At 72.0% G+C, this 49,287-nt stretch carries 39 protein-coding genes, 1 tRNA gene and 1 rRNA gene; 15 read left to right on the forward strand and 26 right to left on the reverse strand.

The features are described 5' to 3' along the window. Nucleotides 1–88 precede the first annotated feature (88 nt). From ACH4N1_RS33270 to ACH4N1_RS33285, 4 genes are all read right to left on the reverse strand, one after another. Nucleotides 89–805 (reverse strand): class III extradiol dioxygenase subunit B-like domain-containing protein, encoded by a 717-nt coding sequence (locus ACH4N1_RS33270; protein WP_398103908.1) that lies wholly within the window; start codon nucleotides 803–805, stop codon nucleotides 89–91. 85 nt (nucleotides 806–890) lie between these two features. Next, nucleotides 891–2,420, reverse strand: a complete 1,530-nt coding sequence (gene miaB, locus ACH4N1_RS33275; RefSeq protein WP_398103911.1) for a tRNA (N6-isopentenyl adenosine(37)-C2)-methylthiotransferase MiaB — start codon at nucleotides 2,418–2,420, stop codon at nucleotides 891–893. Nucleotides 2,421–2,517: 97 nt separating this feature from the next. Then, a complete protein-coding gene (locus ACH4N1_RS33280) occupies nucleotides 2,518–3,189 on the reverse strand; it encodes a response regulator (protein ID WP_398103914.1) in 672 nt (223 codons plus the stop codon). A gap of 76 nt (nucleotides 3,190–3,265) precedes the next feature. Further along, nucleotides 3,266–4,297, reverse strand: coding sequence for a sensor histidine kinase (locus ACH4N1_RS33285; protein ID WP_398103917.1), 1,032 nt, complete (start codon nucleotides 4,295–4,297; stop codon nucleotides 3,266–3,268). A gap of 346 nt (nucleotides 4,298–4,643) precedes the next feature. Between ACH4N1_RS33285 and ACH4N1_RS33290 the strand changes: the two genes are divergently transcribed. Further along, nucleotides 4,644–5,129 (forward strand): cation:proton antiporter regulatory subunit, encoded by a 486-nt coding sequence (locus tag ACH4N1_RS33290; RefSeq protein WP_398103920.1) that lies wholly within the window; start codon nucleotides 4,644–4,646, stop codon nucleotides 5,127–5,129. A gap of 4 nt (nucleotides 5,130–5,133) precedes the next feature. After that, complete coding sequence (locus ACH4N1_RS33295; protein ID WP_398103923.1) at nucleotides 5,134–6,360, forward strand: cation:proton antiporter; 1,227 nt, start codon at nucleotides 5,134–5,136, stop codon at nucleotides 6,358–6,360. A gap of 213 nt (nucleotides 6,361–6,573) precedes the next feature. Here the strand turns inward: ACH4N1_RS33295 and ACH4N1_RS33300 are convergent, their stop codons facing one another. Next, complete coding sequence (locus tag ACH4N1_RS33300; RefSeq protein WP_398103926.1) at nucleotides 6,574–6,981, reverse strand: MazG nucleotide pyrophosphohydrolase domain-containing protein; 408 nt, start codon at nucleotides 6,979–6,981, stop codon at nucleotides 6,574–6,576. Nucleotides 6,982–7,080: 99 nt separating this feature from the next. Here ACH4N1_RS33300 and ACH4N1_RS33305 point away from each other — a divergent pair, with 99 nt between their 5' ends. Continuing rightward, the gene (locus ACH4N1_RS33305) at nucleotides 7,081–8,079 is read left to right on the forward strand and encodes a TAXI family TRAP transporter solute-binding subunit (RefSeq protein ID WP_398103929.1); all 999 of its coding nucleotides are present in this window, start codon (nucleotides 7,081–7,083) and stop codon (nucleotides 8,077–8,079) included. Nucleotides 8,080–8,090: 11 nt separating this feature from the next. On the opposite strand, the gene ACH4N1_RS33310 is transcribed toward ACH4N1_RS33305, so the two are convergent. Together ACH4N1_RS33310 and ACH4N1_RS33315 are read right to left on the reverse strand one after the other, a co-directional pair. Beyond that, nucleotides 8,091–9,503 carry an ATP-binding protein gene (locus tag ACH4N1_RS33310; RefSeq protein ID WP_398103932.1) on the reverse strand — a complete coding sequence of 471 codons (1,413 nt, stop codon included), beginning with the start codon at nucleotides 9,501–9,503 and terminating at the stop codon, nucleotides 8,091–8,093. 9 nt (nucleotides 9,504–9,512) lie between these two features. Continuing rightward, nucleotides 9,513–10,196 (reverse strand): response regulator transcription factor, encoded by a 684-nt coding sequence (locus ACH4N1_RS33315; RefSeq protein ID WP_363091952.1) that lies wholly within the window; start codon nucleotides 10,194–10,196, stop codon nucleotides 9,513–9,515. 325 nt (nucleotides 10,197–10,521) lie between these two features. Here ACH4N1_RS33315 and ACH4N1_RS33320 point away from each other — a divergent pair, with 325 nt between their 5' ends. The 8 genes from ACH4N1_RS33320 to ACH4N1_RS33355 all read left to right on the forward strand — a co-directional run bounded on the left by ACH4N1_RS33320 (nucleotide 10,522) and on the right by ACH4N1_RS33355 (nucleotide 17,092). Beyond that, the gene (locus tag ACH4N1_RS33320; RefSeq protein WP_398103935.1) at nucleotides 10,522–11,298 is read left to right on the forward strand and encodes an amino acid ABC transporter ATP-binding protein; all 777 of its coding nucleotides are present in this window, start codon (nucleotides 10,522–10,524) and stop codon (nucleotides 11,296–11,298) included. Between the two features lie 91 nt (nucleotides 11,299–11,389). Next, complete coding sequence (locus ACH4N1_RS33325) at nucleotides 11,390–12,235, forward strand: glutamate ABC transporter substrate-binding protein (RefSeq protein ID WP_398103938.1); 846 nt, start codon at nucleotides 11,390–11,392, stop codon at nucleotides 12,233–12,235. Between the two features lie 132 nt (nucleotides 12,236–12,367). After that, a complete protein-coding gene (locus tag ACH4N1_RS33330) occupies nucleotides 12,368–13,036 on the forward strand; it encodes an amino acid ABC transporter permease (RefSeq protein WP_392246484.1) in 669 nt (222 codons plus the stop codon). Beyond that, the gene (locus ACH4N1_RS33335) at nucleotides 13,033–13,932 is read left to right on the forward strand and encodes an amino acid ABC transporter permease (protein WP_398103941.1); all 900 of its coding nucleotides are present in this window, start codon (nucleotides 13,033–13,035) and stop codon (nucleotides 13,930–13,932) included. The genes ACH4N1_RS33330 and ACH4N1_RS33335 overlap by 4 nt, the downstream gene beginning before the upstream one ends. Before the next feature lie 175 nt (nucleotides 13,933–14,107). After that, complete coding sequence (locus ACH4N1_RS33340) at nucleotides 14,108–15,709, forward strand: FAD-dependent monooxygenase (RefSeq protein WP_398103944.1); 1,602 nt, start codon at nucleotides 14,108–14,110, stop codon at nucleotides 15,707–15,709. Nucleotides 15,710–15,946: 237 nt separating this feature from the next. After that, nucleotides 15,947–16,018 carry a putative leader peptide gene (locus tag ACH4N1_RS33345; protein WP_309544753.1) on the forward strand — a complete coding sequence of 24 codons (72 nt, stop codon included), beginning with the start codon at nucleotides 15,947–15,949 and terminating at the stop codon, nucleotides 16,016–16,018. 82 nt (nucleotides 16,019–16,100) lie between these two features. Then, nucleotides 16,101–16,640, forward strand: a complete 540-nt coding sequence (locus ACH4N1_RS33350) for a cysteine dioxygenase (RefSeq protein WP_398103947.1) — start codon at nucleotides 16,101–16,103, stop codon at nucleotides 16,638–16,640. Nucleotides 16,641–16,669: 29 nt separating this feature from the next. Beyond that, nucleotides 16,670–17,092, forward strand: coding sequence for a rhodanese-like domain-containing protein (locus tag ACH4N1_RS33355; protein ID WP_398104002.1), 423 nt, complete (start codon nucleotides 16,670–16,672; stop codon nucleotides 17,090–17,092). 624 nt (nucleotides 17,093–17,716) lie between these two features. On the opposite strand, the gene recX is transcribed toward ACH4N1_RS33355, so the two are convergent. The 4 genes from recX to ACH4N1_RS33375 all read right to left on the reverse strand — a co-directional run bounded on the left by recX (nucleotide 17,717) and on the right by ACH4N1_RS33375 (nucleotide 21,477). Continuing rightward, complete coding sequence (gene recX, locus ACH4N1_RS33360) at nucleotides 17,717–18,505, reverse strand: recombination regulator RecX (RefSeq protein WP_398103950.1); 789 nt, start codon at nucleotides 18,503–18,505, stop codon at nucleotides 17,717–17,719. Nucleotides 18,506–18,513: 8 nt separating this feature from the next. After that, nucleotides 18,514–19,644 (reverse strand): recombinase RecA, encoded by a 1,131-nt coding sequence (gene recA / locus ACH4N1_RS33365; protein WP_398103953.1) that lies wholly within the window; start codon nucleotides 19,642–19,644, stop codon nucleotides 18,514–18,516. Nucleotides 19,645–19,971: 327 nt separating this feature from the next. Next, nucleotides 19,972–21,222 carry an AI-2E family transporter gene (locus ACH4N1_RS33370; protein ID WP_398103956.1) on the reverse strand — a complete coding sequence of 417 codons (1,251 nt, stop codon included), beginning with the start codon at nucleotides 21,220–21,222 and terminating at the stop codon, nucleotides 19,972–19,974. A gap of 60 nt (nucleotides 21,223–21,282) precedes the next feature. Continuing rightward, nucleotides 21,283–21,477, reverse strand: coding sequence for a DUF3046 domain-containing protein (locus tag ACH4N1_RS33375; RefSeq protein ID WP_398103959.1), 195 nt, complete (start codon nucleotides 21,475–21,477; stop codon nucleotides 21,283–21,285). 79 nt (nucleotides 21,478–21,556) lie between these two features. Between ACH4N1_RS33375 and ACH4N1_RS33380 the strand changes: the two genes are divergently transcribed. Continuing rightward, nucleotides 21,557–22,501, forward strand: a complete 945-nt coding sequence (locus tag ACH4N1_RS33380) for a hypothetical protein (protein WP_398103962.1) — start codon at nucleotides 21,557–21,559, stop codon at nucleotides 22,499–22,501. Nucleotides 22,502–22,560: 59 nt separating this feature from the next. Here the strand turns inward: ACH4N1_RS33380 and ACH4N1_RS33385 are convergent, their stop codons facing one another. Genes ACH4N1_RS33385 through ACH4N1_RS33395 form a run of 3 tightly spaced genes read right to left on the reverse strand, consistent with a single transcriptional unit; the run spans nucleotide 22,561 to nucleotide 24,475 of the window. Next, nucleotides 22,561–22,869: an AzlD domain-containing protein gene (locus tag ACH4N1_RS33385; protein WP_398103965.1), complete on the reverse strand. Its 309-nt coding sequence runs from the start codon at nucleotides 22,867–22,869 to the stop codon at nucleotides 22,561–22,563. Then, on the reverse strand, nucleotides 22,866–23,585 hold the full coding sequence (locus ACH4N1_RS33390) for an AzlC family ABC transporter permease (protein ID WP_398104005.1): 720 nt from the start codon (nucleotides 23,583–23,585) through the stop codon (nucleotides 22,866–22,868). The genes ACH4N1_RS33385 and ACH4N1_RS33390 overlap by 4 nt, the downstream gene beginning before the upstream one ends. After that, nucleotides 23,486–24,475, reverse strand: a complete 990-nt coding sequence (locus ACH4N1_RS33395) for an AraC family transcriptional regulator (protein WP_398103968.1) — start codon at nucleotides 24,473–24,475, stop codon at nucleotides 23,486–23,488. Before ACH4N1_RS33395 ends, ACH4N1_RS33390 begins: the two co-directional genes overlap by 100 nt. Before the next feature lie 275 nt (nucleotides 24,476–24,750). Here ACH4N1_RS33395 and ACH4N1_RS33400 point away from each other — a divergent pair, with 275 nt between their 5' ends. Together ACH4N1_RS33400 and ACH4N1_RS33405 are read left to right on the forward strand one after the other, a co-directional pair. Beyond that, nucleotides 24,751–29,733: an ATP-dependent helicase gene (locus ACH4N1_RS33400; protein ID WP_398103971.1), complete on the forward strand. Its 4,983-nt coding sequence runs from the start codon at nucleotides 24,751–24,753 to the stop codon at nucleotides 29,731–29,733. Between the two features lie 51 nt (nucleotides 29,734–29,784). After that, nucleotides 29,785–30,627: an Fpg/Nei family DNA glycosylase gene (locus ACH4N1_RS33405; protein WP_398103974.1), complete on the forward strand. Its 843-nt coding sequence runs from the start codon at nucleotides 29,785–29,787 to the stop codon at nucleotides 30,625–30,627. Nucleotides 30,628–30,681: 54 nt separating this feature from the next. Here ACH4N1_RS33405 and ACH4N1_RS33410 read toward each other — a convergent pair whose 3' ends face one another. The 9 genes from ACH4N1_RS33410 to ACH4N1_RS33450 form a co-directional block, all read right to left on the reverse strand. Further along, nucleotides 30,682–30,930, reverse strand: a complete 249-nt coding sequence (locus ACH4N1_RS33410) for a hypothetical protein (RefSeq protein WP_398103977.1) — start codon at nucleotides 30,928–30,930, stop codon at nucleotides 30,682–30,684. Between the two features lie 453 nt (nucleotides 30,931–31,383). After that, nucleotides 31,384–31,764 (reverse strand): helix-turn-helix transcriptional regulator, encoded by a 381-nt coding sequence (locus tag ACH4N1_RS33415; RefSeq protein WP_366061117.1) that lies wholly within the window; start codon nucleotides 31,762–31,764, stop codon nucleotides 31,384–31,386. Nucleotides 31,765–31,873: 109 nt separating this feature from the next. Further along, nucleotides 31,874–32,419: a CinA family protein gene (locus ACH4N1_RS33420; RefSeq protein WP_398103980.1), complete on the reverse strand. Its 546-nt coding sequence runs from the start codon at nucleotides 32,417–32,419 to the stop codon at nucleotides 31,874–31,876. After that, the gene (gene pgsA, locus ACH4N1_RS33425) at nucleotides 32,416–33,198 is read right to left on the reverse strand and encodes a CDP-diacylglycerol--glycerol-3-phosphate 3-phosphatidyltransferase (protein WP_398103984.1); all 783 of its coding nucleotides are present in this window, start codon (nucleotides 33,196–33,198) and stop codon (nucleotides 32,416–32,418) included. Before pgsA ends, ACH4N1_RS33420 begins: the two co-directional genes overlap by 4 nt. Further along, nucleotides 33,195–34,667, reverse strand: coding sequence for a 30S ribosomal protein S12 methylthiotransferase RimO (rimO, locus tag ACH4N1_RS33430; protein ID WP_366061120.1), 1,473 nt, complete (start codon nucleotides 34,665–34,667; stop codon nucleotides 33,195–33,197). The genes pgsA and rimO overlap by 4 nt, the downstream gene beginning before the upstream one ends. Nucleotides 34,668–34,788: 121 nt before the next feature. Next, entirely contained in the window at nucleotides 34,789–35,619 is an 831-nt protein-coding gene (locus ACH4N1_RS33435) for a helix-turn-helix domain-containing protein (protein ID WP_398103987.1), read from the reverse strand. A gap of 257 nt (nucleotides 35,620–35,876) precedes the next feature. Further along, nucleotides 35,877–38,594, reverse strand: a complete 2,718-nt coding sequence (locus ACH4N1_RS33440) for a DNA translocase FtsK (RefSeq protein WP_398103990.1) — start codon at nucleotides 38,592–38,594, stop codon at nucleotides 35,877–35,879. 154 nt (nucleotides 38,595–38,748) lie between these two features. Next, entirely contained in the window at nucleotides 38,749–39,435 is a 687-nt protein-coding gene (locus ACH4N1_RS33445) for a two-component system response regulator (RefSeq protein WP_398103993.1), read from the reverse strand. Nucleotides 39,436–39,679: 244 nt separating this feature from the next. Continuing rightward, nucleotides 39,680–45,145, reverse strand: a complete 5,466-nt coding sequence (locus tag ACH4N1_RS33450) for a HAMP domain-containing protein (RefSeq protein WP_398103996.1) — start codon at nucleotides 45,143–45,145, stop codon at nucleotides 39,680–39,682. A 327-nt stretch (nucleotides 45,146–45,472) separates the two neighbouring features. Between ACH4N1_RS33450 and ACH4N1_RS33455 the strand changes: the two genes are divergently transcribed. After that, on the forward strand, nucleotides 45,473–48,214 hold the full coding sequence (locus ACH4N1_RS33455) for a SpoIIE family protein phosphatase (protein ID WP_398103999.1): 2,742 nt from the start codon (nucleotides 45,473–45,475) through the stop codon (nucleotides 48,212–48,214). A 61-nt stretch (nucleotides 48,215–48,275) separates the two neighbouring features. On the opposite strand, the gene ACH4N1_RS33460 is transcribed toward ACH4N1_RS33455, so the two are convergent. From ACH4N1_RS33460 to rrf, 3 genes are all read right to left on the reverse strand, one after another. Continuing rightward, nucleotides 48,276–48,348, reverse strand: a tRNA-Thr gene (locus ACH4N1_RS33460). Nucleotides 48,349–48,423: 75 nt separating this feature from the next. Continuing rightward, a complete protein-coding gene (locus tag ACH4N1_RS33465; protein ID WP_398104009.1) occupies nucleotides 48,424–49,086 on the reverse strand; it encodes a DegT/DnrJ/EryC1/StrS family aminotransferase in 663 nt (220 codons plus the stop codon). 114 nt (nucleotides 49,087–49,200) lie between these two features. Next, nucleotides 49,201–49,287, reverse strand: a 5S ribosomal RNA gene (gene rrf / locus ACH4N1_RS33470); the annotation flags it as partial.

Below are 49,287 nucleotides of genomic sequence, written 5' to 3' on the forward strand. Positions count from 1 at the left end.
GTACATCCAGTACACGGGCGATCCTCCGCCTTGCGATGCACCGCACCAGACGCCGCGCACTGATCCGACGCGAATTGTCAGACACGCCCTAGGACCAGGCCGCGACCACGTACCCGACCCCGTACGGCGCGTCCTCGTACAGCAGGGTGCCGGACAGGCCGGCGTCCTGCGCCGCGCCCGCGAGCACCTGCCAGGGGGCCCGCCCGGCCGCCTTCAGCTCACCGGCCAGTCCGGCGTCGAGGGCCGTCAGGGCCGCGATGTCGGCGGCGCCGAGCGCCCGCCCGGCCTCGGCGTCGAAAGGGGCCGCGCGCTCGTCCAGATAGCCCGGCGCCTTCAGCGTGCGGCAGGCGCTCGCGTCGCCCATCACCAGGAGCGCGGTCCGACCGGGCCGGGCGGCGATCTCCCGGCCGGCCTCGGCACATCGTCCGGGCGCGAGGGACTCCTCCACGCCGAGTCCCTCGACCGGGCCGTCCGACCAGCCGGCCCGCTCCAGCAGCCAGGCGCCCACGGCCAGGGAGGGCGGCAGGCCGGGCCCGGACGCGTCCTCCGCGCCCGCCCCGCCGAGCCGTACGGCGAGATCCACGCCGAAGCCGCGGAAGGACCCCGGCGTGCCCGCGGGATACGCGCCTCGCCCGGCCTCCTCCACGGGGCCGATCACCACGAGCCGGTCCGGCCGGGCGGCGGCGAGCACCGACAACGCGTCCGAACAGGCGGTACGCGCGGCGTCCAGCTCGGGTGCGGCGCCCGCGGCGACCTCGGGCACGAGCAGGGGCGGACAGGGGCAGACTGCGGCGGCGACAAGCATGATCGGCAGGGTAACCCCGAGCCGTGGGCCCCGCGTGCGCCGGCACCGGCGTGCGCCTGCGGGACGCGGGCGGGCGGAGCGCCGGTCAGTCGCGGCCGCAGCCGCTGCCGTCGGCCACCGGGAGCGGCGCGGGGGCGCCGATGCCGGGCAGGCCCAGCATGACACCGGCCGACTTGGCCGCCTTCTCCGCGGTGCGCTTCTCCCAGGCGTCACCCGCGCGCGTGCGGCGCACGTCGAGGACGGCGCCCTCGGCGAGGAGGTGGTGCGGGGCGGCGTAGGTGATCTCGACCGTGACGACGTCGCCGGGGCGGACCTCCTGGTCGGGCTTGGTGAAGTGGACGAGGCGGTTGTCGGGGGCGCGGCCGGAGAGGCGGTGGGTGGCGCCGTCCTTGCGGCCCTCGCCCTCGGCGACCATCAGCTCCAGGGTGCGGCCGACCTGCTTCTTGTTCTCCTCCCAGGAGATCTCCTCCTGGAGGGCGACGAGACGCTCGTAGCGCGCCTGGACGACCTCCTTGGGGATCTGGTCCTCCATGGTGGCGGCCGGGGTGCCGGGCCGCTTGGAGTACTGGAAGGTGAAGGCCTGGGCGAACCGGGCCTCGCGCACCACGTGCAGGGTCTCCTCGAAGTCCTCCTCGGTCTCGCCGGGGAAGCCCACGATGATGTCGGTGGTGATCGCGGCGTGCGGGATGGCCGCGCGGACCTTCTCGATGATCCCGAGGTAGCGCTCCTGGCGGTAGGAGCGGCGCATCGCCTTCAGGACGGTGTCCGAGCCGGACTGGAGCGGCATGTGCAGCTGCGGCATCACGTTCGGCGTCTCGGCCATGGCTGCGATGACGTCGTCGGTGAAGTCGCGCGGGTGCGGCGAGGTGAACCGCACGCGCTCGAGGCCCTCGATCGACCCGCACGCGCGCAGCAGCTTGCTGAAGGCCTCCCGGTCGCCGATGTCGGAGCCGTAGGCGTTGACGTTCTGGCCGAGCAGCGTGATCTCGCTGACGCCCTCGCCGACCAGGGCGTCGATCTCGGCGAGGATGTCGCCGGTGCGGCGGTCCTTCTCCTTGCCGCGCAGGGCCGGGACGATGCAGAACGTGCAGGTGTTGTTGCAGCCGACGGAGATCGACACCCAGGCCGCGTACGCGCTCTCGCGGCGCGTGGGCAGCGTCGAGGGGAACGCCTCCAGGGACTCGGCGATCTCGACCTGCGCCTCCTCCTGCACGCGCGCGCGTTCCAGCAGGACCGGGAGCTTGCCGATGTTGTGGGTGCCGAAGACGACGTCGACCCAGGGGGCCTTCTTCACGATGGTGTCGCGGTCCTTCTGCGCCAGGCAGCCGCCGACCGCGATCTGCATGCCGGGCCGCGAGGCCTTCCGCGGCGCGAGGCGGCCGAGGTTGCCGTACAGCCGGTTGTCGGCGTTCTCCCGTACGGCGCACGTGTTGAAGACGACGACGTCGGCGTCGCCGTCCGACCCCTCGGGGGCGCGCACGTAGCCGGCGTCTTCGAGCAGCCCGGACAATCGCTCGGAGTCGTGGACGTTCATCTGGCACCCGTAGGTGCGGATCTCGTAGCTCTTGGGTGCGGGAACGTCCACTGCGAGGCTCCGGTCGCTGCTGCTGGTCATGCCTCAAGGGTAGGCGGTCCCGGGGAGGCCCCTGCCGCCCGGTGCTCCGGGGCCCACGGGGGCGACGGCCGCGCTCGGGCGGGTGGCGGGGGCCGGGTCAGGGGTCGATCAGGCCCGCCCGGATGGCGTAGCGCGTGAGTTCGAGGCGGTCGCGCATGCCGAGCTTCTGGAGAAGGTTGGCACGGTGCCGTTCGACGGTCTTGGCGCTGATGAAGAGGAGCGCGCCGATCTCCTTGGAGGTGTGTCCCTCGGCGACGAGCTTGAGGATCTCCTCCTCGCGCTCGGTGATGGGCCGGTCGGGCAGACCGTCCACGCCGGCGCCGCGGTGCAGCCGTTCGAGGTACGACCGCACGAGCGCGCGCTCCGCGCCCGGGTAGATGAACGGCTCGTCGCGCACGGCCGCCCGGCACGCCTCGACGAGGTCCCGGTCGGCGACGGACTTCAGCACGTACCCGCCCGCGCCGGCCTTGAGGGCCTCGAAGAAGTACTGCTCGTTGTCGTACATGGTGAGGATCAGGATCCGCAGGCCGGGCAGCCGCCGGGAGAGTTCGCGGGCCGCCTGGAGACCGGTCATCCTCGGCATGGCCACGTCCAGGACGGCCAGGTCGATGTCTCCCGCGCGGGCCCGCTCGACCGCCTCGGCCCCGTCTCCCGCCTCCGCCACGACCGTCAGATCGGGTTCACCGTCCAGGATGAGCCGCACTCCGCGGCGCACGAGGGTGTGGTCGTCGGCGAGGAGCACGCGGGTCGGTGCGGACGCGTCGGTCATCGGCGGCCTCCGGGGACGGTGGGGCGGGCGTGGTGGCTGAGCGGCGAGGACCCGCGCCGGGGCGGACGGCCCCCGGTCACCGGAAGCCGCCTCCCGCGGGCGGCGCGGTGGTGGGCGGGGCAGCGGCGGACGGCGTGGTGGTGGACGGGGCGGTGGTGGACGGGACGGCCGCGGCGGGCGCGGTCCGCAGGCGTACGGCGGTCCCGCCGCCGAGGCCGGGCCCGAAGGTGAACGTCGCTCCGATCAGCAGTGCCCGTTCCCGCATCCCCAGGACCCCGGCCCCCTCCCCCGCGGTCGCCCCGGGACCCCGGCCGTTGTCCCGCACGAGGAGTTCGACGCCGTCGGCGACGGGACGGAGACGGAGTTCGGCGCGGTCGGCGCCCGCGTGCCGGGCGGTGTTGGTCAGGGCTTCCTGGGCGACCCGGTAAAGCACCAGTTCGGTCTCCTCGGTCAGCGGGGGCAGGCCGGGCCGCAGGTCGGGGCGGACCGTCAGCCCGTGGGTGGTGAACTCGGCGGCGAGCGAGCGCAGGGCGCTGACCAGGCCGAGTTCGTCCAGGACACCGGGGCGCAGACGGCGGGCGATCCGGCGGATCTCGTCCAGTCCCGCGCGCGTGGCCTCCTGCGCCTGCCCCACCTCGTCGCGCAGGTCGTCGGGGGCCCGGTCGGCGACGCGCTTGAGCTGGAGGAGTACGGCGGTGAGGGTCTGGCCGACCTCGTCGTGCAGTTCGCGGGCGATGCGGTGGCGTTCGCCCTCCTGGGCGGACAGGGCGCGGGCGGCGCTGTTCGCCCGCTCCGATTCCAGCCGGTCGAGCATGGCGTTGTACGTCGTGATCAGCTCGGCCGTCTCGACCGGGCCGGAGACGACGGCACGGGCGCCGGGGTGCAGCAGGTCGGCGTCGCTCATGGCCCGGCCCAGCCGCCCGAGCGGGGCGAGTCCGACGCGCAGCACGACCGCGTTGACGGCCAGCAGCGAGGCCAGGCCCGCCACGACGACGAACGCCTCGGCCGGCAGGACGGGCGTGGAGACGGTGACCGGCCCCAGGAGCAGCGCGGCGGCCGCCACCAGGCCGACGGCGTTGAGGGCGAAGATCCGCCAGAACAACGACACGTGTGCGACTCCTCCTCTCCCGGCTCCCCCGGCTCCCCCGGTCCTCGTCGTCGGCCGGTCGCCCCGCGACGACCGGGCCGTGCCCGGTCGGCCCGGCCGGGACCATGGCACCGCCCTGACCAGCATCTCCGTCCTGCGCCGGCCTTGTCCATCCGTGACGACACCCATGTCGTCACCGTACGGCGGGATGGCAGCATGGCGCGTCGGCGCACTGACGACCGACGGTCCCGAGGACCGCTCCGGCACCGGCCACCAGCGCCCTCGCGGGCCGGTACCGGTACCGCGAGGGCTCCGCGCCGTCATCAGCGCCGGCATCGACCGTCCACGACCTCAAGGGGAAGAAACCGTGTCCGCTCCACGCCTCCGGACGACGCCGCTGCCAGGCATCGGCGTCCAGTACGACCTCGTGACGCGGGAGCAGCGCCACCTGTCCGTGGTGGCCCACCGTGACGGAACCCGGACGGTGAGCGTGTACCGGGCCGACGACCCGGATTCCTGCGCCCAGTCGCTGCGCCTGTCCGGCGCCGAGGCGGGCTCGCTGATCGACGCGCTGAAGCCGTCCCACCACAGCGCGAGCCTGCTCTACACGACCGGCCTCGGGCTGGTCGCCGAGCGCGTCGAGGTGGCCGCGACGTCCCGCTGGAACGGGCGGCTGCTGGGCGACACCCGGATGCGCACGGAGACCGGCGCGTCGATCGTGGCGGTGCTGCGGCGGGCCGAGGCGATTCCCTCGCCGACGCCGGACTTCCGGCTGGCGGGCGGCGACACCCTGATCGTGATCGGCACCCGCGAGGGCGTGGACGCGGCCGCGGCGATCCTCGGTCGGGAGTGAACCGGTGCACTCCTCCGCGGTCCTGCTGATCGAGTTCGGTTCCATCATTCTGGCCCTCGGACTGCTCGGCCGGTTCGCCGCCCGCTTCCGGTTCTCGCCGATCCCCCTCTACCTGCTCGCCGGTCTGGCCTTCGGCAAGGGCGGGCTGCTCCCGCTGGGCGCGAGCGAGGAGTTCGTGGCCACCGGCGCCGAGATCGGCGTCATCCTGCTGCTGCTCATGCTCGGCCTGGAGTACACGGCCAGCGATCTGGTCTCCAACCTCAAGGCCCACTACCCCTCCGGCCTAGTGGACTTCACCCTCAACGCGCTGCCGGGCGCCGCCGCCGCGCTGCTGCTGGGCTGGGGCCCGGTGGCGGCCGTGGTGCTGGCGGGCGTCACCTGGATCTCCTCGTCCGGGGTGATCGCCAAGGTGCTGGGCGATCTGGGCCGGGTCGGCAACCGGGAGACGCCGGTGATCCTGAGCGTCCTGGTGCTGGAGGACCTGGCCATGGCGGTCTACCTGCCGATCGTCACCGCACTGGTGGCCGGCGTGGGGCTGGCGGCCGGCAGCGTGACCCTGGCGATCGCGCTGGGCGCGGCGGGCCTCGTCCTGTTCGCGGCGGTGCGCTACGGCCGGGTCGTCTCCCGTTTCGTCTCGAGCGACGACCCGGAGAAACTGCTGCTCGTGGTCCTGGGGCTGACGATCCTGGTCGCCGGGGTGGCGCAGCAGCTCCAGGTGTCGGCGGCGGTCGGCGCGTTCCTGGTCGGCATCGCGCTGTCCGGTGAGGTGGCGGAGGGCGCGCACACCCTGCTGAGTCCTCTGCGGGACCTGTTCGCGGCCGTCTTCTTCGTGTTCTTCGGGCTGCACACCGATCCCGCCAGCATTCCTCCGGTCCTGCTGCCCGCCCTGCTGCTGGCGGTCGTGACGGCCGCGACGAAGATCGCGACCGGGCACTGGGCGGCGCGGCGCGCCGGCATCTCGGTCAAGGGCCGCTGGCGCGCGGGCGGCGCCCTGGTGGCGCGCGGGGAGTTCTCCATCGTCATCGCGGGGCTGGCGGTCACCGCCGGCATCGAACCGTCCCTGGGCCCGCTGGCGACGGCGTACGTCCTGATCCTGGTCGTCCTGGGCCCGCTCACCGCCCGCTACACGGAACCCCTGGCGACCCGCTGGACCCGCCTGCGCGAAGCGCGCCGGACCCCGTCGCCGGAGCGGGCGGCCGAGCCGCGCGCGGAGGCGCCGGTGGGCGACTGAGGAACGGGACGGCATCCACGGGGCGCGCGCCGCGCCACGGGCGCCGGTCGCCCGGGTGCGGGCCTCCGGCAGCGGTCACGTGAGGGCGGTCCTCACCACGGAGACCGGCGCGTGCGGCGAACCGCGCCTCGCCACCGGCCGCGGGGCGCGTTCGCCGGCCCGGCGGCCGGGCCTGCCGCCGGTCGGCGGCGCCCCACGCCGCTCCGAGGACCGTCAGGCCGCGCCGCCGGGGACCCACCGCTGGCGGCGCAGCACCGCCGACACGTCCGGTGCCTCGTAGTGCTCGCCCTTGAGGACCTTGCCGTCCGCCCGGCGGGCGACCTGCCCGTCGGGGCCGAGCTTGGTCATGTTGGAGCGGTGGATCTCGGCTATCACCGCGTCGAGGTCGATGCCGTGCACCAGGGCCGTGCCGTACGCGACGTAGACGACGTCGGCCAGTTCGTGCGCGAGGCGGTCCAGGGGCCCGTCCACCGACACCTCGGCCACCTCGGCGGCCTCCTCGGCGAGCAGTTCCCCGCGATGCGCGGCGAGGCCGGCCGGCACCTCCGTCGGCGTGCTGCGGGCGTCGAGACCGAAGGCGAGGTGGAACTGACGGACCAGGTCGGCGGGCGAAGAACTCATGCGACCGACTGTATCGGCGGCCACTGACAGTCACTGCGGGCACCGCCCGGTGTGCCCCGCCCTGGCCAGTTCGCCGCCCCACCTGGCAGGATCGCGCGCATGTCCAAGGTGTTCCCTCCCGTCGGCAGACGCCGGGCCGCGCAGGGCGCGGCCGCCGCCGTCGTCGTCCTCGGGCTGCTGCTGTGGTGGCTGCTGCCGCTGGGCGAGGCCCCGCCGAGCGGCAGCATCACCTTCAGCACGGGCACCACGAGCGGCGTCTACCACGAGTACGGCAGCCGGCTGCGCACCGAGCTGGCCGAGGACATGCCCGGCCTGGACGTGAACCTGACCACCAGCAACGGTTCGCAGGAGAACGTCGCGCGCGTGGCGACCGGGCAGGCCGACTTCACCATCGCCGCGGCCGACGCGGTGGAGACGTACGAGCGGGAACACCGCGACGCGGTCGCCCGGCTACGCGGGGTCGCCCGGCTGTACGACGACTACGTGCAGCTGGTCGTGCCGCGCGACTCGGACGTGCGGACCGTGGCCGACCTGAAGGGACGGACGGTCGCGACCGGGCTGCCCCGTTCGGGGGTGCGGCTGATCGCCGAGCGGGTCCTCAGGGCGGCGGGCGTGGACCCGGCGAAGGACATCAGGGCCGTGTCGGAGGGCATAGACACCGGCCCGGAACGGCTGAAGCAGCGGAAGATCGACGCGTTCTTCTGGTCCGGCGGGGTGCCGACGGCCGGTCTGGAGAGGCTGGCCGACGGCTTCACCTTCCGGTTCGTGCCGATCGACGCCGCGCTGGTGGCCAAGATGCACCAGCAGGACGACGCGACGGGCTACTACCGGGCCACCAACATGCCCGAGTCCGCCTATCCGATCATCCAGAACGGCTCCACGGTGCCGACGATCGCGGTGTCCAACCTGCTGGTGACCCGCACGGACGTGGACCCCAGGCTCACCGAGTGGCTGACGCGGACCGTGATCAAGAGCCGCGACGGGATCGGACGGCACGTGCACTCCGCCCAGCTGGTCGACCTGCGCACGGCCATCTACACCGACCCCCTGCCCCTGCACGAGGGCGCCCGGCGCTACTACCGCTCCGTCAAGCCGTAGCGGGGCCGGTCTCAGGCCACCGGCCTGGACCTCGGCACGGACACCGTCACCTTCAGCCCGGTGGGCTCGTGGTGGTCGTACGCGATCGTGCCGCCGCCGGCCGCGAGCAGGGCGCGGGAGATGGACAGGCCGAGGCCGGAGCCCTTGACGTTCTGGTGCCGGCCGCTGCGCCAGAAGCGGTCGCCGACGCGCTGGAGCTCCTCGTCGGTGAGGCCGGGGCCGTGGTCGGTGACGACGACGGTCGAGACCTCGCCGTCGACGGCGACCGTCACCTCGACGTGCTCGCCCTCCGGCGTGAACTTGACCGCGTTGTCGATCACCGCGTCCAGGGCGCTGGAGAGCGTGACCGGGTCGGCCCAGGCCGTGGTGGGCGGGCAGTCGCCGGTCAGGCGGACCCCCTTGGCCCCGGCGGTGGGCGCCCAGGCGGCGACGCGCTCGGCGGTCAGCGCGCCGATGTCGGTGATCCGCAGGTCCGCCTGGGTGTGTTCGGCCAGGGCCAGGTCGAGCAGGTCGTCCAGGACCTGGGCGAGGCGTTTGCCCTCGCTCTGCACGGACGCGATCTCCTCGTTGCCCTCCGGAAGTTCGTAGCCGAGCAGTTCGATGCGCAGCAGCAGCGCCGCGAGCGGGTTGCGCAGCTGGTGCGAAGCGTCGGCGACGAAGGCGCGCTGCTGCTCCAGCACGTCCTCGACGTTGTCCGCCATCTCGTTGAACGACCGGGCCAGCCGCCTGAGTTCCGGCGGACCGCTGGCGACCGCGACCCGGGACTTCAGGCGGCCGGTGGCGATGTCGTGGGTGGTGGCGTCCAGGACCCGCACGGGCCTGAGCACCCAGCCGGTCAGCCGCAGGGCCGCCCCGATGGCGAGCAGCATCGCCGCGATCTCGCCGGCGCCGACGACCAGCCAGCCGTGCAGGATGCGCGAACGCATCGCCCCGGTGGGCGAGTCGGTGACGACGACCGCGACGACGTCGCCGTCCCGGATCACCGGGGACGCCACCACGAGCCGGTTGCGCTGCCAGGGCCACACCTGCTGGGGGTCGTGGCTGCGCCGGCTCAGCAGCGCCTCCTCGAACGCGTCCCGCACCTCGCCCTTTTCGGGGAGGTACCAGTCCCTCGGCGCGTGGGCCATGGGGGTGTCGCTGCCGTAGAAGACACCGGCACGGATGCCGTAGACGTCGTAGTAGTTGGCCAGCTCGCGGATCAGCGTCGCGCGCCGCTCGTCGGTGGTCGTGGAGATCGGGTCGGAGGCACCGGCCGGGACGGTGACGAACTGGGCGAGGGCGGCGAACCGTGCCGTGTCGTCGATGCGGTCGACGACCACGTCCTGTTGCTCGGCGCGGGCCACGCTGACCGCCAGCGGCACGCCCAGGGCGAGCAGCACGGCCGCCATCAGGACGATGAGCAGCGGCAGGAGACGTGTGCGCAACGGTCCCCGCTAGGCCGGGGCCACGAGCCGGTAGCCGACGCCGCGCACGGTCTCGATCAGGGCAGGCATGCGCAGTTTGGCGCGCAGGGAGGCGACGTGCACCTCCAGGGTCCGCCCGGTCCCCTCCCAGCTCGTGCGCCACACCTCGCTGATGATCTGCTCCCGCCGGAAGACCACGCCGGGGCGCTGGGCGAGCAGCGCCAGCAGGTCGAACTCCTTGCGGGTCAGCTGGACGACGGCGCCCTCCACGGTGACGCGCCGGGTGGGCAGTTCGATGTGCACGGGCCCGAGCAGCAGCTCGCCGTCCCCCGCGGCCGCCGCGTCCTCGGGGACGGTGCGCCGGCTGACGGCGTGGATGCGGGCGAGCAGCTCACCGGTGTCGTACGGCTTCACCACGTAGTCGTCGGCGCCCAGGTTGAGGCCGTGGATGCGGGAGCGCACGTCGGAGCGGGCCGTCACCATGATCACGGGGGTGGCGGTGCGCTTGCGGATCTTGCCGCAGACCTCGTAGCCGTCCTGGTCGGGCAGGCCGAGGTCGAGCAGGACGACGCCGAAGCCGGGCCCCTCCGGGACGAGCGCCTGGAGGGCCTCCTCGCCGCTGCGCGCGTGGGTGACGTCGAAACCGTGCCGCTTCAGGACCGCGGACAGCGCGGCGGCGACGTGGTTGTCGTCCTCGACGAGCAGCAGTCTCATCCCGGCCTCCTCCGGTTCATCGGGCGTACCATCTGGTTCTGTACAAATTCGTACGACCCAGGCGTACGGTTTCGGTGGGCGAAAAGCGCGGTGCACGCGCGCGTGCACCATGGCAGTCATGCTGATGGACGAGGACGCCGTCAAGTGGGTTCCGGTTGCGCGGGGCTTCCGTTATCCGCCCGATACGGTCCCAGGTCCCCGGTGCTACGACACGTGTCCGATTGCTATCGGATCGTGATGCTCAGATTCCCCTCAGATGTAATGACGCTGATCGTGAGGGGTCACTACTGTCCTCCGAAACCGAGGAGGACGGAGCCCGAAAGCGATGACCGAAGTATCGGTGGCCAAGGAAGACGCGGCCGCACCCGGCGAACTGGTCGTCCTGAAGAGCGTCAACAAGCATTTCGGCGCGTTGCACGTTCTCCAGGACATCGATCTGACCATCGAGCGTGGTGAGGTCGTCGTGGTGATCGGACCCTCCGGGTCCGGCAAGTCCACGCTGTGCCGCACCATCAACCGCCTGGAGACGATCGACGAGGGTTCGATCACGATCGACGGGAAGCCGCTGCCCCAGGAGGGCAAGCAGTTGGCCCGGCTGCGCGCCGACGTCGGCATGGTCTTCCAGTCGTTCAACCTGTTCGCGCACAAGACCGTGCTGCAGAACGTGATGCTGGGCCAGATCAAGGTCCGCAAGGCCGACAAGAAGAAGGCCGAGGAGAACGCGCGCGCCCTGCTCGACCGCGTCGGCGTGGCCAGCCAGGCCGACAAGTACCCCGCACAGCTCTCCGGCGGCCAGCAGCAGCGCGTGGCCATCGCGCGCGCCCTGGCCATGAACCCCAAGGTGATGCTCTTCGACGAGCCGACCTCCGCCCTGGACCCGGAGATGATCAACGAGGTGCTGGAGGTCATGCAGCAGCTCGCCCGGGACGGCATGACCATGATCGTCGTCACCCACGAGATGGGCTTCGCACGATCGGCCGCAAACCGCGTGGTGTTCATGGCGGACGGCCGCATCGTCGAACAGGCTTCGCCGGACCAGTTCTTCAGCAATCCGCGCAGCGACCGCGCCAAGGACTTCCTGTCCAAGATCCTGCACCACTGACGGCGCCCCGCGCGCCCGCGACCAGCGTCACCCGCCTCTCGACGGCTCGCACCTCTCCTTCATCGAAGGCATCACCCAAAGGAAGTTGATCATGAAGCTTCGCAAGGTCTCCGCCGCCTCGGCCGCCGTCCTCGCCCTCGCCCTCGCCGCCACCGCCTGCGGCTCCGACGACAAGGACGACGCGGGCAGCGGCTCCAGCGGCGGCGGCGACAAGATCAAGGTCGGCATCAAGTACGACCAGCCGGGTCTCGGCCTGAAGGAGCCCGACGGTTCCTTCTCCGGCTTCGACGTGGACGTGGCGACGTACGTGGCCAAGGAGCTCGGCTACAAGCCCGACCAGATCGAGTTCGTCGAGACCAAGAGCGCCGACCGCGAGAACGCGCTCTCCCGCGGCGACGTCAAGTTCATCACGGCCACCTACTCGATCAACGACGAGCGCGCCAAGAAGGTCGACTTCGCCGGCCCCTACCTGCTGGCCCACCAGGACCTGCTGGTGAAGAAGGACTCCAAGATCGCCAAGGGCGCGGACCTCAACGGCAAGAACCTGTGTTCGGTGACCGGCTCGACGTCGGCGCAGAACGTCCGGGACAAGATCGCCCCGAAGGCCAACCTGAAGCAGCTGGCCGGTTACTCGGAGTGCATCGCCGCCCTCCAGAGCGGCTCCGTCGACGCGGTGACCACCGACGACTCGATCCTCGCGGGCTTCGCCGCGCAGGACAAGTACAAGGGCCAGTTCAAGCTCGTGGGCGAGAAGCTCTCGAACGAGAACTACGGCGTCGGCGTCAAGAAGGGCGACAAGGCCACCGTCGACAAGATCAACGCCGCGCTGGAGAAGATGGTCAGCGACGGCTCGTGGGACAAGGCCGTCAAGGAGAACTTCGGCCCGGCCGAGTACAAGAACGAGCAGGCCCCGAAGATCGGCGTCATCGTCAAGTAACCCGGCACCCGCCGCCTCAGGAATCCCGCGCCCGGCGTGGGGTTCCGCGGGCGCGCCGTCCGTCGTCGCGATCACGGCGGACGGCGCGCCACGCCCTCCACGTACGCCACACACCCGGAAGCGCGGGAGATCGTGTTCGACTTTCTTGAAGGCTACGACGTCCTCGCGGCGTTCTGGATGACGGTCAAACTGACCGTCTTCTCCGCCGTCGGCTCCCTGGTCTGGGGCACCCTGCTGGCCGCCATGCGCGTCAGCCCGGTCCCGCTGATGCGCGGGTTCGGCACCGCCTACGTCAACATCGTCCGGAACATCCCTCTGACGGTCATCATCGTCTTCACCTCGCTCGGCCTCGCCGACATCTTCGGCATGACGATGGGCGCGTCCGACGACTTCGCCCTCCAGGGCTTCCGCCTCGCGGTGCTCGGTCTGGTCGCCTACACGGCGGCCTTCGTCTGCGAGTCGATCCGGTCCGGCATCAACACCGTGCCCCTCGGCCAGGCCGAGGCGGCGCGCGCGATCGGGCTGAGCTTCAGCCAGACGCTGCGGCTCGTCATCCTGCCGCAGGCGTTCCGCTCGGTCATCGGCCCGCTGACCAACGTCCTGATCGCCCTGACCAAGAACACCACCGTGGCGGCCGCCATCAGCGTGGCCGAAGCCGCCTTCCTGATGAAGGAAATGATCGAGAACGAGGCCCAGACGCTGGCCATCGGCGCGGTCTTCGCCTTCGGTTTCGTGGTCCTTACCCTTCCCACCGGCCTGCTGCTCGGCTGGCTCGGCAAGCGACTGGCGGTGAAGCGATGAGCTCGGTCCTCTACGACGCCCCCGGGCCCCGCGCCAAACGGCGCAACCTGGTCCTGTCCGTCGTCTTCTTCGCACTGCTCGCCCTGGCCCTGTGGTGGGTGTGGCAGAAGATGGACGACAAGAAGCAGCTCGAATGGGCCCTGTGGGAGCCGTTCACCACGTCCCAGGCCTGGACGACCTATCTGCTGCCGGGCCTCGCGAACACCATGAAGGCCGCGGCGCTCGCCATGGTCATCGCCCTTCCCCTGGGCGCGCTCCTCGGCATCCTGCGGATGTCCGACCACCGCTGGGTGCGCGTCCCGGCCGGCGCGGTGGTCGAGTTCTTCCGGGCCATCCCGGTGCTGCTGCTGATGCTGTTCGCCAACGAGCTGTACGTCCGCTCCTCCGACATCACCAGCGAGGACCGTCCCCTGTACGCGGTCGTCACCGGCCTCGTGCTCTACAACGCCTCGGTCCTCGCCGAGGTCGTCCGGGCCGGCATCCTCTCCCTGCCCAGGGGCCAGACGGAGGCCGCGTTCGCGATCGGCCTGCGCAAGGGCCAGACGATGACCAGCATCCTGCTGCCGCAGGCCGTCACCGCGATGCTGCCGGCCATCGTCAGCCAGCTCGTGGTCATCGTGAAGGACACCGCGCTCGGCGGTGTGCTGCTCGGGTTCACCGAGCTGCTCAACGCCCGCAGCACGCTCGCGGCGAACTACGCCAACGTCGTCCCCAGCTTCATCGTCGTGGCGCTCATCTACATCGTCGTCAACTTCGTCCTCACCTCCTTCGCCTCCTGGCTGGAGGCCCGGCTGCGCCGCAGCAAGCGCGGCACGGGCGCGGTGCTCGACCCGGACGAGGTCGAGGACAACCCCGCCGCGATCGCCGGCAGCCACGGAACGGGCCGGGCGGTCTGACCCTCACTCACCCGGCGTGACCTGTACGGAGGCAGTGGCGTGCGCGCCGCTGCCTCCGTCACTTGACGCGAGCTGTGGCAATGGGTTGCATACGTTCTGTGATCGTGCACCCTGCTCCTACCCCTTGTTCACCTACGTCCCTCGGGACACCGTCACGGGCAGGGGGCGCCACGCCGTGGACCCGGTGATCATCGTCGGAGCGGGGCCCGTCGGGCTCACGCTCGCCCTGGCGCTGGCGCGTCAGGAGGTGCCCTCGGTGGTCCTCGACGAGGGGCCGGGCAAGGACGAGCCGCGGCTCGCGCGCACGGTCGTGCTCCGCGAGGACACCGCCGCCCTGCTCGAGCGGCTCACCGGCACCCCGCTCGCCGGGGCGGGCGTCCGCTGGGCCGGTTGGCGGTCGATGCGGCGCAAGCAGGTGACACAGGAGATCACGTTCGACGACGCCGACCCGGCTCCGCTGCACATCCCCCAGCACCTGCTGACCGACACCCTGCGCGCGGCCCTGGCCGGCGAGCGGCTCGTCCGCGTCGCCGTGGAGAGCCGCCTGGACGGCCTCGAGCAGGAACCCTCCGGGGTCACGGCCCACACCCGCGGCCCCAAGGCCACCTGGTGGCGCGGCAGTCACCTGGTGGGCTGCGACGGCCCCCGCTCCACGGTCCGCAAGCTCCTCGACATCCGCTTCCCCGGCCGTACGGCGGTGGAGCGGCACGCCGTCGCCGCGCTGCGCACGGAACTCCCCTGGGACGACCGGGCGTTGCTCCACCGGACACCCCCGTGGCGGACCTCCGGCCCCTCCGCCGGGGAGATCACCGGACGTCCGCTGCCGGAAGGCGTCTGGCGCCTGGACTGGCTGCTGCCGCCCGGCAAGGACCTCGTCACCCCCGAACTGCTGGTCGCCCGCGTCCGCGAGACCCTCGCGGGCTGGAACGGCGGCACCACCCCGGCGTACGAGCTGCTCGACACCGGTGTCCACACCGTCCACCACCGGCTGGCCCGCCGCTGGCGCGCCGGGCGGGTCTTCCTCGCCGGGGACGCCGCCCACCTCCTCGGCGCCTTCGGCACCCAGGGGCTGGACGAGGGCCTGCGGGATGCCGACAACCTCGCCTGGAAGCTGGCCCTGGCCTGGCACCACGGCCCGCACGAGGCACTGCTCGACAGCTACCAGGCGGAGCGGCGCGCGGTCGTCGCCGCCCGGCTGCGCGCCGCCGACCAGATCCTGCCGACACTGCGCGGCGGCCCCGGCATAAGGGCGTACGTCCCCGGCGCCACCCGCGCCCACGACGCCCTGCTCACCGACGGCCACCTGGGGCGCGGCCGGCTGGGCGCGCCGGGCGCGTACGCCGCCTCCCCGCTCGCGCCCCGGAGCCTGGAGGCGGAGGTGCCGGTGGACACGCCCCCCGGCGCACCCGTCACGGACGTCCGCGTCACCGCCGAGGACGGCTCCTTCGTACGGCTGCGGGACCGGCTCGGCCGGGGAGCCCTGATCGTCCTGCTGATCGCGCCGGGCACCGGCGTCTGGGAGCGCCGGCACTGGGTGGGCGCCGGGATCATGCCCCGGCTCGCCGCCGCGGTGACGGCGCTGCCGAGCCCGGCCGAACTGCTGGTCGCCGAGAGCTATCCGGGCGCGGCCGCCCACACCGTCCTGCTGATCCGGCCCGACGGCCACCTGGTCACCGCGCTGAGCGGGGTACGGCCGGCCGATCTGTACGCGGCGGCGGAGGCAGCGGTGGGAGGAGCCGCGGAGGAGGAGGCCGAGGCGGGGGCCGGGGCCAGGTGAGGAGCCGCGGAGGCGGGGGCGGGGGAAGCGGGCGGGAAGGGGCGGGAGCCGAGAGGTGGGGCCCGGTGACGTGACCGGGAGGGGCTGGAGGCGGCGCCGTCGACGGGGTGCCGGACATCCCTGTCCGGTGTGATGATCCGCTGATCCGCCTCACCGTCACACCGGGGTCCACATGGTGACGGTCGGTTGACCGGCTCACCCCGGCATGGTCTACTCCCGATCGTGACCGACACCTGTGTGCGCCTGTGGCGGAGGGTCCATATGGACCTCGTCCGCTATGCGGGCTGCGTGTGTCGTCCGTCCTGCTGAATTCGCACCCCCTTTCCCCAGGCGCGCGCCGCCGCGCTCTCGTGCGGCCGCACGCTCCCGCGAACGCCCCAGGACGGTACCCGTGTCTGTCTTCCCCTCCGCGTCCCCCGCGCTGTCCGCATCCGTCGCCGCGCCCACGCAGGCGGATCTCCTCGACTTCGTACGGCGCACGGCCGCCGACACCGCGCTGATCGCCTCGCTCCCCCTCGATCCGGAAGGGCGCACCTGGGTGCGCCTGGAGGGCCCCGGCGGCAGCGAGGCCTGGCTGATCGGCTGGCCGCCCGGCACCGGCACCGGCTGGCACGACCACGCCGACTCGGTGGGCGCCTTCCTCACCGCCCGCGGCGAGCTGAAGGAGAACTCGCTCGCCGCGCGGCTGCCCACGGACGGCTGGAAGACCCTGGAACTGTCGGAGGGCGTGGACCGGGAGCGCCGGCTGTCGGCCGGGAAGGGGCGCGCCTTCGGACGCCACCACGTCCACGAGGTCCTCAACGAGTCCCTCGACGAGCACGCGGTCTCCGTGCACGCCTATTATCCGCCCCTGCCGAGGATCCGGCGGTACAGCCGCACGGGCCAGGTGCTGCGCCTGGAGCAGGTCGAGCGGCCCGAGGACTGGCAGTGAGCGGCGGCGCGGCGGGCGGTGACGTGGCGATGGGTGCCGCGCGGGAAGGCGCCGGAGGGAAGGACGAGCGGCCCGTGGGCATCGACGAGTTGCTGGAGCGGGTACGGGCCGGGTACGCGCGCGTGGAGGCGCGGGAGGCTTACGAGGCCGCCCGCGCGGGCGAGGCACTCCTCGTGGACATCCGGTACGCGGCCCTGCGCGAGCGGGACGGGCTGATCCCCGGCGCCCTGGTCGTCGAGCGCAACGAACTGGAGTGGCGGCTCGACCCGCAGGGCAGCCACCGTGCCCCCGAGGCCACCGGTCACGACCTTCGGATCGTCGTGATCTGCAACGAGGGCTACGCGTCGAGCCTGGCGGCCGCGTCCCTGCACCAGCTGGGGCTCAGGCGGGCCACCGACCTCGTGGGCGGGTTCCAGGCGTGGCGGTCGACGGGGCTGCCGGTGACGCACTAGAGAACGGGCGTCTCAGGAACGGGCGTCTCGGGAACGGCCGCCGTGGCAGCGATCCTCCAGGACTCATCGGAGCGGGGACAGTCGCGGCACGCGCGCGTGGGATCAGCCCTCGGGCGGGCGGTACAGCGGGGCGGTGTCCGCGTTGTCCCTGGTCACCGACCGCACCCCGGGTCTCGTCGTTCTTGTCGGCCCTCTCGTGACGGAGCAGGGAGACGACGTTCTCCACGGCCGGTTCTCCACGGCCGGTTCTCCACGGCCGGTTCTCCACGGCCGGTTCGCCGCTGTCCGTCGCCGAGTCGGAGACGGTGGCGGCGAAGCGGCCGTCCTTCAGGGCGGCCAGCGCCTCGTCGGCGCCGTTGACCGTCACGATCCTGACGTCCTACGTCCTGGGCACCGGCCGCGTCGACGAGCCTCTGACGCCGGACCGTCCGACGGACGGGAAGGCGCCTTCGTGGGGACTGTCACCCCTGCGGGAAAGTCGGCGAGGCACGGCACGACCACCCGACCTGACGGGTCGTCGGCAAGGAACCGCGGGAGAGGAGGAGCCCACGCCTCCGTCTCCGCCGCCCCGGCCCCTCTCGCCCTCGCCCTCGCCCTCGCCCTCGAAGGATTCCGTTCCGGAGGTCAGAGATCCCCGTCCTCCAGGAATTCCGTGTCCTCGCCCTCCTCCTCGAGCGCCTGCCGGACCACTCGCAGGGCCATGCCCTGGGGATAGCCCTTGCGCGCGAGCATCCCGGCGAGACGGCGCAGCCGCTTGTCACGGTCGAGTCCACGGGTCGAGCGCAGCTTGCGGGCGACCAGTTCGCGGGCGGTGGCCTCCTCCCGCTCGGGGTCGAGCCGGTCGACCGCCTCGCCGATCAGGGCCGGGTCGACGCCCTTGGTGCGCAGCTCCTGTGCGAGCGCCCGCCGGGCCAGACCGCGGCCGTGGTGCCGGGACTCCACCCAGGCGTCCGCGAAGGCGCTGTCGTTGATCAGTCCGACCTCCTCGAACCGTGAGAGCACCTCCTCCGCCACGTCGTCGGGGATCTCCCGCTTGCTCAGGGCGTCGGCGAGCTGCTTCCGGGTGCGCGGGGTCCCGGTGAGCAGGCGCAGGCAGATCGCCCGTGCCCGCTCAGCCGGGTCCCCTGAAGACTCCCCCTTCTCGGCCCTCGACGAGGCAGAGGTGTCTTCGTCCTCGGCGGACGGTTCTCCGAAGCCGCGCCGACGGCGCCCGCCCCGCGAACCGTCCTGGCCACCGCGTCCTCCGCGGCGGCCACGGGACCGGCCTGCGCCGGCCGATCCGTCGTCCCCGGGGAACCCGCTGTCCGGCCGGTCTTCATCGCCCCGGGCCAGGCCGTCACCGTCCCCGCTCCCCGGCAGGGGGAGGATTCCGGGGCGGGCGTCGTACTCGGCCCAGTCCGTTCGTCGTGTCACGGGTCGGCTCAGCTCTTGGCAGCCGCGGCCTTGGTCTTGGTGGCCTTGGCTGCGGAAGCGGGAACCGTCTTGACCGCGTCAGCCGCCGGTGCGCCCGGGGTGGCCGCGTCATCCGTGCCCGTGGCCTCGGCGGGCTGCTCGGGGCGTACGCCCACCCCCAGCTTTTCCTTGATCTTCCTCTCGATCTCGTTGGCGAGGTCGGGGTTGTCCTTGAGGAAGTTGCGGGCGTTCTCCTTGCCCTGGCCGAGCTGGTCGCCCTCGTACGTGTACCAGGCGCCGGCCTTGCGGACGAAGCCGTGCTCCACGCCCATGTCGATCAGGCCGCCCTCACGGCTGATGCCCTGCCCGTAGAGGATGTCGAACTCGGCCTGCTTGAAGGGCGGCGCGACCTTGTTCTTGACGACCTTGACGCGGGTGCGGTTGCCGACCGCGTCGGTGCCGTCCTTCAGCGTCTCGATGCGCCGGATGTCGAGCCGTACGGAGGCGTAGAACTTCAGCGCCCGGCCACCGGTCGTGGTCTCCGGGGAGCCGAACATCACACCGATCTTCTCGCGGAGCTGGTTGATGAAGATCGCGGTGGTCTTGGACTGGTTGAGCGCGCTGGTGATCTTCCGCAGGGCCTGGCTCATCAGACGGGCCTGCAGACCCACGTGGCTGTCGCCCATCTCGCCCTCGATCTCCGCACGCGGGACGAGCGCGGCGACGGAGTCGATGACGATCAGGTCGAGGGCCCCGGAGCGGACGAGCATGTCCACGATCTCCAGGGCCTGCTCGCCGTTGTCCGGCTGGGACAGGATCAGGTTGTCGATGTCCACGCCGAGCTTCTGCGCGTACTCGGGGTCGAGGGCGTGCTCGGCGTCCACGAACGCCACCTGGCCGCCGGCCCTCTGGGCGTTCGCCACCGCGTGCAGGGTCAGGGTCGTCTTGCCGGAGGACTCGGGTCCGTAGACCTCGATGACACGGCCGCGCGGCAGACCGCCGACGCCGAGGGCCACGTCGAGCGCGGTCGACCCGGTCGGGATGACCTCGATGGGCTCCTTCGACCGGTCACCCATGCGCATGACCGCGCCCTTGCCGAATTGCCGTTCAATCTGTGCGAGTGCGGCGTCCAGGGCCTTCTCGCGGTCGGTGCCTGCCATGGGTTCCACCCGATTTGCTTGAGTCGATCGCTTCACGTCAAAGACGCTAACGCCTGCCACTGACAATGCGCCTCGACGTCGGCCCGGCCTGTGGATAACTCGGACATTCACCCACTCAAACCGGGACGAAGTGTCCGCCGATAGCCTCGCCGGAGCTTCCATCAGAATGGATGTTCGATTTTCATGTCAAGCGCACCCCGCGGCCTCTCCGAGCCTGCGTCCGCGCATCCGCGACACCCCTGCCCTCGCATCGGTCTCGTCGCGACGGCCCCGTGGAAGAACCCCTTGCCGGTCAGCGGACCCGTGGGGGCGGATCTGCGCCAGGTGTCAGCGGGACCCTTCTCCCGGACCGGCCGTCCGCTCCCGCGCCCTCGTCCACAGCTGTCGCGCGCGCGTGAGCGGATTCGGTCCCTCACCCCGTCTCCGGTGCCCGTGCACACGGGGATCGTCCGTGACGTCGTAGCGCTTCACATAGGCGCCGAGGAACGCCTGGAGCGTGGCGACCGCGGGGATCGAGATCAGTGCGCCGACCGCGCCGAGCAGCGCGGTGCCGGCGATGACCGAGCCGAAGGCCACGGCGGGGTGGATGTCGACGGTCTTCGAGGTGAGCTTCGGCTGCAGCACGTAGTTCTCGAACTGCTGGTAGACCACGACGAAGATCAGTACCCACAGCGCGTACCAGGGGTCGACCGTGAAGGCGATCAGCATGGGCAGCGCACCCGCGAGATAGGTGCCGATGGTCGGGATGAACTGCGAGACCACGCCGACCCACACGGCGAGCACGGGCGCGTAGGGGATACCGAGGACCTGGAGCAGTACGTAGTGCGCCACACCGGAGATCAGGGCCATCAGACCACGTGAGTACAGGTAGCCGCCGGTCTTGTCGACGGCGATCTCCCACGCCCGCAGCACCTCGGCCTGCCGGGCGGGCGGCAGGATGGAACACAGGGCGCGCCGCAGCCGGGGCCCGTCGGCGGCGAAGTAGAACGAGAACAGTCCGATCGTCAGCAGCTGGAAGAGACCACCGAGAACCTGCGTGGAGACGTCCAGGACACCGGCCGCGCTGTTCTGCGCGTACTTCCTCAGCCAGTCGGAGTGGAGCAGGCCCTCCTGGATGTCGACCCGCCTGAGGTCGGTGTGGAACGTGGTGTTGACCCAGTTGATCACCGAGTCGAGGTACTGCGGGAAGCCCTCGATCATCTTGATGATCTGCCCGGCGAGCATCGAACCGAGCAGCGTGAAGAAGCCGGCGAACACGATCAGCAGACCGAAGAAGACGAGGAAGGTGGCGAACCCCCTGCGTATGCCGCGCGCCGCCATCCGGCTCACCGCCGGTTCGGCGGCGAGGGCGAGGAAGAAGGCGATGAGGATGTTGATCAGCAGGCCGATGACCTGGTGGAAGGCCCAGGTGCCCAGCTGGAACGCACCGACCAGGGCGAGTGCGAGCACCATCGCGCGCGGGAGCCAGCGCGGCATCCGCGCGCTCGGCGCGGTGCCGGCCGGCGGCCGAGTGGGCGGCGTCGGGCCCGACGGGGGTGCCTGCGGGCCGACGCGCCCGTTCTCGTCAGTGGGTGCCACGGACCAAGTCTCGCCCACGCCACCGACAGTCGGTGACCCCCCTGCGGTCTTCCCGCCGCATCAGTGCCTCTCCCGCGGAACGTTCATCACCGCGCACACCACACGCCAGACGTCCTTGGCGTCCCAGCCGGACGCCAGCGCCTCGTGCACGGTGCGCCCGCCGAGTTCCGTCATCACGTGATCACGCGCGAAGGTCTCGGCGTACCCCGTGCCGAAGTGCTCCGCCATCCGCTGCCAGAAGACCGTCAACCGCATGACACCAGTATCCCGCGCCCGGGGGTGGCCACGGCCGGGACCGCCTGCGGAGACCGCTTTCCGGCCTACGGTCTGACCCATGGTCGAATCCGGAGCATCCCCACTCCCCCCGACGCCGTCGGCGCGCTCCCCGCTCTTCCGCGCCGAGCACTTCGTCTGGCTCACCGCGCGCGTGCTGGAACAGCGTCTCTTCGCACACCACTTCCTCCATGGCGCCGCCGACCCCGTGGAGAGGGCACTCGACGCGTACCGCAACGAGGACGGCGGATACGGCCACGCGCTCGAGCCCGATCTCCGCGGCCCCGTCAGCCAGCCCCTGCACACCGCCCGCGCCCTGCGCGTCCTGGACTCGCTCGGCCGCTGCGGCGGGCAGCGCGCGGAACGGGTGTGCCGCTACCTCACCTCCGTCTCCACCTCCGACGGGGCCCTCCCGGCGGTCCTTCCCAGCCAACGCGGCTACCCCGCCGCCCCGTTCGTCCCGATCGTGGACGACCCGCCCAGCGAACTGCTGGCGACCGGTCCGGTGGTCGGTCTGCTGCACCGCAACGAGGTCTGGCACGCCTGGCTGTTCAGGGCGACGGACTTCTGCTGGCGGGCGGTCGACGCCCTGGAGACGTCCCACCCGTACGAGATCCAGGCCGCCGTGGTCTTCCTGGACTCAGCCTCGGACCGCCCGCGCGCGGAGGCGGCCGCCGACCGCCTGGGCCGCCTGGTGCGCGAGCAGCGGCTCGCCGTGCTCGACCCGGACCGCCGGGACGCGTACCCCGTCGCCCCCGGCTACGCGCCCGGCGAGCACCACTTCCCGTACGACTATGCGAAGACACCGGGTTCGCTCGCGCGGGCGTGGTTCACCGACGCCGAGATGGCGGGCGCCCTGGACTTCCTCACCGGCGAGCAGCGGGAGGACGGCGGCTGGCCGATCCGGTGGCGCCGGTGGGCGCCGGGCACGGAGCTGGAGTCCCGCCCGGCGGTGACGATCGAAGCGCTGAGCACCCTCCGGTCGTACGGCCGCGCCATCGGCTGACCCGGCGCGCCGGCACGGGACGGTACGGGACCCCCGAGGACACCCGCCCTCATCCGCCCTCACCCGCCCAGGGCCCGTACCCCCGCCGTGACTGCCACGGCCGCCGCGACGACGAGCAGGAACGGCGCCCGCAGGACGAGCGCCACGGCGGCCGCGGCGAGCCCCGCGGCCTTGGCGTCGAGCACGAGGGACCGGCCGTCGGCGAAGGTCTGCTGGGCCGTGAGGGCGGCCAGCAGGGCGACGGGGAGCAGGGCCGCGAGCCGCCGCACGAGAGGCCGTTCGAGCACCCCGGCGGGCACGAGCAGGCCGGTGAGCTTGACGGCGTAGCAGCCGAGGGCGGTCGCGCCGATCGCGATCCAGACGTTCACCGGCGCTCCTCCTCCGCCTCGCCCCGCGCGCGGCCCTGGCGTCGGCCCTCGGCCCACAGGGCGAGCGGCGCGGCGAGAGCGGCCACCAGGACGGGCACGCCGCCAGGCAGGACGGGCAGCAGGCCGAGCCCGAGAAGGACCGCGAGCGCCGCGGCGACCCGCTCGGTGGTGGACTTCAGCATGGGCGCGAGCAACGCGAGGAAGACGGCCGGGCCGGCCGCGTCGAGCCCCCACGCGTCGGTGTCCCCGATGGCTTCCGCACCGAGGGCACCCAGCAGGGTGGTGAGGTTCCACAGCACGTACAGGCTGAGTCCGGTCACGGCGAACCCGATCCGCGCGCCTCGTCGATCGCGTTGCGCCAGCGAGACGGCCGTGGTCTCGTCGATCACCCACTGCGCGGCGAAGGGGCGCACCGCGCGCGGGAGGGCCAGCAACTGCGACAGGCGCAGACCGTAGAAGGCGTTGCGGACGCCGAGGAAGAAGGCGCCGGCGGCCGCCGTGAGCGGGTTGCCGCCCGCCGCGAGCGCCCCGACGAGCGCGAACTGGGACGCGCCGGTGAACACCAGGAGGCTGAGCGCGCAGGTCTGCCACACCGTGAGTCCGCTGCCCGCCGAGGTCACCCCGAAGGCGAACCCGGAGAGTCCGACGGCGATCCCGACCCCGAGGGCGTCCCGGACGACGGCGGCGTCCGGCCTTCCTCCCCGGTCGTCCCGTATGTCTGCGAGAGCTGTCTGTTCTGCCACCTGTCCGACGGTAGGAGCAGCCCGTCCCGCGCGTCTTGTACGTTCTTGCGCTCCCGCTGGTACGCCCCCGGCGGCACGCCCACGATCCTGGCGAAATGACGGTTGAGGTGCGGCTGATCGGTGAACCCCACCGCGAGCGCCGCCTCCGCCGGGGCGGTCCCGGCGTCCAGCAGGCGCCGTGCCCGCCTGACCCGGGCGTCGGTGAGCCAGGTGTGCGGCGGCATCCCGTAGGCGTCCCGGAACGCCCGCAGCAGGGCGAAGGGGCTCGTCCCGAGGTCGCCCGCGAGCCGCTCCAGGGTCGGCGGATCGACGAGCCGCTCCTCCAGCACGGCACGCGCGCGTGCCGCCGTGCGGGCCCCGGCCGTGCGCGTCTGCCGGCCGGGCAGCGTCCCGCCGTTCAGCCGCAGCAGCCGTGTCACGGCGACCCGCAGCAGGGTGTCGGCGGCGAGCGCGTTGCCCTCGTCGGCGGCCCGGAGGACCTGGTGCACGAGCGCGACGGCGTACGGATCGTCGAGCACGGGGCTGACGAACCCCGGAGTACCGCGCAGGGTCGTCGTCTCCGCGGCGATGGCGGCCACGAGTTCGGGCGACGGGTACACCGCGCCGTACCGCCAGCCCTCGGGCACACCGGCCCGTCCGGTGTGCGGGGTGTCGGGATTGACCAGAGCGAGCGTTCCCGCACCCGCGTACTGGTCACCGCCCCGGTGCTGGAAGACCTCCAGCCCCTCCGCGATGCCCGCGATCACGAAGTGCTCGTGCGTGTGCCGCACGAAGTTCTTCCGCACGTACCGGGCCCGCAGCAGGTCCACACCGGGCAGTTCCGCGTACTGCCAGTGCCGCGCCACCTCACGAGTTCCCGCCACACCCCCATTCTCCGCGACGCGGACCCGAGACCTCCGGATGCCTCCGCTCCGCGCCGGGCGACAGGCACCCTCACTTCGCCCCTGCCGTACCCGCGCTCCGCCGCCGCGCCGCCCGAGGCGGACCCGCAGCCCACCGGCACCCCGCCCCGCCCCGCCGTACCCGCGACCCGCCGCCGTTCCGGACCACCCCGCGCCGACATCCGTGACCCGGATCGGATCACGACGCGAAACCGCAGGTCAGGCGCGTTGTCAGTACGCGGGTGCAGGATGGACGCATGGTCGGCAAAGCACATCGAGCCCTGGACGGCTTCTCCCCCGCGACCCGCGCCTGGTTCACGGGGGCGTTCTCCGCGCCCACCGCGGCCCAGGCGGGCGCGTGGCGGGCCATCGGCGAGGGCTCGGACGTGCTGGTGGTGGCCCCGACCGGCTCCGGCAAGACCCTGGCCGCGTTCCTGGCGGCCCTGGACCAGCTGGCCTCGACGCCGCCGCCGGCCGACCCGAAGAAGCGCTGCCGCGTGCTGTACGTGTCACCGCTCAAGGCCCTCGCCGTCGACGTCGAGCGCAACCTGCGCAGCCCTCTCACCGGCATCCGCCAGGAGTCCGTGCGCCTGGGACTGCCCGAGCCCGAGATCAAGGTCGGCATCCGCTCCGGTGACACGCCGCCCGCCGAGCGCCGCGCTCTCTCCACGCGCCCTCCGGACATCCTGATCACCACCCCGGAGTCCCTGTTCCTGATGCTGACGTCGGCCGCCCGCGACGCGCTGACCACCATCGAGACGGTGATCCTCGACGAGGTCCACGCTGTGGCGAGCACCAAGCGCGGCGCCCACCTCGCCCTCTCCCTGGAGCGCCTGGACGAGCTCCTGCCGAGGCCGGCCCGCCGTATCGGCCTCTCGGCCACGGTCCGTCCGGTCGACGAGGTCGCCCGCTATCTCTCCCCGCGCCGCAAGGTCGAGATCGTGCAGCCCGAGTCGGGCAAGGAGTTCGACCTCTCGGTGGTCGTCCCGGTGGAGGACCTGGGCGAGCTGGGCGGCTCCCCGGTCGCCGACGGTTCCGAGGGCGCCGAGCGCCCGTCGATCTGGCCGCATGTCGAGGAGCGCATCACCGACCTGGTCCAGGCCCACCGCTCCACGATCGTGTTCGCGAACTCCCGGCGCCTGGCGGAGCGCCTGTGCAACCGGCTCAACGAGATCGCCTACGAGCGGGCCACCGGAGAGCCTCTCGACGAGCACCACGCCCCGGCCGACCTGATGGGTGGCTCGGGGGCGGCCCAGGGCGCCCCGGCGGTCATCGCGCGCGCCCACCACGGCTCGGTCTCCAAGGAGCAGCGTGCCCTGGTGGAGGAGGACCTCAAGGCCGGCCGCCTGCCCGCGGTGGTCGCCACCTCCAGTCTGGAGCTGGGCATCGACATGGGCGCGGTCGACCTGGTCGTCCAGGTCGAGTCCCCGCCCTCGGTGGCCTCCGGCCTCCAGCGCGTGGGCCGCGCGGGCCACCAGGTCGGAGCGGTCTCCACCGGTGTGGTCTTCCCGAAGTACCGGGGTGACCTGGTCCAGGCCGCGGTGGTCACCGAGCGCATGCGCACGGGCTCCATCGAGTCGCTGAGGGTTCCGGCGAACCCGCTGGACGTGCTGGCCCAGCAGCTCGTCGCGATGACCGCGATGGACACCTGGCAGCTGGACGACCTGCTCGCCCTCGTCCGCCGCGCCGCCCCCTTCGCCTCCCTCCCCGAATCGGCCTTCACGGCGGTCCTGGACATGCTCGCCGGCCGGTACCCGTCCGACGCCTTCGCCGAGCTGCGCCCGCGCGTGGTGTGGGACCGCGTGGCCGGCACGGTCACCGGCCGCCCCGGCGCCCAGCGGCTCGCCGTGACCTCCGGCGGTACCATCCCGGACCGGGGCCTGTTCGGCGTGTTCCTCGCGGGTGCCGACCCCAAGAAGGGCGGCGGCCGGGTCGGCGAGCTGGACGAGGAGATGGTCTACGAGTCCCGCGTCGGCGACGTGTTCACCCTGGGCACCAGTTCCTGGCGCATCGAGGACATCACCCGCGACCGCGTCCTGGTCTCGCCCGCTCCGGGCGTGCCGGGCCGCCTGCCGTTCTGGAAGGGCGACCAGCTGGGCCGCCCGCTGGAACTGGGCCGCGCGGTCGGCGCGTTCCTGCGCGAGGTCGGCTCGCTGCCCAAGGACGACGCCAGGCTGCGCCTGCTCACCGCCGGCCTGGACTCCTGGGCCGCCGACAACGTCCTCTCCTACCTGGACGAACAACGCCAGGCCTGCGGCCACGTCCCCGACGACCGCACCATCGTCGTGGAGCGTTTCCGCGACGAGCTGGGCGACTGGCGGGTCGTCGTGCACTCCCCCTTCGGCGCCCAGGTGCACGCCCCCTGGGCGCTCGCCCTCGGCGCCAAGCTGTCCGAGCGGTACGGCATGGACGCCCAGGTGATGCACGCCGACGACGGCATCGTCCTGCGGCTGCCCGACGCCGACCTCATGGGCCTGGACCTGATCGACCAGCCGCCCCCGAAGGCCGGCACGGAGTACGACGCCGAGCGGGCCCCGATCGGCGCGGCGGACGTCGTCTTCGACAAGGGCGAGGTCGACCAGGTCGTCACCGACCAGGTGGGCGGCTCGGCCCTGTTCGCGGCCCGCTTCCGCGAGTGCGCCGCCCGCGCGCTGCTGCTGCCGCGCCGCAACCCCGGCAAGCGCACCCCGCTGTGGCAGCAGCGCCAGCGGGCCTCCCAACTGCTCCAGGTGGCGAGCGAGTTCGGCTCGTTCCCGATCGTCCTGGAAGCGGTCCGCGAGTGCCTCCAGGACGTCTTCGACGTCCCCGGACTCGTCGAGCTGATGGGCGACCTGGAGTCCCGCAGGGTACGCCTGGTCGAGGTCACCACCACGGAGCCGTCCCCCTTCGCCCGGTCCCTGCTGTTCGGCTACGTCGCCCAGTTCCTCTACGAGGGCGACTCCCCGCTCGCCGAACGCCGCGCCGCCGCCCTGTCGCTGGACTCACGGCTGCTGGCCGAGCTGCTCGGCCAGGCGGAACTGCGCGAACTGCTCGACGCCGAGGTGCTCACCGAACTGGAGCGGGAACTCCGGTGGCTGACCGAGGACCGTCGGGTGAAGGACGTCGAGGGCGTCGCGGACCTCCTGCGCGTGCTCGGCCCGCTCACCGACGCGGAACTGACCGAACGGGGCGCCGAGCCGCACTGGGCCCACGAGCTGGCCGCGGCCCGCCGCGCCATCAGGGTCCGTATCGCCGGCGCCGACCACTGGGCGGCCGTCGAGGACGCGGGCCGCCTGCGCGACGCCCTGGGCACGGCACTGCCCGTCGGTGTGCCGGAGGCCTTCACCGAACCGGTCAAGGACCCGCTCGGCGACCTCCTCGCCCGCCACGCCCGCACCCACGGCCCGTTCACCTCGGCCGACGCCGCCGCCCGCTTCGGCCTGGGCGTCGCGGTCACCGAGGGCGCCCTCCAGCGGCTCGCGGCGGGCGGCCGCGTCGTCCAGGGCGAGTTCCACCCGGCCGGCATCGGCCAGGAGTGGTGCGACGCGACCGTCCTGCGCAGGCTGCGCCGCCGCTCCCTGGCCGCCCTGCGGCAGGAGCTCGAGCCGGTCCCGCCCGCCGCGCTCGCCCAGTTCCTCCCCCAGTGGCAGCACATCGGCGCGGGCCACTCCCTGCGCGGCACCGACGGCCTGGTGCGCGCGATCGAGCAACTCCAGGGCGCGTCCGTGCCCGCCTCCGCCCTGGAGAAGCTCGTCCTCCCGTCCCGCGTCAGGGGCTACGCGCCGGCGATGCTCGACGAACTCACCGCTGCGGGAGAGGTCCTCTGGGCCGGCGCGGGCGCCCTGCCCGGCAAGGACGGCTGGGTGTCCCTGTACCTGGCGGACGCGGCACCGCTGCTCCTGGCCCCGCCGCACCCCCTGGAGCTGACGGCACTGCACCAGTCCGTCCTGGACACCCTCGCCGGGGGCTACGGGCTGTTCTTCCGGCAGATCGCCGACCAGGTCCGTGCCACCACCCACCCCGACGCCACCGACCCCCGACTGGCCGACGTGGTCTGGGACCTGGCGTGGTCCGGCCGCCTCACCAACGACACGCTGGCGCCGATGCGCGCCCTGCTGGGCTCGGGCCGTACGGCCGGCGCCACCGCCCACCGCGCCAAGCGCGCGGTCCCCCGGGGGCGGTACGGCTCCCTCACCGCCGCCGCCCGCCCCGCGTCCCGCGGCGGCCCCCCGACGGTCGCCGGCCGCTGGTCCCTCCTGCCGGCCCACGAGCCCGACCCCACCGTCCGCGCCCACGCCCTCGCCCGCACGCTCCTCGACCGGCACGGTGTGGTGACCCGGGGCGCGGTCGCGGCCGAGGGCGTGGAGGGCGGTTTCTCGGCGACGTACCGCATCCTGTCCGCCTTCGAGGACAGCGGCCAGGCCCGGCGCGGCTATGTCGTGGAGGGGCTCGGCGCCGCGCAGTTCGCGATGGACGGCGCCGTGGACCGCGTCCGGGCGGTGGCCACCGCCCGTGACCGCGGCGAGCCGTCACCGGGCCCGACCGGCGCCCGGGGCGCGTGGGGCACCGGTGCCGCCCTGCCCACCCCGACCGGTCCGGACCGGCCCGACGCAACCGGTGGCGGTGACGGGGCGGACGGCGCCCACACCGGGCCCGGCGCCGACGACCCCTTCGCCGTCCCCGACGGATTCCCCCCGGCCGACCTCGACTGGGACCTCCCCGGAGCCCTCGGCACCGCCGGCTCCCCGCCGGCTCCCGGCGAGTGGGTCTCACCGCGCGACTTCGCGAACTCCGGCACCGGTGGCCCCCGGGGCGGCAGTGGGTACGCGTTCGCCGGCCGAGGCCCGCGCACCCCGTCGCCCGCCTCCCGCGGCGTCGTCCTCGCCGCGGCCGACCCGGCGAACGCGTACGGCGCCGCCCTGCCCTGGCCCGAGCCGCCGACCGGCGCCGGACACAAGCCGGGCCGCAAGGCGGGCTCGCTCGTGGTGCTCGTGGACGGCGAACTGACCCTCTACATGGAGCGCGGCGGCAAGACCCTGCTGGCCTGGCCCGCCGCTCCGGACCACGCCGACTCGCCCGCCGAAGATCCCCGGCTGCCCGCGGCGGCGGAGTCCCTCGCCGCGGCCGCCCGTGCGGGATCGCTCGGCACGGTCACGGTGGAGCGCGTCAACGGCACCTCGGCCCTGACTTCCCCCTTCGGCGCCCTTCTGGAAGGGGCGGGCTTCATCGCGACCCCGCGCGGCCTGAGGTTGCGCGCATGAGAAGCCACCGGACGACCGCGGGCCCCGCTCCCGTCGTGCCACCCTTGACGCATGCCTGAAGGTGACACGGTCTGGCAGGCCGCGAGCCGGCTGCGCGGCGCCCTCGCGGGCAAGGTGCTGACCCGCTCCGACCTGCGTGTGCCCCAGTACGCCACCGCCGACCTCACCGGTCGCGTCGTCCTGGACGTCACCCCGCGCGGCAAGCACCTCCTCACCCGTGTCGAGGGTGGTCTCACCCTCCACTCTCACCTGCGGATGGACGGGGCCTGGAAAGTCTTCACGAACGGTCAGCGCTGGACCGGTGGACCGGCCCACCAGATCCGCGCCGTTCTCGGCACCCACGACGGCACGGCCGTCGGCTACCGCCTTCCCGTGCTCGAACTGCTGCGCACCCCCGACGAGGAGCGCGTGGTCGGCCACCTCGGGCCCGACCTGCTCGGCCCCGACTGGGATCCCGACCGGGCCCTCGCCAACCTGCTCGCCGACCCGGCCCGGGCTCTCGGTGAGGCCCTCCTGGACCAGCGCAACCTCGCCGGCATCGGCAATGTCTACAAGAGCGAACTCTGCTTCCTCCTGGGGGTCACCCCCTGGCTCCCCGTGGGCGTCCTTCCCGCGGACCGCGCCGCCGCACTGCCGACCTTCGCGAAGAAGCTCCTGGAGGCCAACCGCAACCGCCCGGTCCGCGTCACCACCGGCCGCAGCGGCCAGGCCCTGTTCGCCTACGGTCGCGCGGGCCGCCCCTGTCTGCGCTGCGGCACCCCGATCCGCGTGGCCGACCAGGGGGACGGCTCCCGCGAGCGGCCCACGTACTGGTGCCCCACCTGCCAGTCGGGCCCGGTCCCGGCACCGGGCTCCCCACCCACGCGCCGCGTCCGCACCCGGCCCACGGATTGACGCCGTTCCGCACCCGTCGCCGACCACCGGGCCACCGCCCCGCGCGAACCAGGCTCACGGGGCCTCAGCACCGCCCTCGAGCCCGCCCCGCTCCTGCCCCTCCTCGCACCCGCTCCCCCGCCAGGCACCCTTCCACCGCCCCGCCGCGAGGGCACCCGCGGCCCGCGACTTGGCCACGCAGTGCACGGGCAGCAGACTCAGCCCCCAGCCACCGGCCGCGACGGCCCCTTCGAGTGCCCCGGCGTCGGGCGCGAGGGCGAGACGCACCGCGGCCCACCACCACACCGCCCCGAGCCCGAGCACGGCCCCCCGGCGCACTATCGGTCCCGCTCCGGCCGTCACCTACGGCCCACCACCGCGGCCCCCGTCGGCCCGCCGTCCGCGACAGCACCGGACCCGCGCACGACGCCGGGGAACCACAGCACGCCGGGGAACCGCAGCACGCCGGAGGGCGGGCGCGGCAGGCACGGCGGGTCCGCGTCGGACAGACGACTCTTCACGGCGTACATCCGCACCTCCGGGTCCATCGGCTCCCGCCCTGACCCTCCACGATGACGGCAGCCCGGAACCCCGGCAAACGGACTCGGAGGACCTGACACAAAAACCCCGACCGCACCCCTCCGGTTCTCCCGGAGAGGCCCCGGTCGGGGCCTCACGGCTGCCGTACGCCTACGCGTACCGGCAACCGTCCTCACGCACGTACTCGTCCCTCACGCACGTACTCGTCGTCGGTCGACGCACCCGGCCAGGGGCACGTCACGCGGCGACCACGTCCACCGCCTCGGCGGGTGCCTTGATGGTCACCCGCTCCGGTGGCACACCGGTCACCGACACGGAACCCAGCATCGGGCGAACCGACGCCGGTACAGGACCGCTGGGGGTGGCCGCAGCCGACTGGGCCAGCTCGGCGAGGGCGAGTTCGTCGCTCACTTCACGCATGAGCTCGGACATCCGTACGTCCAGCGCGTCGCAGATGGCGGAGAGCAGCTCGGAGGAAGCCTCCTTCTGCCCCCGCTCCACCTCGGAGAGATAGCCGAGTGAGACTCGGGCGGACGAGGAGACTTCGCGCAGAGTACGGCCCTGACGCTGGCGCTGCCGACGCAGCACGTCACCCAGCAGGCGACGGAGCAGAATCATCGGTGGCTCCCTCCTCGGACCGCGTAGCCGCATCCTTCACGCCCCACCGTACCGCCTTGCGCCGCGGCCGTGCGGGGAGCGATGTCGTGTTCACTCAGGGCTGCAAACATCAAAACCCCCCGTTCTGTTCCGTATCCTGTGTCCGCTCATTCCCGGTCTGTTCGCCCGCCAGCTCTCTCAGGAGCACTGCGAGTACGCTCCGTACACTCTCTCTACGAATTTCCGCCCGGCTGCCGTTCAACCGCAGGGCCTCCACTTTTCCGCCAGAGGCGGAACCGGAACCGGTCCCCGAGGGACCCGCGACCGCGACGAAGACCGTCCCCACGGGCTGCCCGTCCTGGGCGTCCGGGCCGGCGACCCCGGTGGTCGCGATGCCCCAGTCCGTCCCCAGCGCCCCGCGCACACCGGCCGCCATCTGCGCCGCCACCTGCGCGTCCACCGCTCCGCGTGCGGCCAGCAGGCCCGCGTCCACGCCGAGCAGTTCGTGTTTGAGCGGGGTGGCGTAGGCCGTCACCGATCCCCGGAAGGCCTTGGACGCCCCGGGTACGGAGGTGATCTCCGCCGCGACCAGGCCACCCGTCAGCGACTCGGCGACCGCGAGCGTCTCGCCCCTCACTGTCAGTAGCCGCACCACGTCGGTGGCCGTGGAACTCACGCTCGCGTCTCCTCCGAAGCCGCCCGGCGCTCGGCGATGCCCTGCCGGCGCAGCACAATGGCCTGTCTCACGTAGTCGAGCCCGGTCACCACGGTCAGGACCACCGCGGCGGCCATCACCCACCACCGCAGGGTGGCCAGCCAGCCCGTCAGCGCCAGGATGTACATCCCGACGGCCACGCCCTGGGTGAGCGTCTTCAGCTTGCCGCCCCGGCTCGCCGGGATGACCCCGTACCGGATGACGAGAAAACGCAGCAGGGTGATCCCGAGTTCCCGGCCGAGGATGACGCCCGTCACCCACCACGGCAGGTCGCCGAGGGCGGAGAGGCAGATCAGGGCCGCTCCCATGATCGCCTTGTCGGCGATCGGGTCGGCGATCTTCCCGAAGTCGGTGACGAGGTTGTAGGTCCGCGCCAGATGCCCGTCGAACAGGTCGGTGATCATGGCGATGGCGAAGGCCGCCCAGGCGAACGCGCGCCAGGCCGGGTCGTGCCCGCCGTCGGCCAGCATGAGGGCGACGAAGCCGGGCACCAGCAGGAGCCGGAGCATCGTCAGCAGGTTGGCCACGTTCCAGACGCTGGCCTGGTTGACGGCCGCAGCCGCGATCTTCCCGCCCCGCGCGGGCCTGAGGGTGCCCTGCTCGTCCGGGGTGGCGCCGGTGACGTCGGTGCCCATCTCCGCGGACGCGTCGGCGGAGGCGGAAGCACCGGGGGCGGGGCTCGTGGCAGCCCCCTTGGCCCGCGCGGAGCCTCCCGCGGCCGATGCCGGGACACCCGTCATCTGTCCGCCTCCTCACTACACCCGATCGAGCCCTGGAGGGGCTCGGCCACCAGGTCGACGCCTTCGGTACCGACCACCTTCGCCTCGACCATACGACCGACGCTCAGGCCCTCGCCGCTCGTGAGCAGCACCTGGCCGTCCGTCTCGGGCGCCTGGTGGGCCGCCCGGCCGTACACGCCGTCGGCGGGGTCCACCGACTCCACGAGCACATGCAGGGTCTCGCCCAGCCGTTCCTCGGCGCGCTGCGAGACGAGTTCCTCCGCGAGCCGGGAGATCCGCGCGAGCCGCTCGGCGACGACGTCCTCGTGGAGCTTGTTCTCGTACGTCGCCGCCTCGGTGCCCTCCTCGTCGGAGTACCCGAAGACACCGATGGCGTCCAGGCGCGCGTGGTTCAGGAACCGCTCCAGCTCGGCCAGGTCGGCCTCGGACTCGCCGGGGAAGCCGACGATGAAGTTGGAGCGCACGCCGGCCTCGGGCGCCTTGCTCCGGATGGTGTCGAGCAGTTCGAGGAAGCGGTCGGTGTCGCCGAAGCGGCGCATCGCGCGCAGCACGTCGGGCGCGGAGTGCTGGAAGGACAGGTCGAAGTAGGGGGCGACCTTCGGCGTGGAGGTCAGCACGTCGATCAGGCCGGGCCGCATCTCGGCCGGCTGGAGGTAGCTGACCCGCACCCGCTCGAGGCCGTCGACCTCCGCCAGCTCGGGCAGCAGCGACTCCAGGAGCCGGATGTCGCCGAGGTCCTTGCCGTAGGAGGTGTTGTTCTCGGAGACCAGCATGATCTCCTTGACGCCCTGCTCGGCCAGCCACCGCGTCTCGTTCAGCACGTCGCTGGGGCGGCGGGAGATGAAGGAGCCGCGGAAGGACGGGATGGCGCAGAAGGAGCAGCGCCGGTCGCAGCCGGAGGCGAGCTTGACCGAGGCGACCGGGTTGCCGTCGAGCCTGCGGCGCAGGGGCGCGCGGGGTCCGGAGGCCGGCGCGAGCCCGTCGGGAAGGTCCGCCGGAGCGTGCCCGGGAAGGGCCACCGAGCCGGCCGACTCCTGCCGCTGCGCGGGGCTGATCGGCAGCAGCTTGCGCCGGTCGCGCGGGGTGTGGGAGGCGTGGATGCCGCCGTTGAGGATGGTCTGGAGGCGGTCGGAGATGTCGGCGTAGTCGTCGAATCCGAGGACGCCGTCGGCCTCCGGGAGGGCTTCGGCGAGGTCCTTGCCGTAGCGCTCGGCCATGCAGCCCACCGCCACGACGGCCTGGGTTCTGCCGTGACCCTTGAGGTCGTTGGCCTCCAGGAGGGCGTCGACGGAGTCCTTCTTGGCGGCGTCGACGAAGCCGCAGGTGTTGACGACGGCGACGTCCGCGTCCTCGGCGTCCTCCACGAGCTGCCAGCCGTCCGCCTCCAAACGGCCTGCGAGCTCCTCCGAGTCCACCTCGTTACGGGCGCAGCCAAGGGTGACGAGTGCGACGGTACGGCGTTCAGGCATGGGCTCAAGACTACTTTGTCTGGCTGACACCCCATGTCGACGGGGTTGGTGATCTTCGGGCGGCACGCCGAAGGGGCCGGCGATCACCGCCGACCCCTGTGCGCACCGGACGCCGTCCGCCTCAGCCGGCCTGCGGGTCGCCCTTGGTGTACGTCAGGCGCTCCACGGCTCCGGGCTGGAAGTCGTCGTCGATCTTCTTGCCGTTGACGTACAGCTGGATCGCGCCGGCGTCGCCGAGGACGAGGTTGACCTTCTCGCTGTCCTGGAAGGTCTGGGACTCGCCCTGCTTGAGCAGGCCGTCGAAGAGCAGCCGGCCGTTGTGGTCCTTCGCGGAGATCCAGCTCTTGCCGTCGGTGGCCGTGACCTGGACGGTCACCTTGTCCTGTGGAGCCGCGGCGATGGCGCTGTCGGAGGGCTCCGGCTCCTCGCCGACGGGCTTGTCGGTCTTCGGGGTCGGGGTGGCGGGCGCGCTGCTCGACGGGGTGGTGCCGTCGGCGACGTCCGTGGTGCCGTCGTCGCCCTTGAACGCGGTGAACCCGACGAACCCGACCACGGCGACGATCGCGGCGACCATGGCAGCGGTCCAGTTCGGGCCGCGCCGTTCGGGACGGATGCGTTCCGCCTCGAACATGGGTGCCGCCGGGGTCGGCGCCGGGCGGCCGCCGTGCGTGGCGTCGTACTGCTCGATCAGCGGGGCGGGGTCGAGCCGGACGGCCCTGGCCAGGGTCCGGATGTGACCGCGTGCGTAGACGTCGCCGCCGCAGGGCGTGAAGTCGTCCGCTTCGATGGCGTGCACGATGGCGATGCGGACCCGGGTGGCGGTACTGACGTCGTCGACGGTGAGCCCGGCCGCGATGCGGGCCTGCTGGAGGGCTCGGCCGATGGAGGGGTGGGCTGCCTCGGAAACGTCTTCGAACGGACGCTCGTCTTCAGGGGAGTTGCCGATGGACACGGGGGCGCCTTTCGAGCGTGTAGCCACCTGTGCTGGAGGTTCAGTCTAGGGGGGGTACGAAAGGGAGGGGCAACCGGGCGGTAGGACTTTGTACGCCATCGGTATGGCCGGACACGCCGATGACGGGCAGGTACGACTCCCCTGGGGGAACCGTACCTGTGTTTCTCGCTCAACTTGACGTACGACGAGGGGAAACGGTTGCCCGCCGCTCCCTAACGGGTGAGTCACGAACACCCACCGTCCGCATGTGGGAACCTCTACCCTTCGGACTCCCCGCGGATCACGGCGAGCACTCCGTCCAACTCGTCGGGTTTCACCAGAACGTCACGTGCCTTCGATCCCTCGCTCGGGCCGACGATGTTCCGCGACTCCATCAGGTCCATGAGCCGTCCGGCCTTGGCGAAGCCGACGCGCAGCTTGCGCTGGAGCATCGAGGTCGACCCGAACTGGGTGGACACGACCAGCTCGGCCGCCTGGCACAGCAGGTCCAGGTCGTCACCGATGTCCTCGTCGATCTCCTTCTTCTGCTTGGTGCCGACGGTGACGTCGTCCCGGAAGACGGGCGCCATCTGGTCCTTGCAGTGCTGCACGATCAAGGCGACCTCGGCCTCGGTGACGAACGCGCCCTGCATGCGGGTCGGCTTGTTCGCGCCCATCGGCAGGAACAGTCCGTCACCCTTGCCGATCAGCTTCTCGGCCCCCGGCTGGTCGAGGATGACCCGCGAGTCGGCGAGCGAGGAGGTGGCGAAGGCGAGCCGCGACGGCACGTTCGCCTTGATCAGGCCGGTCACGACGTCCACCGACGGCCGCTGGGTGGCCAGCACCAGGTGGATGCCGGCCGCACGCGCGAGCTGGGTGATCCGCACGATCGAGTCCTCGACGTCCCGCGGCGCGACCATCATCAGGTCGGCCAGCTCGTCGACGATCACCAGCAGGTAGGGGTACGGCTGGAGCTCGCGCTCGCTGCCCTCGGGCGGCTTGACGGTCCCCTCCCGCACCGCGCGGTTGAAGTCGTCGATGTGCCGGTAGCCGTACGCGGCCAGGTCGTCGTAGCGCAGGTCCATCTCGCGCACGACCCACTGGAGCGCCTCGGCGGCCCGCTTCGGGTTGGTGATGATGGGCGTGATCAGATGCGGGATGCCCTCGTAGGCGGTCAGCTCGACGCGCTTGGGGTCGACCAGGATCATCCGCACGTCCTCGGGGGTCGCCCGCATCATGACCGAGGTGATCAGGCAGTTGATGCACGACGACTTGCCGGAACCGGTGGCGCCGGCGACGAGTATGTGCGGCATCTTCGCCAGCGAGTGCATGACGTAGCCGCCCTCGACGTCCTTGCCGAAGGCGACCAGCATCGGATCGTCGTCCTCGGCGGACTCCGCGAGCCGGAGCACGTCGCCCAGGTTGACCATCTCGCGGTCGGTGTTGGGGATCTCGATGCCGACCGCCGACTTGCCCGGGATCGGCGAGATGATCCGCACGTCCGGGCTGGCGACGGCGTAGGCGATGTTCTTCGTCAGGGCGGTGATCCGCTCGACCTTCACGGCGGGGCCGAGTTCGACCTCGTAGCGCGTCACCGTCGGGCCGCGGGTGAAGCCGGTGACGGCGGCGTCGACCTTGAACTCCGAGAAGACGTTGGTGAGCGAGGCGACCACCGCGTCGTTGGCCGCGCTGCGCACCTTGCCGGGGCCGCCGCGCGTGAGGAGGTCGAGCGAGGGCAGCGCGTAGGTGATGTCGCCGGACAACTGGAGCTGCTCGGCACGCGGCGGCAGCTCGCGCGGCGCCTCGGGAGCGGCCTTGGTCAGGTCGGGGACGACACCGGCCTTGGGTTTCTCCTGCCGGGGACGGACGGCCGGGGCCGGCACGGGCGTCGACGGGGTGGGCTCGCGGTCGCCGACGCTCACGCCCTGGGTGAGGTCGGCGACGATCCGGGAGGGCGGCATGCCGTGCAGAACGGCCCCGTCGAGGTCGGCCGCCGCGGCCGCCGCGATGTCGACGGCGTCCCTCTGCCGGTCCATCGCGGGCTGCGGCACTGCCGAACGCCGGGGCCGTCCGCGGCGCCGGCCGAGGGCCTCCTGCTCCGCGCCCTCGGGGTCGTACGCCTCCGGTGCGCCGGAGCGGCGCCGGGGGCGCGCGGGCAGCGCCTCGCGCCACTGCTCGTCGTACCGCTCGTCGTCGCCGAACTCGTCGTACTCCTCGGCCGCCGTCTCGTGCACCACGCCGAGACGCACCCCGAGCTGCCGCAGCCGCTGCGGGATGGCGTTGACGGGCGTGGCGGTGACCACCAGCAGCCCGAAGACGGTGAGCAGCACGAGCAGCGGTACGGCGAGAACCTCGCCCATGGCGTACGTCAGCGGGGTGGCGGCGGACCAGCCGATGAGACCGCCGGCGTCCCTTATCGCCTGCATGCCGGCGCTGCGGGCGGGCGAGCCGCAGGCGATGTGGACCTGCCCGAGCACGCCGATGAGCAGCGCCGACAGACCGATCACGATGCGGCCGTTGGCCTCGGGTTTCTCCGGGTGCCGGATGAACCGTACGGCGATGACGGCGAGCAGGATCGGCACGAGCAGGTCGAGCCGGCCGAAGGAGCCGGTCACCAGGATCTCGACGAGGTCGCCGACCGGGCCGCGCAGATCGGCCCAGGTGCCCGCGGCGACGATCAGCGCGATGCCGAGCAGCAGCAGCGCGACGCCGTCCTTGCGGTGGGCGGGGTCGAGGTTCCTGGCTCCGCTCCCTATGCCACGGAAGACCGCGCCGACGGCGTGCGCCAGGCCCAGCCAGACGGCGCGGACGAGCCGGTAGACGCCCCCGGTCGGACTGGGGGCCGGTTTGGGCGCGGGCTTCTTGGCCGCGGCTTTCCGGACGGGGGCCTTCTTCGCCGGGACCTTCTTGGCGGCGGCCTTCCTCGCCGGAGCCTTCGCGGGAGCGACCGCCTTCTTGGCGGGCTGCTTCTTGGCTGCGGAGGGACGTGAGGCCATGGTGTGAGGTTACCGGGGGAGACGGCAGGGGACACGTGTGACCGCTGCTTCACCCGTTCGTGTCGCTCCCGGAGGGGCGCGGAACTGACGCGCGCCCTCGCCCGGCTGACAGCCGCTCACGCACAACTGGGGCACCGCCCGTGCCCGTTGCGGTTCAGTTCTGCGACGTCACGGGAGGCGGGCCGCTTCCGGTGCCGGGCTCCAGCGCGTCCAGCGCCCGACGCAGACCGGTGAGTTTGCGCTCCAGGTGCGCCGCCGTGGCCACCGCCGCAGCGTCCGCCGACTCGTCGTCGAGCTGCTTGGACAGGGCCTCGGCCTGCTCCTCGACGGCCGCGAGCCGCGCGGACAGCTCGGCCAGCAGCCCGGCCGCCTCCTTGACGCCGCCGTCCGCCGCCCTGCCTCCGCCGCCCTCCAACTGGAGCCGCAACAGGGCCGCCTGCTCGCGCAGCTGGCAGTTCTTCATGTACAGCTCGACGAACACGGAGACCTTCGCGCGCAGCACCCACGGGTCGAACGGCTTGGAGATGTAGTCCACCGCCCCCGCCGCGTATCCGCGGAAGGTGTGATGCGGGCCGTGGTTGATCGCCGTGAGGAAGATGATCGGGATGTCCCGGGTCCGCTCCCGCCGCTTGATGTGCGCGGCCGTCTCGAAGCCGTCCATTCCCGGCATCTGGACGTCCAGCAGAATGACCGCGAAGTCGTCCGTCAGCAGTGCCTTGAGCGCCTCTTCCCCGGACGATGCCCGCACCAGCGTCTGATCGAGCGCCGAGAGGATCGCCTCCAGCGCCAGCAGATTCTCCGGCCGGTCATCGACCAGGAGGATCTTGGCCTTCTGCACCATGGCCCGCCCTCCTCGCCCCGGCAGTGCACCGGGCGCCGCCCCTGGGGACGACTCCTTTGCGCCGCCCTTCCTTGTGCCGGTCATGGTAGCCGCACCCCGACCGTCGCCACACCCTGTCACCGTGATGTCACTGTGCACGTAGCAGGAACGCGGCAGAAGACCAGAAGGTTCCCCGCATCCCGCCCCTCTACACACTTCCGGACACCATGAGTCAACAACTCCCCGCGTTCCCGCACGGTTCCCGTCACTCGGCGCGCATCCACTGCTCCATCACCGCCAGCAGATGGTCGGGGTCCACCGGCTTGGTGACGTAGTCGGACGCACCCGACTCGATCGCCTTCTCCCGGTCGCCCTTCATCGCCTTCGCGGTGAGCGCGATGATCGGCAGGCCGGAGAACTGCGGCATCCGGCGGATCGCCGTGGTCGTCGCGTACCCGTCCATCTCCGGCATCATGATGTCCATCAGGACGACCGCCACGTCCTCGTGCTGCTCCAGGACCTCGATGCCCTCGCGGCCGTTCTCCGCGTACAGCACCGACAGCCCGTGCTGCTCCAGGACGCTCGTCAGCGCGAACACGTTACGGATGTCGTCGTCGACGATCAGCACCTTCTCGCCGCCGAACCGGATGCCCCGGGACTCCTGCGGCGCCGCCTCCTGCCGCACGGGCGCCCACTGCTCGGGCCGCCCGACCTGCGGCTCGCCCCCGGCCGCCGAGCGGCGCCGGCGCCGGAACAGCGCCGCCGGACCGTTCTGCGCGTCCTGGTACGACCGCACCTCGGCCGGCGTCTGGATCTGCTGCCCGGACAGCTCCGACCGCTCCCGCATCCCGCTCTCGGACGCCACCAGGTCCCCGGCCTCCAGCTGGGGCACGACCTGCTGGTAGCCCTGCGGCGGCAGCTCGCTCGGGTGCAGCGGCAGGTACAACGTGAACGTCGAGCCGCGCCCCGGCTCGCTCTGGGCGTAGATCTCACCGCCGAGCAGCTGCGCGATCTCCCGCGAGATCGACAGCCCCAGGCCCGTGCCGCCGTACTTGCGGCTGGTGGTGCCGTCGGCCTGCTTGAACGCCTCGAAGATCACCCGCATCTTGCCGGCCGCGATCCCGATGCCGGTGTCGGTCACCGAGAACGCGATCAGCGGCGCGTCCGCGTCGGCCAGCGAACCGGCCTCCAGCAACTGCTCCCGGATCGCCACCGGCACGTCCGTGCCGGCCGGCCGGATGACCAGCTCCACCGAGCCGGAGTCGGTGAACTTCACCGCGTTGGACAACAGGTTGCGCAGCACCTGCAGGAGCCGCTGCTCGTCCGTGTGCAGCGTGGCCGGCAGCTCCGGCGACACCCGCACGGACAGGTCCAGGCCCTTCTCCGCGGTGAGCGGCCGGAAGGTGGCCTCCACGTAGTCCACGAGCTGCACGAGCGCGATACGCGTCGGGGAGACGTCCATCTTGCCCGCCTCCACCTTCGACAGGTCGAGGATGTCGTTGATCAGCTGCAGCAGGTCGGACCCGGCCCCGTGGATCGTCTCGGCGAACTCGACCTGCTTCGGCGAGAGGTTCCCCTCGGCGTTGTCGGCGAGCAGCTTGGCCAGGATCAGCAGCGAGTTGAGCGGCGTACGCAGCTCGTGCGACATGTTGGCGAGGAACTCGCTCTTGTAGCGCATCGACACCGCGAGCTGCTCGGCCCGCTCCTCCAGAACCTGCCGCGCCTCCTCGATCTCGGTGTTCTTCACCTCGATGTCCCGGTTCTGCCGGGCCAACAGCTCCGCCTTCTCCTCCAGTTCGGCGTTGGACGCCTGGAGTGCCTTCTGCCGCTGCTCCAGCTCCGCCGACCGCTCGCGCAGCTGCTCGGTCAGCTCCTGCGACTGCTTCAGCAGCTGCTCCGTCTTGGTGTTGACGGAGATGGTGTTGACGCTGGTCGCGATCATCTCGGCGAGCTGGTTGAGGAAGTCCTTCTGGATCTGCGTGAACGGCGTGAAGGAGGCCAGCTCGATCACCCCGAGTACCTTGCCCTCGAACAGCACCGGCAGCACGATCACCTGCGCCGGAGGCGCCTCCCCGAGCCCCGAGGAGATCTTCAGATAGCCGCTCGGCGCGTTGGACACGAGGATCGTCCGCTTCTCCTCGGCCGCCGTGCCCACCAGCGCCTCCCCCGGCCGGAACGAGGTCGGCATCGACCCCATCGAGTAGCCGTACGAGCCCAGCATCCGCAGCTCGTAGTGGTCGTCCGCGCCGTCGGCCGTCGGCATCGCCAGGAAGAACGCGCCGTGCTGCGCGGCCACCAGCGGCGGCAGCTCGCTCATGATCAGCGAGGCCACGTCCTCCAGGTCGCGCCGGCCCTGCATCAACGCGGACACGCGCGCGAGGTTGCCCTTGAGCCAGTCCTGCTCCTTGTTGGCGATCGTGGTGTCGCGCAGGTTGGCGATCATCTTGTTGATGTAGTCCTGGAGCTCCTGGATCTCACCGGACGCGTCCACGTCGATCTTCAGGTTCAGGTCGCCACGCGTCACCGCGGTCGCCACCCGCGCGATGGCCCGCACCTGACGGGTCAGGTTCCCGGCCATCTCGTTCACCGACTCGGTGAGGTCGCGCCAGGTGCCGTCCACGTCACGCACGCGTGCCTGACCGCCGAGCTGCCCCTCGGTGCCCACCTCGCGGGCGACCCGGGTGACCTCCTCGGCGAACGAGGACAGCTGGTCGACCATCGTGTTGATGGTCGTCTTCAGCTCCAGGATCTCCCCGCGCGCGTCGATGTCGATCTTCTTCGTCAGGTCACCCTTGGCGATGGCCGTCGTGACCATGGCGATGTTGCGCACCTGACCCGTCAGGTTGGACGCCATGCCGTTCACCGAGTCGGTGAGGTCCTTCCACGTGCCCGCCACACCCGGCACATGCGCCTGACCGCCCAGAATGCCGTCGGTACCCACCTCACGGGCCACCTTGGTGACCTGCTCGGCGAACGAACTCAGCGTCCTCACCATGGTGTTGAAGGTGTCGGCGAGCTGCTGCACCTCACCGCGCGCCTCGATGGTCACCTGCCGCGTCAGGTCGCCGTTGGCGACGGCCGCCGCGACCTGGGAGATGTTGCGCACCTGCATGGTCAGGTTCTTGGCCATCAGGTTGACGTTGTCGCTGAGGTCCTTCCAGATGCCGGTGACGCCCGGCACGTGCGCCTGACCGCCCAGGATGCCCTCGGTGCCCACCTCGCGGGCCACCCGGGTCACCTGCTCGGCGAACGACGACAGCTGGTCCACCATCGTGTTGACGGTGGTGACGAGTTCGAGGATCTCGCCCTTGGCGTCGACGGTGATCTTCTTCGACAGGTCGCCCTTGGCGACCGCGGTCGTGACCTCGGCGATCTGACGCACCTGAATGGTCAGGTTGTTCGCCATGAAGTTCACGGACTGGGTGAGGTCCTTCCAGGTGCCGGAGACACCCTGCACCTCGGCCTGCCCGCCGAGCTGCCCCTCCGTACCCACCTCACGGGCCACGCGAGTGACCTCCTGGGCGAACGACGACAGCTGGTCCACCATCGTGTTCAGGGTGTTCTTCAGCTCCAGGATCTCCCCGCGCGCGTCCACGGTGATCTTCTGGGACAGGTCACCGCGGGCCACCGCGGTGGCGACCTGCGCGATGTTGCGCACCTGAGCGGTGAGGTTGCCGGCCATGCCGTTCACCGAGTCCGTCAGGTCCCGCCACACACCGGCGACGCCCGGCACCTGCGCCTGCCCGCCGAGCTGCCCGGCGGTGCCCACCTCGCGCGCCACCCGGGTCACCTGGTCGGCGAACGCCGAGAGCTGGTCGACCATCGTGTTGATGGTGTTCTTCAGCTCCAGGATCTCCCCGCGCGCGTCGACGTCGATCTTCTGCGACAGGTCGCCCCGGGCCACGGCCGTCGTCACCTGCGCGATGTTGCGCACCTGCGACGTCAGGTTCCCCGCCATCGAGTTGACGGAGTCGGTGAGCTCCTTCCACGTGCCGGACACGCCGTCCACGCGGGCCTGCCCGCCGAGCCGGCCCTCCGTCCCCACGTCCCGCGCCATCCGCGTCACCTGGTCGGCGAACGACGACAGCTGGTCCACCATCGTGTTCACGGTGTTCTTCAGCTGGGCCATCTCACCGGACACGTCCACGGTGACCTTCTGCGACAGGTCGCCGTTGGCCACCGCCGTCGTCACCTGGGCGATGTTCCTCACCTGTCCGGTGAGATTCCGGAACGCCGTGTTGACGGAGTCCGTCAGATCCTTCCACGTCCCGGCCGCGCCTGACACCTGCGCCTGACCGCCCAGCTCACCCTCGACACCGATCTCGCGCGCCACACGCGTGACCTCGGCACCGAAGGCCGACAGCTGGTCGACCATCCCGTTGACGGTGTTCTTCAGCTCCAGCATCTCGCCGGCCACGTCCACGGTGACCTTCTGCGACAGGTCGCCGTTGGCCACCGCCGTCGTCACCGCGGCGATGTCCCGCACCTGCGTCGTGAGGTTGCGGAACACGGTGTTGACCGAGTCGGTGAGGTCCTTCCACGTCCCGGCCGCCCCCGGCACGTTCGCCTGACCGCCCAGCTGTCCCGCCGCACCGACCTCGTTGGCGACGCGCGTGACCTCGTCCGCGAAGATCCGCAGCGTCTCCGTCATCTGGTTGATCGTCTCGGCGAGCTGCGCGACCTCACCGCGCGCCGGCACCGTCACCTTCCGCGACAGGTCACCGTTGGCGACCGCCGTCGTGACCTCCGCGATCCCGCGCACCTGGGCCGTGAGGTTGCCGGCCATGGTGTTCACGGAATCGGTGAGTTCTTTCCACACACCGTCGACGCCGGACACCCGCGCCTGACCGCCCAGGATGCCCTCGGTGCCCACCTCCCGGGCCACCCGGGTCACCTCGGACGAGAACGCCGAGAGCTGGTCCACCATCGTGTTGACGGTGTTCTTCAGCTCCAGCATCTCGCCCTCGACGTGCACGGTGACCTTCCGCGACAGGTCGCCCTTGGCCACCGCCGTCGTCACCAGCGCGATGTCGCGCACCTGAGCCGTCAGCCGCTCGGCCATCGTGTTGACGGACTCCGTCAGGTCCTTCCAGGAACCCGACATGCCGCGCACCTGGGCCTGCCCGCCCAGCTTGCCCTCGGTGCCCACCTCACTGGCCACGCGCGTGACCTCGTCGGTGAACGTCGACAACTGGTCGACCAGGTTGTTGACCGTCCGCCCGACCTTCAGGAACTCCCCGCGCAGCGGATGCCCCGCCCCCTCGGGGGTGTGCGTCCGCAGCTCCATCCGCGGCGACAGGTCACCCTCGGCGACCGCCGACAGCACCCGCCCGACCTCGGAGACCGGGCGCACCAGGTCGTCGACCAGCGCGTTCGAGTTGTCGATGGCGGCCGCCCAGGAGCCCTCACAGGCCCCCGTCTCCAGCCGTTCGGTGAGCTTCCCCTCACGCCCGACCATGCGCCGTACGCGCGACAGCTCACCCGTGAGGTGCAGATTACGGTCGGCCACCTCGTTGAAGACGGCCGCGATCTCCGACATCACGCCGTCGCCGGGCACCGTGAGCCGCTTGCGGAAGTTCCCCTCCCGCATCGAGACCAGGGCGGCCAGGAGCCGGTTCAGGGCCGCGGTGTCCACCGTCGTGGTCCCGCCTCGGGGTGATCGCTGCCCGCTCAGGGTCTGTCCGCCTTTCGCGCGCGCCTTCGTGCCTCGCGTCGCTGCGCCAGACTCCACGTTGTCCCTCCCGGAGGGGTCGACCGTCGTACTGCCGATGTAATCAGGCAGGCCCAAGAGGCTGCTGCCCGGCGAACACACAAGACACCCAGTCTGCCGGACCTTCACAAGAAGCCTGCCCAGTGTTTCACCCCCGCCCAACCCGGCCATAACAGTTCGGCAGCTTTCGCACACCGTCCGCACACCTTGAGGTGGAAACACAACTGACCGGCATCCGCGGGGACGGGGAAGGTAAGTAACCTTGCATGCGGCTGTCCAGCCACGCCGGTTCGTCCGGTCTGGGCGGTGGCACGAGCACGAGCGGGCATCGGAGGGGCGGCCGCACACATGACCACCGGACTGATCCCGGGGGGACAGCCCCCGGACCCCCGGCCGACGAGCGCGCTTCCGCCCCAGCAGCGACGCGAGCAGGACGGCCGGGAACACGCCAAGCACGTCGACGACCGGCCGAGGAGTTCTGTGATCACCGCGCGCGCGGCTGCCAGTTTCGAGCCCGTCGGGCGATCCGTCGCGACCGCCCGCGGATTCGTCCGCGACACCCTCCAGGGCTGGGGCTTCGCCGACATCATCGACGACGCCGTCGTCCTGACGAGCGAACTGGTGACGAACGCGGTCGTCCACGCGGGCACCCACGCGGACCTGCTGTGCCTGCGCCACGAGGACGCCGTGCGCATCGAGGTCGCCGACCGCTACCCCGAGCGCGAGATTCCGCTCCAGGGCTCCCCGGCCACCATGGGCAGCCCCGACCGCGAGGGCGGTCGCGGCCTCCAGCTGTGCGCGGCCATCGCCGCCCGCTGGGGCGTCGAGTACACGCCCACCCACAAGACCGTCTGGTTCCAGCTCGACCTGCCCGACCGCCCGGTGGGGACCCGCTCGGCGGGCCCGGCCCTGCCCGCGGACCTGCTGCCGCTCGCCGACAGCCGGGTCCGCGTCGCGGTCGTCCAGATCGACCGCACCGGCGCCATCTCGGCCTGGAACGAGGACGCCGAGGAACTCTTCGGCTACCCCGCCGACCAGGTCGTCGGCAAGCCCCTCACCGACCTCGCGGCCTGGCCGCACACCCCCGGCACCAGCACCGGCATCGTCGAGGCCCTCCGGCTCTCCCGCTGGGAGGGCAGCTACGGCATCCGCGGCGCCGACGGCCGCGTGATCCCGGTCTACGCCTCCCACCTGCGCGTCCGCGACACCGACGGCGACCCCTCCACGGTCTGCCTCCTCGTCCGCGATCACGAACGTGCCGTCCTGCAGTCACCGACGCGCGTTCCCGCCACCGACACCGGCCCCGCGGACGGCCAGGGCGCGGACCCGTTCGAGGTGTTCATCGGCTCCCCCGCCCTCGACGACCTCGACGGCCTCCTCCAGCGCACGGTGGAACGCGCCCGCGACATGCTCGACGGCGACTCCGCCTTCCTCCTCCTCGCGACCGACGACGAGACGGAGCTGGAGGTCCGCGCCTCCACGGGCCTGCCCTCCGCCCGCCAGCGCTTCGCCCGCGTCCCCGTCGAGGCCGGCCCCGGCCGGTACGGCTCCGCCCGCATGCCGGCCGTCCATGAGGACCTCCTCGCCGTCCCCGGCGCGGTCCCCCTCCTCAACGGCACCGGCATGCGCTCGGTCGTCACGGTCCCCCTGAAGGTCGAGGGCCGCCTCACCGGCTCCCTGGGCGTCGCGGCCGAGGGCCCCCGTCGCTACTCCAACGAGGAGGCCCTGCGCCTGCAGTTCGCCGCGGACCGTATCGCGCTGGCCGTCGAGTCGGCCCGCCTGGGCGAGCTGGAGCGGCTGCGCCGCGGCTCCCTCAGCTTCCTCGTGGAGGCCTCCGACCTGCTCGCCGGCACCCTCGACCGCGACCAGACCCTGGCTCTGATGGCGCAGATGACGGTCCCCACGCTGGCCACCTGGTGCGCGGTCTACACGATCGCCGACCAGGCCTCCGAGCCGTATCTGTCGTACGTCCTGCACGAGGACGAGGAACTCATCGACGGCATCAAGTCGCTGCTCTCGAGGATCTCCCCGCCGGACCCGGTCCCCACCCCGGGCGCCCGCGTCTGGTCGGCCCCCGGCGAGGCGGCGCACGACGCGGCCCTGCGCAGTTCGATGCGCAGCCTCGGTCTGACCGGCGGTTCGACCCACCAGATGTCCTCGGGCATCGGCCCCACCCTGGCCACGGCCTCCGCGGTGGGCGGCGAGACCGTCGTCCTCCCCCTGGTCGCCCGCAACCGCGTCATCGGCATGCTGACCCTGGGCAAGCCCACCGACGAGCACTTCCGCCAGGAGATCCTGGAGCTGGCCGAGGACCTCAGCCGCAGGGCGGCCCTCGCCCTCGACAACGCCCGCCTCTACTCCGAGCGCACGGCGATCAGCCAGTCCCTCCAGCGCAGCCTCCTGCCCCCGGAGCTCCCCGACATCGACGGCGTCGAGGTGGAGGTCATCTACCGCGCGGCCGGCGAGGGCAACGAGGTCGGCGGCGACTTCTACGACCTCTTCCCGATCAGCGACGGGGCTTACGGCTTCGCCATCGGCGACGTCTGCGGCACCGGCCCGCACGCGGCCGCGGTGACCGGCCTCGCCCGCCACGCCCTCCGCCTGCTGGCGAGGGAGGGCCTCAGCGGCCCGGCGGTCCTGGAGCGCCTCAACTCCGCGATCCTCGACGAGGGCGCCCGCAGCCGCTTCCTGACCCTCCTCTACGGCGAGATGCGCCCGCAGGCCGACGGCAGCGCGGAGCTGAAGGTGGTCTGCGCCGGTCATCCCCTCCCCCTCCGCCTGCGCCAGGACGGCACCGTCGAGCCGGCGGCCGAACCCCAGCCGCTCCTCGGCGTCATGGAGGACCTGGAGCTGTACGAGGAGACGATCACCCTCGATCCCGGCGACGTCCTGCTCTGTGTCACCGACGGCGTCACCGAGCGCCGGGAGGGCACCCGCATGCTGGGCGACGACGGCCTCGCCGACGTTCTCACCACCTGCACGGGTCTGACGGCGGGCGCGGTCGCGGCCCGCATCATGCGCGCGGTCGAGCGCTTCGCGTCGGACGCCCCGTCCGACGACATGGCCATCCTCGCGATGCGCGTGGCGTGAGGAAGGACCAGTAACGAGAAAATCCCCCCGCCCGGAAGGGCGGGGGGATTTTCTTTTGCGGAGCCCCCTAACGGAATCGAACCGTTGACCTTCTCCTTACCATGGAGACGCTCTGCCGACTGAGCTAAGGGGGCCAGTCACTTGTCGGGGTTTCCCCCGCGGCAACGGAATAGATCATACCCCGAACGGAGCCGTGTTCCCAAACTCGCTCAGAAGGCAGGTTGAAGCAGTCCCCCGAGCGCGTTGCACGCGGACACGATCCGCTGCATGTCCCGCTTCGTCAGCGAGGCGTCGACCGGCAGCGCCAGCGTCTCGTCGGCAGCCAACTCGGTCTGCGGCAACGACACGTGACGCCGGAGGCCGGACAGCCGGTGCAGCGGAGTCCTCACCGGCACCCGGCAGTCAACTCCCCTGGCCCGCAGGGCCCGTGCGAACGCGTCCCGATCGGGTCGCCCGTTCCCGGGCACCCGCACCACGTACTGCTGGTAGGTGTGCCCGTCCCCGCCGTCGGGTGTCCGTACCCCGCGCAACCGCGCGTCGAGATACGCGGCCCGCTCCCGTCGCTGTGCCACCTCGTCGTACGGGGCGTCGGGCTCCGCCTGTTCCAGCACCAGCAGTCCATACCGCTGTCCCACCTCGCGCAGCCGCCCGACGTCGGCCGGCCGGCCGAACCGGTGTACGGCAACGACGGCCGCCGTCCGCGGAGTTATGGCCGCTTCGACGGCGAGGGTGTCCAGGCAGTAGGTGACCGGGTCCACGTCGGCGAAGGCGGGAAGCGCGCCGGACCGGATGACCGCTTCCGCCACTTCGACGTTCCCGAACGCCGGCACGACGACCTCGTCACCGACTCCGACACCTGCGGCCCTGAGCAATGCGGCAGTACCCATGCCCTGGATGCTGGGCGCGGGACATGAACGTCAAGTGACAGAGAACAAAAAAGGGTTGGGCTCTGAACCGAAGTTCAGAGCCCAACCCTTTGAATGATTGTTCGGCGGCGTCCTACTCTCCCACAGGGTCCCCCCTGCAGTACCATCGGCGCTGTAAGGCTTAGCTTCCGGGTTCGGAATGTGACC

The sequence above is a fragment of the Streptomyces sp. NPDC017202 genome (assembly GCF_044331705.1).
Taxonomy (GTDB): Bacteria; Actinomycetota; Actinomycetes; order Streptomycetales; family Streptomycetaceae; genus Streptomyces.

Bases quoted from the DNA above. Each gene is read 5' to 3' on its own strand.
- ACH4N1_RS33405 (WP_398103974.1), top strand. From the start codon at position 29,785: ATGCCTGAAGGTGACACGGTCTGGCAGGCCGCGAGCCGGCTGCGCGGC.
- miaB (WP_398103911.1), bottom strand. From the start codon at position 2,420: ATGACCAGCAGCAGCGACCGGAGCCTCGCAGTGGACGTTCCCGCACCC.
- ACH4N1_RS33300 (WP_398103926.1), bottom strand. From the start codon at position 6,981: ATGAGTTCTTCGCCCGCCGACCTGGTCCGTCAGTTCCACCTCGCCTTC.
- ACH4N1_RS33315 (WP_363091952.1), bottom strand. From the start codon at position 10,196: ATGAGACTGCTGCTCGTCGAGGACGACAACCACGTCGCCGCCGCGCTG.
- ACH4N1_RS33445 (WP_398103993.1), bottom strand. From the start codon at position 39,435: ATGGTGCAGAAGGCCAAGATCCTCCTGGTCGATGACCGGCCGGAGAAT.
- ACH4N1_RS33270 (WP_398103908.1), bottom strand. From the start codon at position 805: ATGCTTGTCGCCGCCGCAGTCTGCCCCTGTCCGCCCCTGCTCGTGCCC.
- ACH4N1_RS33415 (WP_366061117.1), bottom strand. From the start codon at position 31,764: ATGATTCTGCTCCGTCGCCTGCTGGGTGACGTGCTGCGTCGGCAGCGC.
- rimO (WP_366061120.1), bottom strand. From the start codon at position 34,667: ATGCCTGAACGCCGTACCGTCGCACTCGTCACCCTTGGCTGCGCCCGT.
- pgsA (WP_398103984.1), bottom strand. From the start codon at position 33,198: ATGACGGGTGTCCCGGCATCGGCCGCGGGAGGCTCCGCGCGGGCCAAG.
- ACH4N1_RS33320 (WP_398103935.1), top strand. From the start codon at position 10,522: ATGACCGAAGTATCGGTGGCCAAGGAAGACGCGGCCGCACCCGGCGAA.
- ACH4N1_RS33380 (WP_398103962.1), top strand. From the start codon at position 21,557: ATGGTCGAATCCGGAGCATCCCCACTCCCCCCGACGCCGTCGGCGCGC.
- ACH4N1_RS33280 (WP_398103914.1), bottom strand. From the start codon at position 3,189: ATGACCGACGCGTCCGCACCGACCCGCGTGCTCCTCGCCGACGACCAC.
- ACH4N1_RS33305 (WP_398103929.1), top strand. From the start codon at position 7,081: ATGTCCAAGGTGTTCCCTCCCGTCGGCAGACGCCGGGCCGCGCAGGGC.
- ACH4N1_RS33335 (WP_398103941.1), top strand. From the start codon at position 13,033: ATGAGCTCGGTCCTCTACGACGCCCCCGGGCCCCGCGCCAAACGGCGC.
- ACH4N1_RS33440 (WP_398103990.1), bottom strand. From the start codon at position 38,594: ATGGCCTCACGTCCCTCCGCAGCCAAGAAGCAGCCCGCCAAGAAGGCG.
- ACH4N1_RS33455 (WP_398103999.1), top strand. From the start codon at position 45,473: ATGACCACCGGACTGATCCCGGGGGGACAGCCCCCGGACCCCCGGCCG.
- ACH4N1_RS33355 (WP_398104002.1), top strand. From the start codon at position 16,670: ATGGGTGCCGCGCGGGAAGGCGCCGGAGGGAAGGACGAGCGGCCCGTG.
- recA (WP_398103953.1), bottom strand. From the start codon at position 19,644: ATGGCAGGCACCGACCGCGAGAAGGCCCTGGACGCCGCACTCGCACAG.
- ACH4N1_RS33375 (WP_398103959.1), bottom strand. From the start codon at position 21,477: ATGCGGTTGACGGTCTTCTGGCAGCGGATGGCGGAGCACTTCGGCACG.
- ACH4N1_RS33400 (WP_398103971.1), top strand. From the start codon at position 24,751: ATGGTCGGCAAAGCACATCGAGCCCTGGACGGCTTCTCCCCCGCGACC.
- ACH4N1_RS33325 (WP_398103938.1), top strand. From the start codon at position 11,390: ATGAAGCTTCGCAAGGTCTCCGCCGCCTCGGCCGCCGTCCTCGCCCTC.